The sequence below is a fragment of the Pelagicoccus sp. SDUM812002 genome, assembly GCF_031127835.1.
Taxonomy (GTDB): Bacteria; Verrucomicrobiota; Verrucomicrobiia; order Opitutales; family Opitutaceae; genus Pelagicoccus.
The window spans coordinates 115,343-173,013 of sequence record NZ_JARXHX010000003.1; the positions used below are offsets into that span (position 1 = coordinate 115,343).

Here is a 57,671-nt window from a genome sequence, read left to right on the forward strand (position 1 = left end):
ACTTTCGCTAATCGAGGAAAAGGGCTATAAGTTCCGCACCTTCCCAGTGGTAGACGAAACCAAACGACTCGCCGGCCTCCTGAGCAGTCGAGTGGTGAAAGAGCGCTACAGCGGACTCGCGGTGAAAGACGCAATGGACTCGATCGAGCAAGTTCATACGATGAACCAAAAGGACGTGCTCCACGACCCTATCACCGTCGCGGACGCTTTCTTCAGCAAGCACATCGGTATCAATAAACTGCTCGTGGTCGACGATGATCGCTTCCTCAAAGGCATCGTTTCCCTTTCCGATATTGAGCGCATAAATGCCGAGTCGCAGTCTGTCCTCAAACCCGCTCGCGACTCAGACTTCCGCCTCGTGGTCGGCGCCGCCATTTCGGCAATTCGTAAACCGGACGGCACTTTGGATCACGATGCCATCGCCAAACACGTCGGAAATCTCGTAACCGAAAAGGTCGACGCAGTTGCCGTTTCAACTGCTCACGGCCATTCCGCCGGTGTCGGCGAAACCGTAAAGTTCGTCCGCTCGCAGTTCCCCGATCTCACCATAATCGCTGGAAACGTGACCTCTGCCAGCGGCGTCGAGTATCTCGCCGACTGCGGAGCGAACGCCATCAAGATCGGCCAGGGGCCCGGTTCGATTTGCACGACTCGAATCGTGGCGGGAGTCGGCATACCTCAGCTCACAGCACTTTACGTGGCCTCCCAAGGAGCCAAGAAAAAGGGTGTTCGTATCATCGCGGACGGCGGTATCACCAAATCGGGCGACATGGTGAAGGCTCTCACTCTTTCCGATGCAGTCATTCTCGGCGGCATGCTGGCAGGTTGCCGCGAAGCTCCCGGGGAGCTCATCGAAATCAATGGTAAGCTCTACAAGAGCTACCGCGGCATGGGCAGTCTTAGCGCCATGGAAAAAGGGTCTGCCTCCCGCTACGGACAAGACAAGAAGGACACCACTCGGAAACTGACGGCCGAAGGCATCGAAGGCATGAAAGAAGTCCAAGGTACCGTTGCCGAAACGCTAGCTCCCATGGCAGGCGGAATTCAAGCCGGTATGGGCTACCTCGGAGCCGCGACTGTACCCGAGCTCAAGAGAAAGGCCCGCTTCGTTCGCATCTCCGGAGCGGGCATGGTCGAATCCGCGCCGCACGACGTGATCGAGGTTTCCAAGCGCGGCTAAGCCGCGCTCCAATCTTACCAAACAAAAAACGACGACCCAACGGTCGTCGTTCTTTGAAACTCGTTTATTCGCTGGGCTAGAGCCGCTCGCGGTATTTGGCGGAAGCCGCGTCCGCCTTTGGAATCTTTGATCGAAACACTTCGTTCCAAACCGAATACATAACCCAAATTCCGAAAAGGCAAGGAGCGAGAGAGATCATACCACGGGTGAAATCTGTGGTTCGAATGAGGTCCAGCACCGTAGGGATCGACAAGAAAAGAGCAAATCGCCTGCAACTTCTCGCCTTGCGGGCCAGGCGTTCAGGTGAACCTTGAACGTCGACCAGCCTTAAATCCGGCTTCATTTGACGTGCTACATGCTTGAAGTAACGGCCGTAAAAAAGTGCGTAGAAAATCCAGACTGAACCCCAGATCCAGCTAGATTCGGTTATGCCGTTCGTCTCGTTCATAGTTGATAAGTAGTTTGATTTGCTGAGCGCCGCGACTTTGTCGCACGCCTTAGGAATAGATCGGCTAAGTAACTAAGAACCTAAGAGCTCAGCTTTGTTCCCCTAGCTGTCGAATCCTGCTTTCCTCAGGCTAACGAGGGCTTTTTTGCTGGATTGCTTTCGCCCCGCTCTCCAATTTGCCCGCCATGCAATCCACGCAGGACGAAGTTCTAGAAATATTCAAACGCACCAAAGCGCTACTCGAGGGACATTTCATCCTTCGCTCCGGTCTTCGTAGCGAGTTCTTCTTTCAGTGCGCTCAAGTCTGCCAGCACATTGGCGAAGTCAGCCGACTCATCGAGCTCCTCAAGCCCAAGCTCGATACTGTTTCCTTCGATACCGTACTGGCTCCCGCCATGGGAGGCCTCGTGGTCGGACAAGAGGTCGCCCGCCAATTCGACAAGCGATACATATTCGTGGAAAAGGTGGACGACAAACTCGAACTGCGCCGAGGCTTCAAGATAGCAAAAGGCGAGCGTATCCTCATCGTCGAAGACGTCGTTACTCGTGGCGGACGCGTCAACGAAGCAGTAGAAATCGTCAAGAAAAACGGCGGAGTAGTGGCAGGTATCGGTGTTCTGGTCGACCGCAGCCAAGGAAAAGTTAGCTTCGAAGCCCCACTGCACTCCCTTCTGGAAATGGGGTTCCCAACTTACGACCCCGAAAACCTCCCCGATCATTTGAAGAACATCCCCGCAATCAAGCCGGGAAGCTAGAAGACTCGCGTCTACAATTTTCAAATACAAAGGCCCGGCTACAAAAGTCGGGCCTTCAGTTAAATTGGCTTCCTAGGGGAAACGGATGATCACCCCACCGCCCCTGTTGATCGGCGGTGGTGGAGGTCTCGGATACCGGTCCGTCTCGTTGCGATCGATGTTGTCTAGGTTTTCCCGGTTCATACCGATGAACGCCCCTCCATGCTCGTAGGTAAGGTCATGCATCAGCTTCGCAAATTTGACTCCGGAATTTTGCAGGATCATCGCTCCATTGTGTATCACATTTGGAAAACCGATGGCATTAATACGGGCGATCCGGTTGCCGTCCTTGTCTTTGTTCAACTTGCGAATTTCCTGCAGCACAGGCTCTGGCTTACCTGTAAATTCGTCACCAAAGACATAAACGCCAAAATGGAATTCCTCCACGTTTGGATCATAGAGGGTACGGATCGCGCGACGGATGCCGGGTACCGGATTACTCTCACTCTCGTAAGGGTAAAGGAGCACCTGACGGACCATTGCCTCGCGCATCTCTGGCGAATCCTGAAGCCACTTTCCGCCCATACGGGAGCCCATGATAAAGTGCCCGCTCGCATCCAAAAGTTGGATACCCTTTACTTCAGGGTAAGACATCACCACCTCTTCGAACTTCCTGACGACGTGAGGGTTGATGCGGTTAGTGCTGCTCTCACGCATACTTCCCGAAGTATCGATGACAAACGCTATATAATTGCTCTCGACTGGCACACCTATCGGTACTGGCTTGATAATCTTCTGCTCGACTTCCGGCTCCGTTTGAAAGGCCGCCAGCTCCTCCTTGATCGACTCTAAGTCAGTTATGAAAAGCTCCTTCGCCTTTTCCTTGTCGCTTATCTGTTGCTTCAGCTTGGCGATGAGCGCCTCGAGCGAGTTGCGTTCCGCATCTTTCTTTTTGCGCTTGGTTTTCTCCAAGTCCAGATGCACATCCAACTCGTCCTTGCGAATCTGGTAATCCGCCAGCATGAGCTGCTTTTGCATGACTGTGTTCTCCAGCACTTTTTGAAGCTTCACGATCTCAGTGGCTTGGACTCCCATCGATACAATGAAGAGCAAGATAATCGCTCCGAAACCGCAGCAAATACAGTCCAGAAACGACAGGCTGAACACCTCTGTCTTTCTCGAACGCCGACTCATAGGTCAGGCCACCCCTCCGACGGGCTAATCATTGATCCGCCGCTTGCGTTTGCTAAACGCCAGAAGTGCACTGCCGAACCTGGGTCAGGCATTAATGGATACATGATTGTGTTTACCGGCAGGTCGATGTCCAAGGCGTTCTGGGCCATGCGTAACATCGCGACGCGATCGTCGTACATAACTTGGTTACTACCGCCGTATGAATCTGCCAGCGTTGGCAATCCGTCACAAATCAAAACCAAGCGGTCCGGCTCTATAGGAAGCTCATTCACGATAGCAAAGGCCTTCTCGAGATTCGCGCCCCCTTCCGGCGTGATATCGTCTATCGCATTCAATACTTCAACTGTCAGGTCGTTGTCCATGGGATCGAACCAATCGCGTCCGAATCCAACTTCGAGCGGCACCAGCTCTTTGTTGAAGAAAATGATCTTGTAATTGCCGCCCTCTTTCATGTTGGCGATCAACCAGCGCAATGCTAGCTTAACGCGTTTCCACTTTGGCGCGTTCCGACGTTCCTTTTCGCTCTTCTCCGCGTACTCGGTCGCCTCGACGATCGTATCAGCAGTCATACCAGCCGAGGCCTCGACCAAGAATAGAACCTGTTTACCCATGATGTCGAAGCCCGTCAAATACTGGCGCTTGTCGGGATTGGGAATCGGAATCGGAGCTTTCTCCTCCTGTTTCGGCATATTCTCCTTGTCGTCGATGAGCTTACCGAGCTCCTCCTCAATTGCCGCTAATTGAGCCAACAGCAATTTGAGCATATCGTCTAGCTCAGTGTGCCGTTTCTTTGTTTCGTCCAGTCGCGCTCCACTGTCCTCAGCACGCTCGGTTTCGTAGGCAAGAGTCAGTTTTCTGTCCTCGATCTCCTTGTCGTTCTTGGCGATCTCGTCTTCCATCTCGCCGATGATCTCCATAATCGCCGACTGCAGGTCATCCATCTCCTCCGCCTTCCGACTCGCAGTCAAAACGAACAGCAAGAGCACCGCCCCGAAACCACAGCAAACGCAGTCTAGGAATGACAGGCTAAAAACTTCTGTTTCTTTTCTTTTGCGACTCATAATTCAGCTACCTTGAGTATCCTTCTACTGAATACAGTGAATCAGCAACAGCTGTTTACGCCGGCCAGGCAAAGCGACCTCGAACGAATCTCCAGCGCGTAAGCTGCTAGCGGATACGGACTCGATGATTGTGCTTTTCGACTCCGCCAATATCCAACGATCGTCTTCAAACTTCAGCCTACAAAGCTCCGCCGGAGAGGGCGTCAGGTCTCGTTCAACAACAAGGTGAAAATCCTCGGACTCTCCGAATCCTATAATAAAATCTCCCGTGCCTAGCTCATACGCTAAACCGTCGCACACGATGTGGGTGGGATTCAGGGATTTTCCCTGCTTCACCAGTCGGATGGCTCCTACAGGTACTCGAGGATGCGGAAGCTCGCCTTCCCCTTCTTGCGGTACATCGAGATTTATGCCGGTTTCTACACGCACATCCTCGATGCTATCGGGCACATCCCAGGTTTTGCCTAGGTTCGCCGCGCCGAAAGCAGCGCTCTCTGCGGGTAGCTGTTTAACCACTCCCACACCTTGAGCGATGATAGATTCCTTGAGACCTTGGATAGCAGCAGCTCGTTCCGAAAGGATGACCTGAACCGGACGATCGCCATCGCCGTAATCGTTAACTGCTCGTAGCAAGATCTGCGTGAGCACCTTGACGTAAGGTGCGAGGTCAAGCGCTGCCAGATCACGCGTTACTGTCATTTGACGGGATTTTTCGCGGGTCGAGACCTCCAAGCTGGCTTCGCCAGTCTTACCCAGATGAAACAGCATTTCCCTTGTTTGCGCGTGGAAAGCTTGCTCGATCTTACGGTCCTCGGTAATGTCGAAGGAGGTCTGCTTCAAAAACCTGCTCGCCAAAGCGTTCGCGAACCGCTCCTGCATCGAATGGAAACCATTTTGCGGCTGGCGCGAAAAATAAACCCGCTCCAATCCAAACCGTTTGTTGAACACCGTAATATGTGTCGCGTGGAGCAGCAGGTCCAAATGGAACATTCGCTCGCCTTCTGCGACCCCCCAAAGCCCTTCGCTATACAAGGAAGCCGCCGCCATATCCACGACGCCTACCACGGGAACCTTCAGGTCGTTTAAGATTCCGAGAAGAATTCCGATGCGCTGCTCAGATATTTCGTTTTGCTCGAGATAGTGTCCCGGAACAGCCACTACCACGCGTTCCACGTTCTCTACCTCGCGGCGAAGCCGTCCGACTAGTTCGGTGAAAAACTTGTAGGCGATCTGCGAATACGCGATGCGAGATTGCCTTCCCTCAAAATTTGTCGATTGCAGCGACAGTTCATCGATGAAGGAGGAATTCACACGGCGCGGGAAAACTTGCCCTAGCTCTTGGGCTTCACTTCCGAAGACCAAGGTGTCCGTGTTCGAGCCTGAGAAGGCATAAGCCGGTAAACGCTCCGATTCGCTGTCGAGCTGAAGAGTGCGGGTCGAGCCATCGTCGTTGATCACGACGCCGTGCACCCCGACATCGCTCAGCTCAATTCCTAGGGTAGCCATACTTGGTCAATTCTTTCTTGGGTTACTGCGTTGCGTTTAGCGAAAGCTGATTTGCGTCTCTTCGTGCTCAGGCGTTTTCATCAGCGCCACCACTCGTTTCGTCGCAAATTCCTTAAGGTCGATAAGAAGCTTCTCTTGCTTAGACTGGAGAAGGTGTAGGAAAAACATCAGAGCGATACTGAGCAGAAGTGCGATCAGGGTAGAATTGAAAGCAAGGCCGAGGGCAGCAGTCACGCCGGAAATATCCCCACGGATCGCTTCGTCTGCGAGAGCCAATGCCTCGCCAATACCGCGTACCGTCCCAATGAATCCTACCGACGGGATTGCCCAAGCCAAGTAGCGCAGCATCCCTAGATCCGAGTCGAGTTCGTCGTAGGCCATCTCAGAGCGCTCATGGACAGCGAGCGACGCGTCTTGAATGGAACGGGTCGAGTCGAAACGATGCAATGCGGCCAAGATAATTTCCGGCAATATCTTGTCGCGCAGCTTCGGATTGCGCCTCACATCCTCCTTGAGCTCCTTATAGTGAGCGAGCGAGTCCTCCGGGATGATGCGCTCCCCTTTGGAAATACCGAGAAAAGGGTGACTGACAACTGAACGCTCCCGAGAAACTCCGTACGCCTTGTAGACCAAAATGATCATAGCCCAAGTCATCAGCATCAAGCAGACCATTTGCTCCTTATCCTTCAGGATTACTACGATGGAACGGTTCGCAACCTTCGGCTTATCCGGGTTTTGGTTCGCTTCCACCAAGCTGGCGATTTGAATATCTTCTGCTACCGGCCACACGTAGTAGCGGTAAGTGGAAAAAACGACTAGGACCGAAAAAACGAGGCCCAGAGCCAAAACGATAAACTCACGGGACAGAAAGCTGTTCCTCTTCATATGTTTACTAGGTGCTCTTGCTGTGGTTAGGGTAGGAATGAACTAGGTTGGCTTAACTCGGAACGAAATCCAGCCTCGCATACGATCCTTTATACGAGTCATGAATCAACATAGTTTCATTGAAATTCTCAGCCGATGCGGCTAACTAATGTACTGTTGAACAATCCATACCCCGAAAAAAAAAATTAGCGAATCCAATCAATAGATCTCAATCGTAGTTAATTGTAATATGAACCGGAAGCACGCCCTAATCTCCACCCCTCTCGCTCTGCTAGCCTCAGCCGCCCTCATTTTCCAAACGGGTTGCGCCGGGCCAGCTGCATCTAAAACAGTCAAAGGCGCAACCGTGGGCGGCGGAATTGGAGCCGTCGGAGGCCTTATCGCCGGCGAGGATGCAGGCGGAATCGCCGCAGCCGGTGCTGCTGGCGCGGTCGTAGGTACCGTAATTGGCGCAGTGGCCCAAAATCGCGAAAACAAGCGTCAGGACACACTCGCCCAGCAACGCGCCTACAACCAAGCCATCGCCATGCAGAAGCGGGCTCAGGAGAAAGAGAAATCGCAACTTCAAGAAGAGCTGGAGATAGCTGAAGGCTTTCGTATCACCGAAGAGGAGCTCGATGAAATGACCAGCCGAGCCGAGGCAGCTGAGGAACGCCTTGCCATTCAACAAAAGAAACGCGACGCCGCCATAGAACGCAAACGCGAGTTGGACGAGCTTGAAGCACGCGAACGCGAAGCGCTCGCGGAAGCGGCGCGCTTGGAGAAGGAGCTAGCTGAGCTAGAGGGTGGAACGACCACCGCATACAAAAAGACCACTGAAGAGCCGGCTCCTCCACAGTTGTAGGACAAAGTCTTCGAACAATCTCAAACAACTAAGCCATGACAAAACTACTACGCAACGCCGCGGTCGGATTGCTGATGGCCCTACTTTTGCAGGCCTGCAATACGACCTACGAAATGCAGGTCGATGCCATCAAGAACCCCCGCCCAACCGATCCCGACGCGGATTCCTACGTCCTGATACCGCGTGATCCTGCACAGGACACTACGGATCTACGCTACCAAGAAACCGTCAAGTGGATCAAGACCGCCCTTTCCGCCAAGGGCATGTATGAGGCCCTCGATCCTCTCGACGCGGATATGGTCATCGAGGTCGATTATGGAATGGAACCTCCAAGGCAAGAAATTCGCGTAGTCGAAGTTCCGGAATATCGGACGATACGCGGCCCAGGGCACTACGCGCTACAGACCGTTTACGACCCTGTCACTAAAAAGACTCGGACCATCCGCGTCTACGTACCGGGGCGGACTTCAACAGAGCTGATTGGCTATTCACAACAAACCCAGACTATCATCATCAATGAGAAATACATGGTGTTAACGGCTAAAGAGAACAAGCTCGCCGAGTCTGGAGACACCACATCTGAAGAGCTTTGGAGCGTAACCGTTCGCAATGAGGACGACAGCACCGACCTCCGCGAATACTTGCCGATTATGGCGTCGGCCGCAACTGACTACATAGGCGAAGACACAGTAAACTCGACCACCGTCCGCCTCAAAAGCGACGACGAAGTCGTGGCATTCGTCAAGCAAGGTCTCGCGAAGGAATCCCTCTGATGTGACCTACAGCTAACTTTATCACCATTCTTTTAGAAACCGGTTCGTGTCCAGCGAGCCGGTTTTCTTTTGCCAAGGCAAAGATGGCTCGCCACTGCCTCATCAAACTCGACCAGCCAAAAAACGGTCCATGTTTCGGATCGTACATGTTAGTTGGCTCAGAAGTGATCCCGTTGAGCTCAATCACCTTTATGCCTTCACCTCGCTTGAGTGCATCTTCGCTCGGCACCCTGAGATCGTAGCGCCCGAAATGGAAGCCCTCCACCCCGCGAGAAAAGCGATCCACTTCGGCGCTGAGCTCGGGTGTAATCAAGTCTGCTCCGTCGAGGAAAAGAGCGCCGCGACAGTGAGTGCCGATGGAAGCTAGCATGAAATTCTCGCCATCGGCGGGCACCGTATCCAACTGTGACTCAAATTCCTCGAGGAAGAACCGAGCCATGCAGACAGCCCTTTTGTCACGCAAGATCAGGGTCTCAAGGCTACTGACTCCGTCCCCAACTACCCAAGTCGTTCGCTTATCGGTAATCGAAGTTACCTGGCCCTGGTCCCGACCCGCGAAACGCTGATAGAAGACTCCGTATTCCGTCCCGCCTACATACTCTTGCGCGATTGTGTCCTCTTCTTGCGCCTCGAAAAAAGCGATTGCGTCCGCTTCCGAGTAAGCGATCTCAACCCCCTGCCCTCGCTGCCCTACATCTGGCTTTAGCACGATAGGATACTCGATACCGAGTCGATCCATAAACTGCTTTAGCCGCCTAAGTTTAATCGCAAGGGGCTCTTCTAGCCGTATCGCCTCGAAACGGGCGATCGGCACACCCGATTTTTCAAGATGGCTCAGTATTTGGATTTTGGATTCATATACGAGCCCACTCGCAGGCATACAAGGATTGACGGAAAAAGGTAGCGACAGCGAGCGGTAGCGAAGCGACAACCAGACGATCTGAAAGCCGACCGGAGCATAAACGGCCCACACCGGCCAGAATTCCCAGCCAATCAAGCGTCTCCAAGAGCTATACAAAAGCCGTCTCCCCTTCCATGTGGCGAATTTAGAGAGGAAACGAACACCGACCGCAAAGCACACTATCAACGCGACGATACCCAGCCACCCTCCAGCTCCCATTGATTCGAATAACTCCAAGAAGACCTCTCCCAGGAAGTAAGAGGCCAGCACAAGAATAGGAGTCCACAGAGCGGCAGCGAGCAATAAAGCCAAAGTAAACCGCATCCAACTTACCTTTACTACCCCCGCCGCAAAATAGGTCGGCACTCTGCTTCCGGGGAAAAACCGCGTCAGCACGATGAGCGCAACTCCTCGCTTCTCGAACCAGTCCGAGCTTCGATTAAGAGACTTTGCCGATACAAGATGCCTCAGAACTGGCAACTCCAGAGCCGTGGCTCCAAACGCCCGTCCAATGAAATAGATCCCGAGGTCTCCAAAGAAGATACCGAGCAAGCAACCAATTATAGCCGGCATTAAATCAATACCTCCACCAGCCGCCAAAAGGCCACCTCCGATACAGGCGAAATCCTCGCTAGCAAAGGTCGAAACGGCTAACAGAAATCCGCCCCATACGGCACCGAGTTGCACGCCAGAAAAGTCCTCAAAACGCGCAGTTACTCCATCCGTCAGGCTTCCGTTCTCGGTTTGATGCGTATTGTCTCGGGTCTGTTCTAAGAGGGCCGATGGATCCTCATAGGATCCTATTGTCGCATCGGGTCGGATCGATTGGTAGGCTTCCAACGCACCCGACTGCTCAAAATGTCCACCCTCAGGGTGAAGGATCATCAATGGACCACTCGCGCGGTAGAAAAGCTCTGAAGCATTCGATTGGTCCGCATCAAAAGTTCGGCGCGCCGTTTGAAAATTATACGGCAGCAAATCGCTGTATCCAAAATGTGGTACGGCGGTTTCCAGAATCCAAAACCATGCGAGTTGAAAGGACTTCAGAGCTTTGTTTAAGCGGGTGTCTCCTAACAATTCAAAACGCGATGACACTGAGGGACTTACCAGGACCAGAGATGACGAGCGTGTTTCCAGCTCATCTGCTAGTTCCAGAGCATCAATCGATCCATATCCTATTCCCACTAAATGCACATCTATCGACCCGCTTCGATCAATTGCGGTCGCCAACTCTCTCACCGATACAGCCCCCGACTCTGCTTGCCAAACCGCAGTGTTTTCGCGAGCAGCAAGACCTCGCATTAACGATCCGAGTTCAGGATTCAAGCCTCCTACTCTGCCAAAGAGAACGTAGAGAGACCTTCCGTCCGTCTCCGAGCCGCTAAAGAAAGGTTGGGTATCGGGTGTTTCATGATATCCCATCCAAAAATGGGAAATGAAGAGAGCCACTCCGTAAGCAGCAAATAACTTGAACTTCAATCCCATCGTTCTCTATCGAAAGCTTCCACTCCTTCATTTCGCGGAAGGCTAACGGTCACTTTACCTCGGAGACTACGATCTTCCCCTTTCACCGCCTGATAATGGTAACTCACATGCTCGTCGTCTACTGTGATGTGAGATACGCTACGCGTTCTTGAATCGCGTCTCAGCATCATGGGATTGAAGGCCGCGTCTGAATGTGGGGTGCCAATATGAAGCCGCTTCATGTCCTCCGGGCCCAAAGCGCTTTTTCCACCAAGCAAGTCCTTGTATCTCAATTCTCGATACTTCTGGATTTCATCCGTTCGATACGAAGAGGTGGTTACGAAACCACTCTCGGGTGGCGACGCGCGAAATGCCTTTCCGCTCCATGAGTAAAAGTCGATGCCTTCCGCGTCTGCTATCGCGACCAAGAAAGGCCTATAGCAGCCAAAGCTCTCCTCTTCTAACTTTGCCCTCGCCTTCGAGCGTGATGAGCAGGAGGCCAAGGTGATTGGTAGATTCCCACGACTTCTCGGATTTATGGGTACCTCCGCAAGCTGGGCTTCCGACCCATAGTTGTTGAGCAAGAAAACGCAGAGCCCGTACTCGTTGATAGCCAACCAAGTGCCACCTCCATCCGGGTCGATGGCTGCGATTAGCCTTGTTCCATCCAAGTCCATCACAACCGGGGGAACCGCTTCGCTACGCGACTTGCGCTCATCGCGATTAAAATAAAGCGATAGGTTTCCTCCACCCACGCTCCACGTCGCCGTGCACATCAGCGCTGGATCGAATTCAGAAACTTTAGCGTAGACGGAGCCACGCCAAAACCTTCCTCCGGGTAAATACCTTGCATGCGACTCGCGATAGCAACCAAGGCAAAGTGGTGCACCGTATGGCTCACCAGAAACTGCAACTCGCGACCGAAACTGGAGACGGAGTGCAAGTCGTCACCTTTCGTCGAAGCACAAACCTTAACTTGTACCGACCTCCCTACGTCGACTTCCGCCGCTTCCATTCTCCGTGAAAGCTCGGAGAGAGACTCCAGGGCGACCGATAGCATCTTCTCTTCCGATGTGTCGCGTTCGCGATTATCGTAATCGATCAGACCAACGGCGATCCCTTCCAAAAAAGAACGGTAGTGATCAAGCACATGGCGGAAATGAGCCCCGATCCCCGACCCATAGCTCGCCGGATCGGTGGCGTTGAAGGTTCGTTCGTCGTGGCGAGAAAGCAGCTGGATTCCTTGGTGCAGCAGTTCGCAGTTGGCACGGAGCAGGTTCATTAGGAAGGGATTTGTAAGAGTCGTTCTAGTGCGCGCTTATTCCGAGTAAACCCAGTTTTTAGAAAATTTACACACCCAAAATCTACACCTCGGCGAACAGGGCGGTCCCTCATCTCCTAAAAAGTCGATGCCGTTCGTCCCCTGCTCGGCACTTCGAGCTAGCCGGGTGAGCAGACGCGATACGATTAACTGCAAAGCTGTCGTCTCCGAACAGCTTAAAAGGCTTTGACCTATGGGCAGTTAGAGATTTGCTCATTCAAAGTGCATTCCGCGAAGGCGAGGCACCACCAAAACAAAGGCGAGCTCCCAATAATCCACCTGCTTCCTATAACGTGCACGGAATAATGCGACCCGAGTCCCACCCCGATCTACCCCGCACTCAGAGAGTCGAACTAATCGCTTTTCCTGATGCAGAAGGTGACAGGCTTAGACGCGAAATAGCAGTTGCGCACGGTTGCGACTGCCTACGGTTCAGGGAAATGAACTTGGCTCCCGATATTCTTTTGGGTGACTCTCTCGTGCGCTGCACATGGCTGCCGAGTGACCTCCCTGCTTCAGGCACCGAGTTCGAGGGATCGCACATCGCCTTCGGAGTTGACCTCAGCGGACCTCGCCAAGCTGAGATTGTCAGTGCTGGCTACACGGCATCCATCGACTTGCGTCTCACAAGTATCGAAGATGCCGCGAAGATCGTAGTCGCCTACTCTCAGCACTCACTGAGTCGAGCTCTCGACGATCGGACTTTCAGACGTGCTCGAACCTTTGCCACGCCACCTACCTTGCTAACGGTCGAAGATAGCGACTCCGGCACCGAGTTTCTCGCCTCCACTGTCGAAATGCTTGAAATCGGGGTCTACGTGATCGATCTCCGAAACAATTCTCGGGTTACCGTTTGGAATCACGAGATGGAACGCCTATTCATGCGAAGTAAGAACGAGGTCATCGGCGAACAAATCGATGAGCTTTTTGACGACTCTCTCGTGCGCGAGGTTTTCAGCGACATGCCAAACACATTCAGTCGCAATCGCGCCATCTTTCCCAGCAAAGGCTCCTCTCGAAGCAACTTTATCGCCGACATATCCAAAACCCAACTACTCGACGAAGACGGACAACCCGCGGCAGTGGTCGGCATTATCCAGGATGTCACAAACAGGATTCATTCAGAAAACAGGCTCATTGCCGCCTTCAACGAACTCGAAACCTCCAAGGAGCAACTCGAGCAGAGTAATCTCGAGATACGAAAAGGGATCGAAAAAGCCAATAAACTCGCTGTCGTCGCGCAATCCTCCAACAAGGCGAAATCCTACTTTCTATCGAACATATCGCATGAGCTCCGCACCCCGCTGAACTCCATAGTCAGCCTTACCCATGCCCTGATCGAAGGAACTTTCGGCGACCTAAACTCCAAGCAGCATGAGCATCTCGAAATCGTCGCGGATTCCAGCAAGCACCTGCAGTCGCTCATCAACGACATTTTGGACCTTTCAAAAATTGAGCTCGGCAAACTAAACCTCAAATTCGCCGAAACCAGCATCGAGGAAGTCGCTCGATCATCCATTCGAATGATCGAGCAGGAGGCCTCCCTCAAGAACGTGGAGTGCATCCTTGAGATAAATACCGAAAACCAAAACCTAGAGGTCGATGCGAAACGGCTACGCCAGATACTGCTAAATTTGCTCGTGAACGCGGTCAAATTCACCAAGCCCAGTTCCAACGTAATCATGCGTATCCAAGAAGATCGCGATCTGCAGGCTATCGAATTTCACATCATCGACAATGGCATCGGTATCAAGAAAGACGACTTTGCCAAAATATTCTCCCCATTTACCCAACTCGACGATTCCCTATCCCGCCAATACGAAGGGACTGGACTGGGGCTCGCCATAGCATCCAAGTTCGTAGAGCTTCACGGAGGATGTCTTAAGGTGCAGTCCAAGCCTAATTTAGGTTCTACCTTCACCGCCACCCTGCCGCTTAAGCAACCAAAAGAAACCGGCGACCGCAGCCTTCGACAGACGCTATCCGAGATCGCGACCGAACTAAAACCGAAATCCGACCTTCTGCTCATCGTTGACGAATACGAGCTCTCGGCACTGCGGATTGAACAGCAGGTCAGGCAATTGACTGCTCTCTCGCCCGTAGTTACCTTACCGAACGAAATCTCCGCATACCACGACCAAATCGCGCCTCATGCCATACTGGTCGATCTCAATATTATATCCTCCCACGGGAGCGATTGGATTGCCAACGCCCAAAAACTACCAGCTTGGCAAAAAACAAAATGGATAGCCATCGGATCGCTCGACTTGCCTGACAATCGGAAAGCAGCTAGTAAGCGCGGATTCGACACCTTCGTCTGTAAGCCCATTGCTAACAGCCTTCTATCCCAGCTTCTCAAGTAACCTCAACTTAAGCGATGCCTCAAAGCCCCATTTCCACGCTTCTCGTAGTCGATGACAATCTTGGAGCTAGGCGCTCCATAGAAGCCCTGCTAACTCAAGAAAACTATCGATTTCTCCTCGCGGACAGCGGTGCAGCTGCCCTCAAGTTCTTAGAGGAACTAACACCAGACGTTATCCTGCTCGACGTCATGATGCCCGGCATGAACGGCTTCGAAGTCTGCCAAAAAATCCGGTCAATCCCTCGCGTATCCGAGGTTCCCATCATCATGATAACCGCTTTGGACGACGAGGAGTCAATGATCCAAGGGATAGACGCAGGCGCGGATGACTTCCTTTCCAAACCGATCAGCAAGATAGAACTCCGCTCCCGCATTAGCAGTATCCTACGACTCAATCGTTTCAGGAAGCTCTGCGACGAGCGACAGAAATTCGAGCTCGTCGTCGCGCAATCACATCGAGGTTACGTCGTCATCGATGAGAATAGACGTATCATTTCTTCAAATACAGCTGCAAAGAATATGCTGCAGTTGATTCACGTCCCAGAAGGTACTCTTCCTCATTTTTTCGATACAGCGCGAAAAAACTTCACCATCCAACCCCACCACATCGAGCAAGAACTCGACGAAGGTCGGAATCCCACCACCATAGAACCGTTCATTCTAGTGCGGTCCGCCCAAATCGATCAAGCAGCCCGCTGGTTGCGGGTAACGTTCCAAGACCTAGGAGACAGCCATCGCAACCAGCTCTTCCTCAGACTCGAGGACATATCCGATCGAATTCTATCATTCCAAGAGAAGCACACCTTCTCCCGCATGATAACCCACAAATTACTCACTCCGCTAAATGCGATAAAAGCGGCCCACCAGCTACTCGACACAGCAGAGACGAACCCTGATAGACTGGCTCAAATCCATACCATCCAGAAGAAGGGAATAGACCGACTCGAGTACGACATCCACTCCATACTCAGTTTCCTCGAAGCAGAGCGGACTCCCAATAACAAACTAAGCGTAAGCGACGCAGTCATCCACGTCCAAAGTCTCGCAGAAACATCTCCCTTTGGATTCACGGTCGAATGCGAAGACGAATTCGCCTCCAACGACTCCATCCAAATTTCTGGCCATGGATTTGACGCCTGCCTCCGAGAAATAGTAGAAAACGCCATCAAGTTCCACCGCGGGGAAGATGTATCCATAAACTGCTACTTTCGAAAATCGAATACTCCGGATGAGGTCCTCATCATTTTCCACAACAATTCTTATCCACTCAGCAACGACGAAATCGAAAATGCATGGAAGCCATATTGGCAGGCCGACCGTTATGTCACAGGCGAGATCTCTGGCATGGGTCTAGGCCTCTCGCTCATAGCAGCAAATGTTTGGACAGCAGGAGGCACCTGCAAAATCGAGAACTGCCCCAAAGGTCTAGGTGTTGCGCTTACCCTTTCCTTTCCCGTCCACGACCTACATCCGTCACCCTCAATGGAAGAGTCTTAATAGTGAGTCCAAACGCGTAACGATTACCCCAGAGCATGACGATACACCCCTTACTTACGCTCTTTCTACTGGTCACCTCGCTGACCCAAGCTGAGCCCGATCAAACAGCAATCGACCGAAAAGCGCTCGTCCATCGCCACAATCCAGGTCTCCAGACGGTCAACCCTTTATCTCCTTTCTCAGTGGGAAACGGAGCATTCGCATTCACTGCGGACATCACAGGGCTACAGAGCTTTCCCGAGCATTACGCTGAACACGGCATACCGCTCTCCGTTCAATCAGAGTGGGGCTGGCACAGTCTGCCCAATCCCAACGACTATCAAATTGAAGACACCTACAAAGACGTGGTCACTCAAGACCGCCTGGTGCCCTACCCAATTGATCAGTCCAGTCCCGCCGGACAATTCGGACGCTCAAATCCTCACCGACTCGGACTCGCCAATATCGGTTTCAAATTCTACCACGCTGACGGATCGACCGTAAACATTGATCGCATCCAATATGTCAATCAGACTCTGGATCTCTATACCGGACGCCTCACCAGCAGTTTCTCCATCGACGAAGTATCTGTCAAAGTCACGACAATCTGCCATCCAGGGAGTGATGCCATCAGCGTTTTAACAGAATCCCCACTTGTATCTAACGGGCAACTACACATACAGATCAACTTTCCTTACGGCAACCCCGGCTGGGGACTTCAGCCCGAAGACTGGGACAGCCCGAACAGCCACGTTTCCCAGCTCGAGGACCGTACTCCGGGCGAGGCGAGAATAAGCCGACAGCTCGATCAAGACTCCTATCGAGTTCATCTCCGCTTCGACAAATCCGCTGACATCGAGGAGGCCGGAAAACATCATTTCCTCATCTCACCAAAAATAGGTTCCAGCCAAACCTTCGAGTTCACCGCACGATTCCTTCCGGGCGCAGACGACGACAACCTCCCTACTCCCAACCTGCCAGACGGCTTGACCCATTCCGAAGCTCATTGGAAGGAATTTTGGCAAAGCGGCGGAGTTATCGATCTATCGGCGAGCTCCGATCCACGAGCAAAAGAATTAGAGCGACGAATCGTGCTCTCCCAATACCTGACTGCAATCCAATGTGGCGGACGTCTCCCGCCCCAAGAAACTGGTCTCACCGCCAACAGTTGGTACGGAAAGCCCCACCTCGAAATGCATTGGTGGCACGGCATTCACTTCGCCCTCTGGAACCGGTTGCCCTACCTCGAGAATACCCTTCCCTGGTATCAAGAGGTTCTCCCCAAAGCCAAGGAAATTGCCCAAACACAAGGATATCCCGGCGCCCGTTGGCCAAAGAATGTCGACGCCGCAGGAAACCAAGTGGCCTCCACGATCTCTCCTCTGCTGATTTGGCAGCAACCTCACCCCATCTACTACGCTGAGCTCTGTTACCGTGCCCACCCAACTCTCGAGACGCTCCGCCGCTACGACGAGATCGTCCAACAAACCGCCACATTCATGGCCGCTTTTCCTCACCAAAATCCTGATACCGGCAATTTCGACCTCGGTCCACCCCTCATCCCCGCCCAAGAGAGCTACGACTATCGAACCACCAGCAATCCGCCGTTCGAGCTCGCGTATTGGAGATGGGGTCTTGAAACCGGCCAAAAATGGCGAGAACGACAAGGGCTCTCGCGCCATCCCAATTGGGACGATGTCCTCACGAAGCTCGCCCCGTATCCAATCTACGACGACCTCTACGCCACCGCCCAAGGCATGTGGAATCCCAAAGACCACCCCTCCGTCCTCGCGATCAAAGGCATGCTCCCTGGAAGTGAGGTCGACGACGAACGTCTCCGACGCACCCTGCGCCACGTCCTTAACACTTACGACTGGCAACATACCTGGGGCTGGGACTATCCCATGATGGCCATGACCGCGGCCCGACTCGGCGAACCTGAACTCGCCATCCAGGCCCTCATGCTCGACGTTCAAAAGAACACCTACCTCCCCAACGGCCACAACTACCAAAATGAGCGCCTCCGTCTTTACCTCCCCGGAAACGGAGGCTTGCTCGCAGCAGTCGCCATGATGGCCGCTGGTTGGGATGGAGCTTCAGACACTCAAGCCCCCGGGTTCCCTCAAGACGGCACTTGGCAGGTCAAATGGGAAGACCTGTCCCCCATGCCCTAGCCGAAGCCTTGGACAAACCGGTCTTTTGATGCTCGTTCTAATCGTGCACCGAATCGCAACCAACACCCAAGTAAAACTGCCTCTATAACCTTGGTTATAGGTCTATAAATTTACCAGCAAACTGTAGTTAAAGACGCCTTTATCTAATTTACTTTCATCGGTCCTGAAGCTCCTCTCGAAGGCATCATGATGAAATTTCTGACCATTGCGACCCTATCCCTATCCGTAACCACTAACTACGCACTTGGAGCAGAGGAAGAGCCACCTGTTGCCTTTGACTGGTTCTCCTACGAGGGCAAGGACCCCGTCTTCGAAACGCCACCCCCGGAAGGACAATTCCAGAACCCCATCCTCGCAGGCTTCTACCCCGACCCTACCTCCGTTCGCGTCGGCGACGACTTCTACGCAGTGAGCTCCAGCTTCACGTTCTTTCCCGGACTGCCGATTTTTCACAGCACGGACCTAGTTAATTGGAACCAGATCGGGCACATCCTAGATCGTCCGAGCCAGCTCACCGGCACCGAAGGTCTCGCCGCATCCCGCGCTATCTTCGCTCCAACCCTGCGCTACCACGACGGCGTTTTTTACCTCATATGCACCTCTGTCGATCGAATCGGGAACTTCTACGTGACCGCTACCGATCCTGCCGGACCTTGGTCTGATCCTATTTTGCTGCCTTGGATTGACGGCATAGATCCGTCCCTCTTCTTCGACGACGACGGACGCGTATGGGTCACCCACAACGGACCGCCCCCAAACCGCGAATCACTCTACGAAGGCCACCGCGCTGTCTGGCTTTGGGAGATGGACATGGAAACCAACGAACCGATCGGCGAAGGAAAGATCATCATCAACGGCGGGGTAGATCTCTCGGCCCAGCCGGTCTGGATCGAAGCCCCGCACATCTTCAAGCGCGGCGATTGGTACTACCTAACCTGTGCCGAAGGCGGTACGAGCATACAGCACTCACAGGTTATTTTCCGCACCAAGAGCCTCGACGAGGAGTGGGTGCCTTGGGACAACAACCCGATCCTCACTCAACGCGACCTCCCAGCGGATCGCGAAAACCCTATCATCGCCGCGGGACACGCGGATTTCCTCGAGCTACCTAACGACGAATGGTGGGCCACATTCCTCGCTATCCGCCCTTACGAAGGCGGCTTTTACAACACCGGTCGCGAGATCTACATGCTACCCATCGAATGGACCGAAGACGGTTGGCCCATGATCCTCGAGCAGGGCGAAGAAATCCCTTGGCAGCTGGACAAGCCTAATCTGCCTCCATCAAAAGGGCCCAACACCCCCACTACCGGAAACTTCACCTGGCGAGACGACTTCGATTCTCCAGAACTTGGATACGAATGGATGTATCTGCGCACACCAACCGAGAGGTGGCTGGAGATAGAAGACGGAAAGCTCGAAATCACTCCAAAGTCGGTGGAACTCTACGAACTTAAAAATCCATCTTGGATCTCGCGTCGCCAGCAGCACTCCACCTTCGACGCAGCTACTCAGTTCGAGGCTCCTCAGGATGGTGCATCCGCCGGCGTCGCCGCATTTATCCGCGAAGACCACTACTTCTACTGCGGCATCCGCTCGACCGAAGACGGCTACGAAGCCTTTCTCGAAAAAGCGGAAAATGGCGAACCGCAGACCGTCGCCTCCCACAAGCTCAGCGGCCTCAAGGCCGGCCAAAGCGTCACTCTCAGTATCAAAGGACGCGAAGCCGACATATCCTTCTACATCAAGATGCCCGATGGCAAGAACATCACCGTAGCTGAAGATGAGGATGCCACCATCCTGACCACATCGCGGGCCTGGGGCTTCATTGGTGCCATGATGGGACCTTACGCTCGACTCGAAAAGTGACTCGAAGCAGCCATGAACATTCGGAGGCTCGTTTTGATCTCCTTGTTCATTGGCTGCCTTCCAGCTTTTCCGGCTACTGGCCGTTTAATTTTCATCAAACCGCCAGTATTCAATTCTTTGTGACGGCATCGTCATTCCCGATTTTAGTTCAACGCGTACCTTCGTGAATTTTAAGCCTTACGCTTTAGCCGCCTAACCGTTTTTTGTACGATTTCCGTCCGTCCCGAACAGGGCTACCTTTCAACCGCAACGAGTGCCATCTGCGGTCCCGGCTAGCAAGCGACACTACAACCCCACCCCCCATGCGTATACTGTTAAGCTCGATGCTTCTCGCATTTCCCCTTTCCCTTCTCGCGAAGGACGCAGTGGAAGTTTCTGTAAAAGCTGACCAACCCCTCGGCGAACTAAGGCCTATTTGGAACTACTTCGGCGCCGACGAAGCAGGAACGGCCCTGACCGACGAAGGCCAGCATCTGATCAAGGAGCTAAACAAGCTCAGTGACGAGCACCCCATACGCATTCGCTTCCATCACCTTCTCACCAGCGGAGATGGCACCTTAGCCCTGAAGTGGTCGAGCACCAACGTCTACACCGAGGACGAAGACGGGAACCCGATCTACGACTGGACCCGACTCGACGCCATCATGGATACACTCACGCAACCGGGAATCCAACCATTCGTGCAAGCGAGCTTTATGCCACAGGCCCTTTCCTCGCAACCGGAACCCTACACGCCTACACTCACACAACGCGGCCTCCCCAAGGACATGGTTTCGGGTGGAGCATTCTACCCGCCCAAAGACTACCAAAAATGGCAGGAGCTCATCCGAGCTTGGGCACAACACTCCGCCGATAGATACGGACTCGAAAACGCGTCTTCCTGGCTCTGGGAGCTTTGGAACGAACCGGAGTCACCTTACTTCAAAGGAACAACCGCAGAGTTCTGCAAAATGTATGACCATTTTGCATACGCTGTAAAATCAGTCCTGCCCAACGCTGCCGTGGGAGGTCCCCATGTCACGGATCCGGGTTGGAAGAACGGTGACGTATTTTTGAAGGCTTTTCTCGAACATTGCCGCTCCGGTGAGAACGACGCTACCGGCGAAATAGGAGCTCCGCTCGACTTCATTGCCTACCACGCCAAAGGCACGACTCGGATAGACGAGGAAGGGCACGTCGAAATGCACCTGCGAAACCAGCTCCGCACCATCGATACCTACAGCGGCATCATCGCATCCTTTCCCGAATACGCAGACTTGCCAGTCTACCTGGGCGAGTCCGACCCGGAAGGCTGCGCAGGGTGTCCCGCGACTCTTGATCCCGAGCGCGACTACCGCCGTACCTCTCAGTTCGCCTCCTATACCGCCGCTTCCTTCCTCAGAAAGCAAGCGCTTGCGGCCCGTCACGGGGGCAACCTGCAGGGAGCCGTATCCTGGGCCTACACCTTTCACGACCAACCATGGTTCAACGGACTGAGAGCCCTCACGACAAACAAGGTCTCCCTGCCCGTATTCAACGCCTTCAAGCTATTCGCTCGACTCGGCCCCACCCAACTCCAAGCTACTTCCGATGGTATGCTGGAAACGGATACAATCATTTCCGATAGCGTCCGATCGGATCCAGACATCGGTGTCGTCGCCACCCGTTCCGCAGACGGCGCAGTGCAAATCTTACTCTGGAACTACCACGATGTTGCGAACGACTTTTCGAGCGAAACCGACATAGCGCTTTCCGTTTCTCACCTCGTGGATTCGAGCGAAACCGTCACTGCCACAATCACCCGAATCGACGAGCACCACGGAAATGCCTACACGCTATGGCGTGCGCTGGGCGAGCCGCAGGATCCCAGCGAAGAAGAGATTGGGGCAATGCATGAGGCATCAGAACTGGTCAGGGAGCCATTCACACTCGAGCGCACAGATGAAGGCGATTTGCATGCAGAAGTCACTCTTCCGCGTCAGTCAGTCGTTCTCTTAGAAATTAACAGAAACTGAGATCGCGAACACCCGACCACTTTCAGATATCATTCAGGATCCTTGATTAATCCACGAGGACCTATTTTTAAAACAACGTTAGATGCCTAAGACCAAACAACTTCACAGGCGAATTCTCGCCAAAACCTTCCAAAAGCACTTGCCGACCTGTCTCGCCATCGCAGCCACGCTCGCGTCTGCAGTCAGCCTTGAAGCTAAAGACGAGCGGCCTGATGCAGCCCGCTTTGCCAAGACAAGCCTTGCCGCCGGAGATTTCTATGAGCCAACGGAGATGGCGATTCTTCCCAATCTCGACATACTCATAACCCAACGTCGCGGCGAGATCCTGCACTATGACCAAAGCGATGACGAAGTCTACCGAGTAGGTTTTCTCGATGTCTACCACTCTTCAGACGCTCCAGGAGTAAACGCGGAAGAGGGTCTGCTGGGTATCGCGGCCGATCCAGATTTCGAGAAAAACAACTTCATCTACGTCTTCTACAGCCCGATCGACAAGGTCGTAAATCGCCTATCTCGTTTCGTATTCAAGGACAGGATACTCAATATGGAATCCGAGAAGGTGATCCTGGAATTCGATTCCCAGCGCGACATTTGCTGCCATACGGGAGGTTCGCTCGCCTTCGGCCCCGATCGGCTTCTGTATCTATCGACCGGTGACAACTCCACACCTTTCAACGAGCGGGATGCGGAACACGTCACCAAGGGCTTCAGCCCCCTCAACGACCTACCGGACAAGCGCCAATATGACGCCCGACGCAGCGCCGGTAACACCAACGACCTTCGTGGCAAGATCATACGTATCCGCGTCCTGGAAGATGGGACCTACGAGATCCCTGAAGGCAACCTCTTCCCGGACACCCCTAACGCCCGTCCCGAGATCTACACCATGGGACACCGTAACCCCTACCGCATCTCCGTCGATCCAAAGACAGGAACGGTTTACTGGGGCGATGTCGGTCCGGACGCAACCCAAGACGACCCGCTACGTGGGCCAAGAGGCTACGACGAAATGAATCGCGCAACGGAAGCAGGAAACTACGGCTGGCCCCTCTTCGTGGGTGACAATTTTGCGTATCGCGATTTCGACTACGGTACCGGCGAAAGCGGCGAAACCTTCGACGCAGCCAACCCGATCAACGACTCGGCGCACAATACCGGACTGCGCCGGCTCCCGCCAGCCAAGGCTCCGTTCATCTGGTACCCCTACGCGGAATCGACTGAATTTCCGATGGTCGGCTCCGGCGGACGAAATGCCATGGCCGGACCTGTCTACTACAAAGAATTCTACCCAGAGGACACGCGCTTGCCGGACTACTACGACGGAAAAGTCATCATGAGCGATTGGATTCGCAACTGGTTCATCGCCGTAGAATTTAACGACGACGGATCGATAGCATCCGCCGAACCTTTCCTCGAAAACCTAGACTTTTCGGGAGCCATCGACACTGAGCTCGGTCCCGACGGACGTCTCTACGTCCTCGAATACGGCTCTGGTTGGTTCCAGCGAAATCCAGATTCAGGGCTCTCGCGAATCGACTTCATCTCAGGAAATTTGCCTCCTAAAATCGAATCCGTGGAACTCGAAAAGACCTCCGGGAAAGTGCCTTTCACCATCAAGGCTAAGGCGGATGGAACCGACTACGAAGGCGAAGACCTACGCTATACCTGGCAGCTAGGAGACAAGACTTTCCCAATGACCGTAGCGAGCTTCTCCACCACCATCGACGAGCCTGGACGCTATGTGCTAAACGTCAGCGTGACCGACCCCGCTGGAGATAAAGGAACCACCCAACCCATTGAGATCTACGCCGGAAACGAACGACCAGAAGTCTCGATCACCGTGAAAGGCAACCAGTCCTTCTATTTCCTCGAACAGCCCGTTTCCTACAAGGTCTCGCTCGAGGACGATTCGCCTATCAAGCCGGAAAACGCCTACGTTTCCGCGGCCATGAATCGCAATGCGCCTGAACCCACCCTCGGTCACAAGCAGATGTCACGGGTCGAAGAAGGCGAAATCATCGTATCCGGTTCCGACTGTCGTGCCTGCCACAAGCCGGACGAACCCTCCATCGGCCCCTCGTACGCCCAGATCGCAGAGCGCTACGCCCACGACTCTCAAGCCATCGCCCACCTAACCAACAAGATCCTCAGAGGAGGAGGAGGCGTCTGGGGCGAGGTTCCCATGCCTGCCCACCCTGCCTTCAGCGAAAGCGATCTCGTCAAAGTCGTCGAATACGTTCGCTCCCATGCAACAGTCGAGAAGGAGCCCAGCCTACCGCTCCAAGGAACGATCGACCCGCAGGAGCTATCAACGAGCCGCTGGGACCGCATCCTCACCATCACCGCCAACTACACGGACTCCCCTGATTCCGAACTTGAGCCCTTGTCCCATTCCGCAAGCTTCTCGCTTCGTCCCAGCGCCCTTAACCGCTACGGACTCGACGATAGCGAAGGGTTCGAAAACGACGGGCCCGCTCTCGCGTACGCCGAAAGCAATGCGTACGTGAAACTGGAATCAATTCACCCGCGCGGCTTGAAGCACGTCGAAATCGTGCACGATCGCCCTGTTTCGTCAGCAGTCGAAGTCAGCGTCAGACTCGACTCCCCCGAAGGCGAGGAAATCGGCAAGGCCACCACCGACAGCGAGGCCACTCTCCTCGTCCCTCTCAAAGGGGCCAGAAAGGTTCGCGAGGCGCACGACCTCTATATCGTTTTCACCTTCGAAACCCAGCCAGAATCAGGGACGAAAATCCAAGCCGTCAATTTCCTATCGAAATAGAACCAACCTCGAAAACAACTCTCACCGGCTCCCCGTATTTCTTTAGTGAATACGGGGAGCCACCCCTTACGATTTAACCCACCATCCCCATACGCCCCATGAATCGACTCTTACCCGTACTCGGCCTCCTCGTCGCTATCAACTTCTCCAGCCTGCAGGCGCAAGACGATGACTTCTACATTTTCCTCTGCTTCGGCCAATCAAACATGGAAGGCTTTCCGGGGATTCCAGAATCGGAAAAAGGGCCGGTCAACCCTCGCTTCCAAGTTCTCGCCGCTGTGGACTTCCCCGAGATGGGACGCGAAAAAGGGCATTGGTACACCGCCACCCCGCCCCTCAGCCGGCCCCCAGCTGGCCTTAGCCCCGCTGACTACTTCGGCCGCGCGCTCGTCGCCGCCTTGCCAGAGGACAAAAAAGTGGGCGTCATCAACGTCGCCGTGGGCGGCACCAAGATCGAGCTCTTCGACGAGACCACACGCGAATCCTACCTCGCCGACGCTCCCGATTGGCTGCACAACATCTCAAGCGCCTACAACAAGGATCCCTACGCCCGCCTCATCGAGATGGGCAAGCTTGCCCAAAAGGACGGCGTCATCAAAGGCATCCTCCTCCACCAAGGCGAGTCGAACACCGGCGACAAGGAATGGCCCGCCAAGGTCGAGGCCGTCTACCAGAACATCCTGCACGACCTCGACCTCGACGCGGTAGACGTCCCACTCCTCGCCGGCGAAGTCGTCGCCGCGGACCAAAACGGAAAGTGCGCCAGCATGAACGAAATCATCCGCACCCTCCCAGAAACCATCCCCACCGCCCACGTGGTCTCTTCCGAAGGCTGCCCCGACGGACCCGACGACCTCCACTTCTCTCCGGAAGGATACAAAATGCTCGGTACCCGTTACGCGGATACAATGCTCCCCCTTCTAAAAGACTAACCCCATCTCGACCCAACCATGAAAACCTACCCCATACTCGCCACCCTCGCACTCTTCGCAACGACGCTCGCCCAGGCTCAGCAGGCCAACGTCAACCTCGACTGGAACCCGCAGAAAAACACCGAGAACCTCACCCCCTTCAGCGCTCCGCTCAACTCGCCCGAAGTCCACGACGATCGCACCGTCACCTTCCGCGTCAAAGCCCCCGATGCCGAGAAAGTCGAACTCAACGGAGCAATCCTCGCCGCATTCGGACGCAGCTGGGGCGATACCATGCCCTTCGAAAAAGGCGACGACGGCATCTGGGAACTAATCATCGGCCCCGTCCGCCCCGACATCTACGCCTACCTTGTACAGGTCGACGGCGTCCAAGTCCCCGACCCGTCTAACACCATCGCATCCTTCACTGGCATGCCGCCCTACAGCCAGCTCGTAGTACACGGCGACGAACCGGCATACTACGACGCCAAAAACGTCCCCCACGGCACGATCGCCCGCCACATCTACCACTCCGACGTTACCGACGGCGAACGCGATCTCTACGTGTATACGCCTCCTGGATACGATTCCTCCAAGAAATACCCCGTCCTCTACCTCATGGGCGGCAGCGGCGAACTCCCCCACAACTGGATCTACGACGGCCGGGCAAACTTCATCTTGGATAACCTCTACGCCGAAGGAAAAGCCAAGCCCATGATCATGGTGATTCCCAATAACCAAGTCATTCACCGCAATCATCCAGAGCACCGCCAGCTGAGCTTCGGCATCCTGGAGCGCGAGCTCCGCCAACACGTCGTCCCCCTCGTCGACAGCAACTACTCCACTATCCAATCCCCCAGCGGCCGCGCCCTCTCCGGCCTCTCCATGGGCGGACGCCACACCATGATCGTCGGCCTCAACTCCCTCGATCTCTTCGGCTCCTTCGGAATTCTCAGCGCGGGTGCAACCGACGCCGAGGAAGTCCTTGCCGATTTCCTCAACGACCCAAAAGCCAATCAGAAAGTGGACTACCTCTTCATTGGCCAAGGAAAGCAGGAAGCAGAAGGCCGCTGGAACGACCGCGTTCAAGCGCTCGTCGACACCCTCAAAGCCCACGACATCGAATACGAGTATTCTGTCGCTGGATACACCGCCCACGACTGGGCCACCTGGCGCGCCCTTCTGCACGAGGACTTTCTCCCCAACCTCTGGCGCGACCAGTAAAGTCCCCCCGTCTCACGCTCCAGCCCGACGTCTCGACGCAAAATAAAGCCCACCCAGGACGACCACAAAAACCACCAAGAACACGGGCACGACCTCCAGCGAAAAACGATTCGCCAGAACCCCCACCAAACTCGGCAAACAAGCGGCCCCTAGCCCAGCGGCCGCTATCTGCATGCCCATGGTATTGCTGAGATGCTTCGTCCCCACCCGACGATGTGTACCAGACACCATGCCGGGAAAGATCGGGGCAAAAGCGAAACCAATTAATCCAACCGCAACCAACCCCAGCCAGCCCACCGGATTCCAGGCGAAGAGCAAACTGCCAGTCAAAGCGAGACCTAGGCTGCCCAAAACCAAACGATGGTTTCCGAGAAGACCGGCAAACACCCCGGCCACCATTCGCCCCACCGTAAACATTCCCCAGTAAACCCCGACCCAAAGACCCGCGCTCGCGCCGGCGACTCCCCGTGACTCCGTCAACAGCGAATACGCCCAATGCCCCAGCGTCATTTCTAAGCCGGTATAAGTGAAAAATAGCCCCATGCTAATCCAAACCGACAAGTCCCCCAACGACTCCCAAAAGCTCGCTTCACGCACCTGGTAAGACTCAGCAGGGCTGACCGCCTCCTCTGCCCCAGCATCCTCCAAAGCGCTCTGCTCTGTCGCCTCGGCCACCGTCCCACTTTCCCACCGATTTGCTGTCAGCAAAAAGCAAACGCCGAGCGTCACCTGCGCCCCGCCCACTACCCAGTAGCCCGCCCGCCACGTCTCAGCAAGATTCAGCCCCGCTGTCATGATCAAGGGACCCAGCGTTATCCCCACCCCGAAACTGGCGTGCAGCCACTGCATCAGCCGTTCGCTATGGTGTTTCGCGACGTAAGTGTTGAGGCCCGCGTCAATCGCTCCCGCCCCCAGCCCGACCACAATCCCAATCGCGACAACCAGCCACCAAGACGGAGCCACCGTGAAACCGAGCAGCGCCGCCCCCGTTGCCGCGCAGCTAAAAGCGAGCAAGCGGCCAATCCCCAGCCTACGGCTAAGGATACCGCTAAAAAAGCTGCTTAGCATATAGCCGATCATGTTGGAAATCAGCAACGGTCCCAGAGCATCGAGTGGTCTCCCAAACTCATAGCGCATCGACGGCCAAGCCACCCCCAACAACCCATCCGGCAAACCGAGCGAAATGAAGGCGACAAAAGAAAGAGCGATCAGCAAAAGGCGGCGTCGGTCAGTCATACGGTCCTCAACAAAAGAAAGTGAAACCGAAACGTCGACATCCTCCCGCCACTAAAGCGAGTTCGAACTGCGCTAAAAGTACGAGAGTCAAACGGAAGCGTGGACAAAGCGTGTTTGCGCCTCGATAGACACAGCCATCCCTGATCGTCAGCATCGAGCTCGCCCGCGTTTAGCAAAAAGTCGAAAATACGCTAAGCTCCCAACAACCCCAAACGACCTAACCAACATATTTAATCTAACGCTAAATCATCCAAGATTGATCCCACGACCCTTTGCCTCCATATCTCCATTCTACCCTAAAAAAACACACCAGCTATGCCCCTCTCCCCCCGAACCTCTCCAAAGCACAAAACGAGCAAATTCCTCGCCACCGCCGCTGCCTTCGCACTCGCGAACGCGCTCGCCGCAGAGCCCGTCACCTTCGAAATTCACCTCGACGGCGAGCTCACGGAAATCAGTCCGCTCATCTACGGTCTCAACGACTGGAATCGCGACGAGAGCACCGAAGTCCTCAACTACACCCTCGAACGCATGGGCGGCAACCGCATGACGGGTTACAACTGGGAAAACAACTACTCCAACGCCGGCAACGACTACATCCACCACAACGACGGAGGGCTTGCCTCCCAAGCAGAACCCGAGGATCGCCTCAAGCCCGGCCAAGCCGTTCGCCTCAGCGTCGACCACGCCCAAGCTGGCGGCCGCCCCAGCCTCGTCACCCTCCAGCTCGCAGGCTACGTCGCCGCCGATAGCAACGGCACCGTGAGCGAAAACGAGGCCGCACCAAGCGAGCGCTGGAAAGAAGTCGCCATTCGAAAAGACGGTGACCTCTCGGTCACCCCCGACACCAGCGACGCCTTCGTCTACCTCGACGAGCAAGTCAACTTCCTCCTACAAACCTACGGCCCCTCCGCCGAGGGCGGCGTCTTCGCCTACAGCCTAGACAACGAGCCGGCCGTCTGGCCCTTCACTCACGAACGCATCCACCCGGAACGCCCGACCGTATCCGAAATTGTATCCAAAGGAGCAGACACCGCAGAGATGGTCAAAGAGCTCGACCCGAATGCCCTCATATTCGGCCCCGCACTCTACGGCTGGGGCGCCTACGTCGATTTCTCCGCCCCGGACTGGTCGTCCTACTCCAGTGAATACGATTGGTTTCTCAGCGCCTACCTCGGCGAGATGAAAAAACGCTCCGACGCAGCAGGCCATCGCCTGCTCGATGTCTTGGATATTCACTACTATCCCGAAGTCTCAGTAGTCACCGGAAAAGACAGCCAGAACAACGACGTCTACACCCGCATCACCGACAGCTCCAACGACAGCGAAGCCCTCACTCAAGCCCGCCTCCAAGCCCCTCGTTCCCTTTGGGATTCTAGCTATGTCGAAGAAAGCTGGGTCACTCAACACAGCACCGGCGGCCAGCCCATCGAACTCTTCCAACGCATCCACCCTTCCATCGAAACCCACAACCCTGGCACTAAGCTCGCCATCACCGAATACAACTTTGGCGGAGCTGAAAACTTCAGTGGTGGTCTCGTCCAAGCCGATGTATTGGGAATCTACGGACGCTACGGACTTTACGCAGCCTGCTTTTGGGGCGACGTCGACGGCTTCGTCGTACCAGGCTTCAACATCTATCGCGACTACGACGGACAAGGCTCAACCTTCGGCGACATCAGCATTCCCACCTCAACCACAGATGCCGCCTCCTATTCCTGCTACGCCTCCATCGATAGCCAAACCAGCGACCTACACGTCATCGCCATCAACAAGACCGACATCGCCCAAGACGTCATACTAGACTTCAAAGACGATTCCCTTCGTTTCGAGCGCATGCAGGCATTCGGTTTCAGCGAGGCAACCGGTCCAAATATTCAAAACATGGGCAGCTGGGAGGCTAATTTCAGCAGCGAGATAGAAATCACCCTGCCCGCCCATTCCAGCATACACTTTATTATCGAAGGCCCCGATAGAGAATACGATAAGCTTACCATTCAAGGATCCGACCCAGAGGGAGTCATCACTACCCAATTCCGCCCCAGCGTCGGCACCCCCTACTTACTCCAATACAGCGAAGACCCAAACACATGGAGCGACCCCGGAGATACAATTCCTGGCGATGGACAAGCCCGCGACATAAAACTCGCACCGACGGGGACTACGGACTTTTGGAAAATCGAGGGAAAACGAGTACAATAGCCCTAGCCCTTTATTTTCTATAACTCCGGATATAGAACTTCCATACCCTTACCCGTATATAAATTATTACCGCTTTTTTAGACCCTCAAAGATAGAAAGGAAATATACTATATAAAGTACTTTTGGTACAATCGCAACTTGTACCTAAGGCCAATACTTTTCATCTTTTTCGAATCCCCAAGACACGCCCCAGTTATTCCCAAGAATGAACAAGCAAAAAAAACCTGTCCGAACGCTTTTACGTTTCACGCCACTCATTCTTGCGACGTTGCACCACCGCCGCCGCTGCAACCGGACTCCTGCTCTAACCACCCCACAATAGACAATTGCTCAACGAGTCCACTGGGATACGCGCATCATCATATGCTGCCTTTGCCCGAAGCTCACTCTAAATATGAAGATACGCAATTTCGTTACAGCGGCAGTTCTCGCAGCGTCAATTGCGGGCATTGCGGTGCTCACAGTCAAAGAACCTCTCCGAAATCGGTCAAAGTCCCTAGCAACTGAAGCATCACACGACCGCTCATCGCATCACGCAACCTCTACTAGATTCGACAAAGAGTCACCCAACCCTTCCCTACCTCCAAGCGAACAGCTTCAATACAAAAACCCCAAGGACTGGAGCAAAGCCACAGTCTTAAGCGAACGCATCGAAACAACCGAGGGATCGGGCGCCACCCAAAAACGACGCCATCGTATCGTATCCACACCCGACTTCACGTATCCAATACGTATCACAGAATCTCTACGCCTAAACGAAGACGGCGAAGAGACCGTCGAGCGAATCATTTCTGCATACGTGGCAAACCAAATAGTCCTCAGCTCTGAATCCGAACTCGAACTTCGAGAAGCCGAGCAAATCGCTGAAGCGCTGGGATGGACAGTGCGAAGCCACTACCCGAACTCGTCCTTAGCAGTCATCGAGACCACAAAAATCGAACTCGATACCGTCGAGACCGCTCTCGCGGTTCTAGCCAACGCCAACTCGGTCGTAACCGCCGAGCAAAACGAGATCCTTTACGCCCTAACCGCGCCGAACGACCCCAGGTATCAACTCGGACACCAATCGTCGCTCGAACCTCCAGAAGACTTCGGCATCAACGCTCTCGCAGGTTGGGGCGTGCGAACAAACTCAGACTCCGTCATCGTCGCCATTGTCGATTCTGGTATTCGTCTCGACCATCAGGACCTGGCGGCGAATCTGTGGACGAACGAATATGAGATTCCAGGGAACGGTATCGACGACAACCAAAACGGCTATGTTGACGATGTCCACGGAATCAACGCCATCGCACGCGATGGGGATCCGTCCGACGACAATGGCCATGGCACCCATATAGCAGGTATCATTGGGGCGGGCGGCAACAACGGAATAGGGATCAGCGGCGTCGCATGGCATAGCAACTTGATGGCCATAAAAGCCCTGAACGACGCCGGTCGCGGTGTCGCCTCAGATGTCATCGTCGGCATCGACTACGCTGGCCAAAACGGGGCGAAGGTCGTGAATGCGAGTTGGGGAACCGACGTCTACTCGATTAGTCTGCAATATGCCATCGAACGCCTGAACGAGAAAGGAGCGGTCCTCGTAGCAGCTGCTGGAAACGATTCACTCGACATCGACATACCGAAAGACCGAATCTTCCCAGCCGCTTACTCCAACTCCAATATCCTATCAGTCGCCAACTCTACTTTAGACGGCAGTCAAACTGGCACTACCAACTGGGGGAAACGCAACGTCGATATTGCAGCGCCAGGAGAGGACATCCTATCAACTTGGCACACCTCTACCGATGCCTACACGACCCAATCCGGAACGTCTATGTCGGCTGCATTCGCCACAGGAATTCTCGCCCTCACAGCCGCAGAGTACCCTGATTCAAGCGCCACTGAGCTCATCGATCGTATTTGCCTAACCACTACCCGTTCCCGAAACCTTTCACGCGTCACAAAATTTGGCGGCATCCCTAATCTCTATACATGCCTAACAGCTCAAGAACTTCCTCATGTCCCCATACTCTGGAGCGGCAGTGAAACGGACCCCATCCGCTTCACGGGGGAAGATGCGAGCTTCAGCGTGGAAGCTGAGAGCGATACCGAAATTTCCTACAAATGGTACCTCGATGACGAAATCATTCCCGACGAAACCGACCCCAGTATCCAAATACTAGAGATTGCGCCCTCCGATGAAGGCGAGTATGTTCTAGTCGCTACCAATGACGAAGGACAGGCTGAACTAAGCTTCTTCCTAGACGTACTTGAGCCAAACCCCGCATTTCAAACAGCCTTGGATGCCAATTCGAGTATAACCATATACTCACCCAACAACACCCCTTGGCGCATCGCCTCAGACAAAACGAGCGAAGGAGACCAGATTTTAGAGTTTCCGTCCGACTCGCCTCGAGGCGAATCGAACCTCTACGCACGCGTGCACGGTCCAGCAACACTTCGTTTCAGATGGTTTGTCGACGACCAGCTAAACTCTGGCTTCTCCTTTCGCTTTGGAACCGAATCAGTCTCGAAAACGCCACAGCAGCGGGTTTGGCACTACTCCGAAATCGATCTACCTGAAGATATCGAGCATACACTCGCATGGTGGATGTTCATCTACTCCAAATCTTCCTTTCTGCGGCCGGTTCTCGCCAAAATAGATTCAATCAAAAGTTATCCTCTAAACCAAGCAGCTCCGCTAATCATTGAGCATCCCAGGGATTACGAAGGAACAGTGGACAACAGGGTCGCGCTTTCTCTTTCGGCCATTGGCGACGACCTATCTTACCAATGGTACCAAAACGACTCGCCGCTTTCTGGCGCGAATGAGCCAAGCTTAAACCTCGGCTACCTAGAAGAAACCAAATCCGGCACCTACTACGCTATCGTAACCAGCCCCTACGGCTCAGAGCAAAGCCAGAACGCTACCGTTACTTTCATAGACCAGGCAGACTTTCCTTCATTTATCGAGGACACAGCGACTTTTGAATACATCGTAGGAGACACAGCCGTCCTATCCCTTCCATTCCAAGGCACCGAACCCTTAACCTTCCAATGGTACCGCTACGACACACCGATCCCTGGCGCTACCCAATCTACCCTTCGCTTCGATCCTGTGGGTTTCGTTCACGGCGGCACATACAAATTGCGGATTTCAAATCCGCTAAGCCCCCAAGGACTCCTTAGCCGCGATGTTTACTTGCGGCTCATTCAACAAGGCATTCCACCACGCTTCTCCGAATCTCCTGAAATCACCCGCGACACAAAATTAGCATTCGGAGAATCAACCTACATCGAACCTTATGCACCCGAGAATGGGCACTTCGAGTATCAATGGTTCAAAGACGGGATTCCTATCGACGGAGCCAACGATCTAAAACTCTTCTTCGAGTCCGTAAGCTTCGAAGACCAAGCCGTCTATTACCTGGAGGCGAAAAACGAATTCGGCACCGCCCAAAGCTCTCGCTACGCAACGCATATAACCGGACAATACGCAGAGGCGCTCGACTTCGACGACATCCTATTCGAAAGCAGCTCCGCTTTCCTTTCACCTACGAGCGATTTAGCATACGACGGAGTAGATTCAGTCACCCTCTCAGCAGAGGGTGATCCCGAACATGGGGCCCAATCTACATTGTACGCTAACATCGAAGGTCCCGTAAATCTGTCGTTTTACTGGAGGCAATCCGCAGGTTCGCAAGCCGCCCTGAGCCTTTCGATCGACGGGCAAAACGTCATCTATGCCCCTCCCAATGGAGAATGGGAGCGATCCGTCGTTCATATTCCAGAAGGCGAACACGATCTACGCTGGACTCATTCTTATACAAAAAAAGAGGAAGGAGCTTGGCTCGATCAATTCTCCTACACCCTGACGCCCGCTTTTACTCGTGTATCCGATCCGCAAGTACTCGCCACCGTATCGACGACTCGCCTCTTCGCCGAAGCGGCGGGAGAAGAACTGAACTATCACTGGTATCGCAACGGACTCTTAATCCCTTCCGAAAACGATTCAGACCTAATTCTCGACACCTCTAGCATCCAGAATTCGGACCGGTTTCAAGTTGTCGTCTCTTCACCCCATGGCGAGCTCAGATCGCACGACATCCAGGTGGTAACCATCGAAAGTATTTTCCAAGACATACCTCCACAGTTCTCATTGGGCGAACAAGAACCGTGGACGGCAAACGTTGATTCGGAGTATCCCAACATTAAGATCGAACTCCCCCCAGGGCAAAGCGCATCCATCAACTACGCCCCTACCGAAGCCGCTAATTTGGCCTTCGACGGATACTTTTCCTCGGGTACTGACCTGCATGCCTATCTCGACGGAGAGGAAACGACCATACACACTTATTCGTCACCTCAAGCTCCCTTCTCCCGTCGAATAGAAATACCTCCTAGCGGCGGATTGCTTGAAATCAAAATAGAAAACACGAGCGACCAACTTGCAAATATCTCGATCTCCTTTCTCAAAGTAACGAACCAGCCCCTTATAACTCGTCAAACAAATATCCTCGATACTGCGAACAATGGTTACGAACAGGTCGAGGTCGCCATTGTATCCACTTTCGAAAACACTATTGCATGGTACAAAGGCACGGAGCTGGTTTTAACGGAAATCCTAAGCGACTACTATATCGCTCGGCCAGATCTCGAAGCATACGTCAGCGACCAGGAAATCTCGGCCGCTTTCCACTGCGTGATAACCGACCAAAATGGACTCTCAACCCAATCTGAAGACATCCTCGTAATAAGGAACATCACAGCCCAGATCGCACTAGACTCCCCCGAAACCTACCTCACAGTCGAGGGCGCAAAGATCGCCTTCGACTCCGAGTACAAAGCATCGGGTAATCATTCCATACGTCTCGATATTCCGTCCGATTCTAAACTCGCGACAATACGAATCGATGCCTTCATCGACGAGGGACATCTTCCGTTCACCGCAAAACTCAGGTCGAGCGACCCCCGCTTACAAATGTACCTATCCGATCCACTCGGTTCTCGAAGACAGGTCTCCCTCGATGCGACATGGGAAGAAGTCCTTCTCATGACCGGCGAGCATTGGTGGGACTACATCATCGAAATCGAAAACCCCTCGGAAATAGAAGGAAGCATCTGGATCGATCAGGTCGAAGCCTATGAAGGGTTCGTCGTCCTGAAACAGCCAAAACCATTTGCCACCTTTCTTGGCGGGTCGGCTGATTTCAGTATCGTAACATCAAATACGAAAAATGCCAATTACCAATGGTACCGAGACGGTATCGAACTTCCAAACGCTACCGCATCCACGTTTTCCATCGAAAAAACTTCCCTCAAGGACCTCGGCAACTATTCCGTCAAGGTCACCCAAGGCAATCAGACCTTCTACAGCGATGAAGTGTCTCTCTCCTTTGCTCCGCCCATTGCCGATGCCATCGAGCAACCCGGCCTAAAAATATCCACCTGGGGCGACGCATTCTGGTTTATCGATCGAGAAAACTCCGTCGACGGATCATGGTCGATCCGCTCAGGCGAGTTGCAAACAGGGCAAACCAGCGGCATTCGCTTTCACTTCGACGAACCCGGTTTCGCCCACTACTTCTCAAAGCAAAAGTATATCCCCAAACACGAGTCCATTTCCGAAGATGCTTGGTCACACGTCGAATTCACCTTTCTAGAAAGCGACAGCACAGCCACGATAGAAGTTTCCCTTCCCAACTATCCAAACCTATACACTCAAGCTCCACAAACGATTTGGGTGGATCGACTCAGCATCCAATCCGTTCCAATCCGCAATTACAGGGACTGGGTCGCGTCCCAAGACCTTCCTACCCTCTCTAGGGAAGCGAGCTTCCCAATTGGTGACGAAAATGCGGATACTGACGGCGATGGTATCATCAACCTCTTCGAATTCGCCCTCAACCTCGACCCCTACACCGCCGACCAAGCCCCAAAGATTTCAACTGAATGGGAGAACGGTAAACCCGTCGGCGAGCTCCACTACCAAGCGCTTAATCTAGCAGGATACAAGATCTCCCTCGAATTCAGTACCGACCTCGTCAACTGGTGGATCGCCCAACCAGAAACAGAAACCAGCATACCATCCATCGATGAACCCTACCGCAACGTAACCAGCCGCTTCGATCTAATATCTGAGGATGGTCAACCCTTGTACTGGCGATGGAGAATCGCACGCTCGGAAACCCCATCCATTAACCTCAGTTCACTCCGGATATCAACTGAGTAACCCTCCGCAGTTTAAGACAGGAAAAATTGCCTCAATTTGTCAGTGCACTTCGAATCTCTCTACTCTAAGCCTATCCGCAAGAAGCCTATGTATCAGAGTTCTCACCCTTAAAACGCAAAAACTATAACCGAAGCGATAGAGGGATTACACAATCAATCAAAACTTCGGTGAAAGCATAAATATGCGCTCTATTGAGAGGACCCCCCTGACGCTCGCTACTCAGTACGATCTATCCCAAAACGTTTCAGTTCTCCCCAAAAACCCTTCCCCCTGTTCCCCAAAAAATGAACAAGCCAAAAAATCCCCTCCCCGAACGCTTCTATGTTTCACGACGCTCCTTTCTAAGACGCTGCGTCACCGCCGCTGCCGCAACAGGCCTTCCGCTATGGTTCGTCCAACGCGAGCTCGGAGCTGCCGACCTTAAAGGCAACAAGTCGCCCAACGATCGCCCTGGCGTCGCCCTCATCGGATGCGGAGGTATGGGCGGAGCGGATACGGAAGCAGCCGCCTATTGGGGAGATATCCTAGCCGTTTGCGACGTGGACCAAAATCATGCCGCAGCCGCAGCCAAACGTTTCACCGAAAAAGGACGCGTCCCCGACGTCTATAAGGACTTTCGACGCCTGCTCGAACGCAAGGACATACACTGTATCGTAAACGCCACGCCCGACCACTGGCACACCCTCGTCAACTACGGCGCCGTCAGAGCCGGTAAAGACGTCTACGGCGAAAAGCCTCTCACCCTCACCATCGACGAAGGTCGCCACCTCATCAAAGCAGTCAGAGAAAACAAAGCCGTCCTGCAAACCGGCACCCAGCAACGCAGCGACGCCCGATTCCGCCTCGCCTGCGAACTCGTGCGCAACAAACGAATCGGCACCCTCAAGGAGGCCAACGTCTGGCTCCCTGCCGGACTCGTCGAAGGCCCATTCAGCGCCGCTCCCGTTCCCGCGGAACTCGACTGGGACTTTTGGCAAGGCCAAGCCCCCGCCACCGACTACGTTCCCCAACGCTGCCACGCGACCTTCCGTTTTTGGTACGAATACTCAGGCGGTACCATGACCGATTGGGGCGCCCACCACAACGACATCGCCTATTGGGCAATCGGACAAGTCTCCCCCAGCCACGTTGCCTCCGAGCGCCTCAGCACCCCCATTCCAGGCGGCTACAACGCCTACGGCGACTACGTCGTCAACTACACCTACGCAAACGGCATCGCCCTCAACATACGCACCACTCGCGACGATAGCATCTATGGCGAACACCTCAACCCAGACGGCCAACCAAACGGTATCCAATTCGTGGGCGCCGACGGAACCATCTGGGTCAACCGCGACCGTATCGAAGCCAGCGACCCGGAAATCCTCAAGGCTGAGCTGCCCGAAGACGCCGTCCGACTCTATAAGAGCAAGCACCACATGGGTAACTTCTTCGACTGTGTGAACAGCCGCGAACTCCCAATTTGCGATGTGGAGACCGGCCACCGCTCCGCCAACATGTGCCACCTAGGCGCCATCTCTCTGCGCACCGGCAAGTCGCTCACCTGGGACGCCCAATCGGAACGCTTCACCGGGGCCAACGCTGCCGAAGCCAACACCTACCTATCCCGCGAAATGCGCGCTCCCTACGACCTAAGTTTCGTCGGGTAAACACGATACCCAAGAAAGCCGCGACCCCCATTCCCATGCTAAGATCTCTCAACCGCAGCATCCAATCGATCTGCTTCATCCCTCTCCTTGCGTTCGCAATGCCTATCGCCGCACAGACCACCGACCGTTCCGAAACCCGAATACGCGATCCCTTCGTCCTACCGGACCCGTCCTCGAAAACCTACTACATCTACGGGACCACAACTTCCGGCATCTTCGACGGCGACATCGAGCGCAAGGCCGTCATGGTTTTCCAGAGTAAGGATCTCAAGAATTGGGAAGACCCCGTTCCCGTCTGGGAAATCCCCGAAGACCACTGGGGCCGCGAAACCGTATGGGCCCCGGAAGTCCATAAATACAAAGGGCGCTACTACCTTTTCGCCACCGTCACCTCGAAAGAAACACTGCCAACCCCGCCAGGTCGCCCGCAAAACGTCCGCCGCGGCACCGAAATCCTCGTCGCGGATTCACCACTCGGCCCCTTCGAGCCTTTTGAAAACGGGCCCCAAACACCTCACGATTGGATGGCACTCGACGGGAGCTTGTGGGTCGAAGACGACGTCCCCTACATGGTCTTCTGCCATGAGTGGGCCCAAATCACCGACGGCAGCTTCGACATCGTCCAACTCAGCGAAGACCTATCGCGCCCTATCGGCAATCCCCAGCTTCTCTTCCACGCCTCCGCGGCCCCTTGGGTCCGCTGCCGCGGCGATATTGGCGAACTGTATCAAGGAAATCGATACCACGCCTACGTCAGCGACGGCAACTGGCTGCACTACACCAAAGACGGCACTCTGCTGATGCTCTGGTCCAGCTACGGGCCAGCCAAGTACGCTGTCGGCATCGCGCGTTCGCAAAGCGGCAGCGTATTCGGGCCTTGGGAACAGCTGCCCGACCCACTCTGGTCCGACGACGGCGGCCACCCCATGCTTTTCAACACCTTCGACGACCGGCTCGTTATGGTCATCCACCAGCCGAACCGAAAAGTCGAACGCGCCCGCTTCTTCGAAATCAAAGACCTCGGCCATACACTGCAACTCGGAAACGAGATCGCCATCGATCCGCGGTAGATACCTTCGAAACCTTCCCGTCTCTTTACACTCTCTGAATAATCGAATCCTAACATTATGAATAAAAACACCTCAAAAAATCGCTCATCCCTAGCCGCGGCATTCAGCCTCGCTTTCGTTTCCGCTCTCACCGTTTCCGCCATCGCCCAAGACGGCACCATTTACCCGCTGGACGCTCCGGAGGAGCCAAACGCCATCCTGCTCAATACCGGAGGTGTGGAAGACCAACCCGCGGAGGAGAGCTGGTTTCGGCAATGGGGCGAACCCATGGCCCGCAACGTCACCACCGCCACCCTCACCCCCTTCCTGCCAGATCCAGACAAGGCAAATGGAGCTGCCGTCATCGTAACGCCAGGCGGCGGATTCCGTTGGCTCTCCATGAACAACGAGGGATGGAAAGTCGCCCAGGCACTCGCCGACGAAGGTGTAGCCGCCTTCGTACTCAAATACCGACTACGGCCAACCCCACCTACACTCGAAGGCCTGAAGGAATCGATGAACCGCACCTTCGCCTCCGTAACCCCATCTGACGATGAAGAAGAAGCCGCACCGCCCCCACGTCCGCAGTGGGACCTCTCCAACCAGCTAGAAGACGCCGAGGCCGCCTACGCCATGATCCTCGACCGCGCTGACGAATGGGGCGTCGATACCGACCGCATCGGCATGATCGGTTTCTCCGCTGGAGCCGGGCTCACCATGCACAGCACCCTCCATTCCGAGACCATGGACCTAGCGTTCATCGGTCCCATCTACGGCGGCATGGGCCGTGTCGAAGTACCCGAGGACGCGCCTCCCATGTTCAACGCCATCGCCACCAACGATTTCCTCTTCAATGGCGACATCGGCGTAGTTCAATCCTGGCACGAGGCTGGCATCCCGGTGGAATTCCACCTGTATCAAAATGGTGGACACGGCTTCGGCCTGGGCTATCCTGGCAACACCGCCAACGGCTGGTTCCCCGTCTTCATGCACTGGCTCGAGGTTAATAAGTTCCTCGAAGCCGAAGCAGCCAAATAAAGCACCCTCGCCGCAAGCGGACGGGGTATTCAACAAGGAGGGACGGATGCTCCGTGCTGCGACTTAATCGCCCGTCGGAGGGGACAATCCACCACGAACCAAACGCCGCAAGCGGCGAGGTATTGGACCCGAACCGAATAAACGCTCCGGGCCCTCCGGAGCAAGTTTCCCCTAGCAAAAAGGCCACGTTTAACAAGTGCGACCTTGTTTTGGGGGAAATCTTTGGCACTCTCCTAGAATATGTCTCGAGAGTGCGAAGCGCTTGTTGTCGGTTCAGGACCAAACGGCCTCACGGCGGCGATCCGGCTCGCCCGCGCCGGCGTACGCACCCTCGTGGTCGAATTGGACCAGACGATTGGAGGTGGCGCCCGTACCTCGGAGTTGACCCTGCCAGGCTTTCGACACGACGTCTGCTCTGCGGTGCATCCGACCGCCTACCTAAGTCCCGCATTCCGCGAAATCGGTCTGGAAGATTTCGGACTCGAATGGATCTTCCCTGCGGTTTCGGCAGCCCATCCCTTGGACGGCGAATCACCAGTACTCCTGTATCCATCAGCTCGGGACACAGCTAAGCATCTCGGAAAAGACGACCGCAACTACCTGCGCTTGGTGCAACCCTTGATGCCCGAAGCTGAAAAGCTCATCGGCCAATTACTAGACCCATTCGCGCTCAAGAAAGACCTCTTTAACCAAGCCCGCTTTGGAGCACGAGGACTGCCTCCGGCAAAGTGGGTGGCAAAGGCTCTCTTCAAGGACGCGAGGGCTCGCGCCCTGTGGGCAGGCTGCGCCGCGCACTCCATCCTGCCCTTCGACTTCTGGGGTACCTCGGCGGTAGCGCTCGTCTTTTTGCTGGCCGGGCACCTCGCTCCCTGGCCAGTGGCGCTCGGAGGCAGCAGCTCCATCGCCGCGGCGCTCGAGAGGGCCTTTCGGGAGGCGGGTGGCGAGATCAGGCTCGGACAAAAGATCGAACGATTCGATCAGCTACCCAAGGCATCCCGATACCTCTTCGACCTCGATCCGAAGCAATTGGCATCGATCTGCGGTAACCGGTTGGGAAACCGCTACAGAAAGGCGTTGAGCCGCTACCAGTACGGGCCGGGCGTATGCAAGCTGGACTTTGCGCTCTCGCAAGCTATTCCTTGGCGCGACCGAGATTGCCTCTTGGCTTCAACGGTACACGTCGGGGGCGACTACGAAGAAGTCGCAGCGAGCGAGAGGGCAGCTTGGGATGGCGTTTACTGCGACAAGCCGTTCGTGATGGTTTGCCAGCAAAGCCAGTTCGACCCCAGCCGCGCCCCTAGCGGCCACCATACCGGATACGCGTATTGCCACGTGCCAGCAGGCTCGGCCCGCTCGATGGCGCCGGAGATGACGAGGCAAATCGAGCGCTTCGCTCCCGGATTCTCCGACTGCGTCTTGGCAACGAATGAGACCACCGCATCCGGCTTCGAAGCCTACAACCCGGCTTATGTGGGCGGCGCGATTAGCGGCGGAGCCGCCAAGCTGACACAGCTCTTCACGCGGCCGGTCGCTAAGCTGGACCCCTACCGGACCTCAAATCCGAATCTGTTTCTATGCTCCCAATCGACTCCTCCGGGCGGCGGGGTACACGGGATGTGCGGCTGGAGCGCCGCGAGGTCGGTGTTGAGGTCGCTCAAACGGCAGGGCTAAGCTCCTCTTTTGCAGGCGAGGCGCCCCGCCGTTCGCCTTTGACGAAGCCGAAAACAGAAAATCCGATGAGACAGAGCCAGATCACGAGGGAAACGTACATCGCGAACATATTGGCATCTTCGTTGACGGCGATAGAGCCGGACTCCAAAGCCCTGATGTAAAGAAAGCGAACCATGAGTTGGTAGAGCGTAAGCGCTACGGCCGCCATCATCGCCACTTTGAGAAAGGCAGGTGGAAGTGGCAGACCATTTCGCAAGGAACCCGCTATGGGTGCGATAAGAAAGGCCCCGTAGACGACGGCATGGGGCGTGAAGAGGATGTTCAGCAACAGCAAGTTGCCGAGATGGAAGCAGCAGGCCGCAATCAGCCAGCCATGCCAGAAACGACGCCCTGCCACGAGGAACAACAGTCCGCTCAATTCAAAAAGGACCGCAGAGTAGTCGAAGAGCTCGTAGACTAGCGGCGGCAAGATTTCTACAATCGGAGCGAGGAAGTGTTGGCGTTCTAAAGTATAATAGCCTCCGTTAAACCAAGCCAAAAAGCCGCTGGTGCTTGGGTCGAAATCTATCCATACATACGCCTTCTCGAATCCGGCGGTGAACATCGCAAAAGCGACGACGATCGCAAGAATCCCGAAGCTACCGTTGTGGCGGGCGTCGCTAAGGGGTCGATCCGGCAAAAGAGCGTACCGGCAGCCCCAGTTGGAGAACGACAAGCAGATGAGAGTCGTATGGATAAGAACCCCACCGTGGTCGATCTTCCCGAAGCTGTAGCTAAAGTTTGAAGCCGAGATGTATAGCAAAGCGATCGTCAGGCCCGCAACCCGTGCCTTCACTCCTGCTGCAACACAGAAGCAAGCAAGGGGAAGCAGCATATCGACGCCATAGAAGAACCAGTTGGGAGGAAACGAGCCGTAGGCGTTTGCGAAGCTTAGGAATGGGGGATCGAACCAAGCTGCGGGCGCCGCGCTGATCCATGAGAAAGCCTTCAGGTTGAAAAGAAAGTAGGCGCCAAGAAGGATCCGGAAAATGGCGGCTTCGCATTGACCCACGTATGCGGCTTCTGCGATTCGCAGCCAAACTCGATGGATCACAACGTCAAATGAGATCGATTGTAACTTCATCGGTGATCTCCACCTGAGAGACTTCTCTCGTAGCTTTGTCGATTAGGAATTTTGTTCGTCGAATGGTCAGGGTGTCCGTTGAACAGTCCTGCTGCTGAAGCCGCTCGCGAAGCAGGGAGCGGACTTGTCGCTCATCTTCTTCACTCACTAGTTTCCTGGGCAGTGAGAGCTTCTCTGGACGAAAGGGCTTTGGGATGTACTTAAACCTGAGCGAATGGCTGGGCGGTGCAGCAAGCGCAAATTGGCTTTCTAACAATTTCGGGAGGTAGTTTATCGGCAATGGGGCAATGAGCTTTCGGGCATCCAGCGCAACCTCTGCGGAATCGCTTACGTTTCGCCCGATGAGTTCAGTTTTAGTGGCAGTGATGGCAGTCGAGTCCGAGTTCGCCAGTACAGCGCCCGACGGCAAGACGACACTGGGGTAAACCTCAAGTTGATGCGATACGGTACGAAGCACAAACGGTGACAACAGAATTGCGGATATAAGAAATAGTGCCTTTACGCTCGCGGATCCCATCATCATGTACTGCTGCATTTGCCTAGATGCAGGCTCATTCGAATTCAAGGTAATTTTGGTCAGAGCGTCAAAAAGGAGACCGAACAACAACGTGTCCTTAGGTGAGCCAGGCGAGCCGCAGTGACTCGGTCCTCAAACGCAGTCCGCCCGGCGGTCCGTTCCTGCCCTCGAACACTTAGGACACCGACGCGAAATGATGCCAGGCTCCAAATGATCCAAAATCCAACTACGGTCAATTTGCTCGCAAACGTGAAGTCTGGCCAGCAAGCCCTAATCTCGCCTCTTCGCTCAGAGCGAGCCTTTGCCCCGCCCAGACGGGCGTATCGGGGCCACGATTCGTAGAAGCCGCCATCGCCGCAGCGTCCGCTGACTGACGAGAGCATCCGGCAGTCTAAACTGAACCGCGAAGGACATCTACAAAACCCTGCGCCAATCGATTTCGCGCTGCGGGTTTTGCCCCCTAAGATTTTGGGAGGTGGCGGTGTTTGCGGTAGGCCAGAGGAGTCGTCTCAAAGATGGAACGGAAGTGGCGAATGAAGCTGCTGTGGTCGTAGAAGCCGGACTCCACTGCGATCTCGGTGATGGGCGCGTCACTATTAAGCAGGCGGTCGCTTGCAATGAGGACCCGCAAGCGAACGATATACTGTCTGGGAGTGGTGCGAAAGGTTTCCTGAAACCGTCGTTCAAGCTGTCGCTGCGAGAGCCCAATCCTCTTGGCGAGCTCGGGAATCGAGATCGGCTCCGAATAGTGGCTGCGGATGTACTCGACGAGAGTGAAGATAACGTCGTTCGAATGGTCGAGGATCCTCTCGTAGCTTTGCACGATGCCGCAGATGCCGACAGTTTTCCCCTCTATGTCCTTCATGGGAAACTTCTGGGTAATGAACCACTCGGGGAGCCGCTCCCGCGATGGGAATAGCTCCACTAGGTTTAGCAAAGGCTTTCCGCTTCGCAGGATCTCGAGGTCGTCGGCGAGAAACTTTCTAGCCATGTATGCCGGGAAAATATCCATGTCGCTCTGTCCACGAAGGTCCTCGGCAACGGAGAGACCGCAGCGCTGGGCGAATTCGCGGTTGCCCATCAATATACGGGATTCGCGGTCTTTGACGAAGTACATGATGCCCGGCAGATGCTCGAAAAGTTGATTGAGCGATACGGATGGATCGATTTCGGAAAACCAAGATTTCACTTCAAGCATGGCGGAAAAATACAATTTTTACACCAGTCGATACAAGCTGAATTCTGCTGGGTGCGCTAGACTCTTGCTGTTGGTCGAACCCTACGATCGACGTAGCCCCTTAACCCTGTTATCCCTTTCATGAAATTTGGCGCGAGCACTTGGCTTTGGACCTCTCCCTTCGATGGCAGCGATGTTTCGCTTCTTCATAAAATTGCGGAGCAAGGATTTGACTGCGTAGAGATTCCGGTGGAAGACCCGGACGCGATGGATGCCCAAAGCATCGCGACAGCCCTGAAAGTAACCGGCTTGGAAGCGATCGTTTGCGCGGCCGTCGTGGGCGATCGAGACCTATCCAGCGCGGAACCGCGCAAGGTGCAGGCTGCTGAGGCTTACCTAGAGGCTTGTATCAAACTTGCGGTGACATGGGGAAGCTCCCTTGTGGTCGGCCCCCTCTACGCTCCTGTCGCTAAACAGCGCCTGCCAACGGAAGCCGAGAGGCAAGAGGAATGGTCGCGTTCCGCTACAGGCTTGCGGCGCATGGCAAGCGTTGCACAAGGCTCAGGAGTACGTCTCGGCATCGAGCCCCTCAACCGATTCGAGTCGGATATGGTAAACACGGCAGCAGACGCTCTACGCATGCTGGACGAGATCGATCACCCGGCCATCGGCCTCTCGCTAGATAGCTTTCACATGAACATCGAGGAAGTCGATTTTTGCAAAGCGATCGAGCGGGCGGGCAAACGTTTGCTGCACTTGCAGGTTTCGGACAGCCATCGAGGAGTTCCCGGAGAAGGCAACAGCGATTGGACAGGCTTGCGGGAGGGGCTGCGTCGCATCGGTTACGAGGCCGCGGTGTCGATAGAGAGCTTTTCGCCGGATTCCTCCAGCTTGGCCGAAGCAGTCTGTATCTGGAAACGCTTTGCAGCGAGTCAGGACGAATTTGCGAGAAAAGGCCTGCAGTTTTTAAAAGAATGGTCCGCCTAACGGTATCGGACATACTCGGTTAACCCCAAAAAGTGAATACGATGAAAGTTGCAATCATAGGGCTCGGATTCGGAGCCGAATTTATTCCCATCTACATGGCCCACCCGCGGGCTGAAATGTATGCGATCTGCCAACGCAACGAGGTAAATCTCAACGCGACCGGCGACCAGTTTGGGATTGAGAAGCGCTACACCTCGTTCGAGGATGTGCTGGCCGATCCAGAGGTCGATGCAGTGCATATCAATACGCCGATCCCCGACCACGGCCCGCAGTCGATCAAGGCCCTGGAAGCTGGTAAGCACGTAGCCTGCACGGTGCCGATGGCAACGACCGTCGAGGACTGCAAACGTATCGTGGAGCTCACCAAAGAAACCGGCCTCATCTACATGATGATGGAGACAGTCGTCTACAGTCGCGAATATCTCTTCGTGAAGGAGATGTATGACAAAGGCGAACTCGGGCGTATCCAGTTTCTACAGGCAAGCCACCAGCAAGACATGGCTGGGTGGCCGGGGTATTGGGACGGGCTCCCACCCATGCACTACGCGACACATTGCGTCGGTCCGGTACTCGGCTTGGAACGCAAGTTAGCGGAGACGGTTTCATGCGTCGGATCCGGTAAGATCGACGCAGCCCAGGCGAACGTCTACGGATCGCCGTTCGCGATCGAGTCTTGCCATATCCAGATGAAGGACAGCGACGTGGCCGCTAGAATCTACCGCTCTCTTTTCGAGACGGCACGCCAGTATCGAGAAAGCTTTGACGTGTACGGCTCCAAGAAGTCTTACGAGTGGCCTCTGATCGAGGGAGAAGAACCCGTGCTGCATACGCTCGGCAAGCCAGAACCGGAAATACCGGAGCGTGTTACGGTGCCGGACTACGCTCATCTGCTGCCGGAACAGATTCAGCACTTCACAGGTCGCGGTGTCTATGATGCCGACGAGCACCAGCACCTCTCGTTCACTCAAGGTGCTGGACACGGCGGTTCGCATCCACATCTGGTAGATAACTTTATCGGCGCAGTACTCGACAAGTCGAATCCGTATCCAAACGCGGTTGAGTCCGCTAACATCAGCTGCGTGGGGATTCTAGCTCACCAGTCGGCCATGAATGGCGGCGCCCAAATAAAGATGCCCGACTTCGCGCTTTCTCTGGATTAAAAATTGCCTGCATTCCCATTCAATGGGGCACATGCGCCCTAACCTTTTCAAAAAAGATCCAAATTTGCAGATGAAACTTACCCCTACCTACCAAGTGGCTTTGATTGCTGCAGTCGCTTCGTTCAATCCGATTAGCCCTTCCCTATGGGCCCAGGAGGACAACGATGAAGGCATTATCGACCTCCTATTCATAGGGCACGGCCAACGCGAAGGAAGTGGCTACCACCTCTCTCATGTTTTCGCTCCAGTCTTTAACCGTTCGCTCGGTAGCGAGAAGATTCGTATGCGCTATGTGGAGACGCTGGATGTGCTCAATGCAGAGGACTTGGCGGCGACCGACGCGTTGATGCTGTATGCAAATTACAATACGCTAAGCGAGTCGCAGGAAACGGCTCTGTTCGATTTCGTGGAGGAAGGCGGAGGATTTCTGCCAATCCACAGCGCCAGCGCTTGTTTCGGGCATTCCCAGGAATACGTGGATCTGGTCGGAGCACGATTTCGGAGCCATGGCTACGAGGAGTTTTCCACTACCATTCCAGAGGGTATGGAATCTCACCCCATCTTGCAGGGTTACGAAGGCTTCGTAACCGAGGACGAGACCTACGTGCATGCGGACCACAATGAGGACCAGCGCGAGGTGTTGATGCTGAGAGAAGACGAGCCGTGGACATGGACGCGTACTCATGGTGAGGGCCGCGTTTTTTACACGGCTTACGGCCACGACATGGCCACTTGGGGGCAGGAAGCGTTTCACGATCTGCTGATTCGAGGGATTCTCTGGAGCGTGGGCGATGAGAAACGCGAAGCGAATCGCAGCCTGGCGGCAAGTCTACCCGAGCTGCAATACGAGCAGGCCGACACGATACCCAACTACAGAAAACAGGTCCCTGCTCCTGATCTCGCCAATGCGTTTTCTCCGGAAGAATCCAAGAAACTGAGCATGGTAGCGGACGGCTTCGAGCTGCGTTTGTTCGTGGCGGAGCCGGACATCGTAAACCCGATCGCATTCGCTTGGGACGAGAGGGGTCGTCTGTTCGTCGCCGAATCCGTGGACTATCCGAACAACGTCGATCCCGACCAGCAGGGCAACGACCGGATTCTCATCTGCGAAGATACGGATGGCGACGAGCGAGCCGACACGTTCACGGTGTTCGCCGACGGGTTGAACATCCCCACAAGTTTGACACCTATGGACGGAGGATGGATCGTTTCCCAAGCTCCCCACTTTCTGTTCCTCAAGGATACGGACGGAGACGACAAAGCTGATGTAAAGTATCCAATAAGCGACTACTGGGGAATCCGCGACACCCATGCGGGCCCTTCAAACCTGCGCTACGGATTCGACAACAAAATTTGGGGAGCGGTGGGTTACTCCGAAGTCGAGAAGTCGACTCAAGGCGAATTCGGCCAAGGGGTTTTCCGCATGGATCCAGACAGCGGTCTAGTCGAGCCGATAGGTCTTTTCAGCAACAACACATGGGGCCTCGGTATCAGCGAGGATTTCGAGATCTTCGGCTCGACCGCTAACAATGCACCAGCATGGCATGTCCCCCTGTGGAGACCGTTCACGTACGAGAGAAATGCAGCCCTTCCCTCAGGCTTAGCAGCTAAGATCGACGACTTTACTCAGTTCTTTCCGAACACCCATAAGTTTCTGCAGGTGGACGCCCACGGGCGCTACACCGCTGGATCAGGCTTCAATCTCTACACCGCTCGTGAATTCCCGAAGCAGTACTGGAATGCGTCGGCTTTCATCGGCGGACCGACGGGACATTTGCTGGGACAGTTTTTCCTGAAGGAGAACGGTTCGAGCTATGTCGCCCAAAATCGCGGTTCCCTATTGGCTTCAGTGGACGAGTGGTTATCCCCAGTTTTTACTGACGTCGGCCCGGATGGGCAGCTCTGGGTTGCGGATTGGTACAATTTCATCATCCAACACAATCCCCGCCCCTCGACCCAATCAGCGGGCTTCGAGGCGGAAATGGGCGCCGGGAACGCTCACGAGAACCCACTGAGAGATCAGCACCATGGCCGGATCTATCGCATCGTGGCTAAGGACTCCGAGCCAATGGCGCCTCTCGACTTGTCCGGAGCTAACGCTTCGCTACTCGTCGAAACACTGGCCAACGACAACCTCTTTTGGCGAATGACCGCTCAGCGAAAGCTGGTTCGGGAAAAACGCCGGGAAGCGATTCCATCACTCCGCGAAATTGTTCTTGAGGACAGCACCGTAGATGCGATCGGCCTGAACACTCGAGTCATCCACGCGGTGTGGAGCTTGTCGGGACTGGGAGCATTCAATCTCGATTCATCGGAATCGGAAGCAGTGGTTCGGTCAGCTCTGGAGCACCCCTCCGCAGCCGTTCGCAAAAATGCGGTCATGGCTTTGACGGAGGTGGGCGGCAGCGAAGAGCTCAGCTTGGCCGCGAGCAAGATCGACGACACTGACCCGAAGACCCGCTTGAAAGCAGTCCTCGCGTTAGGACTCCTTCCTGCCTCGGAAGCGCGAGCCAGCGAGCTAATGAGCCTTCGCTCTCAGCTGACAACAGACCCATGGCTCGGCCGAGCGTTTGCTTATGCGACGCTTGAGAATGGCGACGCATACGTGAAGCTCTTGCTCGATGGAGGTTCGTCGGTCGATTTCGAGAGAGGCTTTGACAGTATCGAAGAAGTACCCGAGTACGTTGCCCTGAAGCTCTTCCTCGAGAGGCAAAGTGGCAATCTTCTTGAGGCACTGGGAGAATGGAACCAACTCCCACCGGAAACGATCGCAGTTGCCAGCATGGCGCTGCTAGACGTATGGAAGACGCAACTACACGAACCGAGCGTCAGCGAAATTGAGGCTTTGCAGGAAATGGCCCTTCGCGTAGATTCCGATACGCAAATGCAGCTGAAATTGCGTACGGCTGGCTTGGAACTGCAGTTCGCAAAAATCGACGAGAAGCAATACGAAGACTTCGTGAAAAAGCACACCTTTGAGCCCCAAATTTGGGGATGGGGAAGCGAATCGTCTGGCGAAGAGCTCTACATGCAACACTGCGTAGCTTGCCACGGTTCGGACGCGAATGGAGACATTGGGCTCGGAGCACCCTCACTTCGAGGAATGGAGAATTGGTATACCCAAACTCAACTGCAAAAGTTTCACGTAGGTGTGCGCGGAACTCATTTCAAAAACCCACGCGGCATCGCAATGAAAGGAGCACTCCAGTTCTTGAATACGCAAAGCCGCCCACCGATGTCGATGTCTCACTTAGCTCACTATCTCGAATCGCTCGAGCCGGCAGCTACAGAAGAGCCCACCCTTGAGGGCGACCCCGATAAGGGCCAAGCTCTCTACGCAACCTGTACGGCTTGTCACGGAGCTGATGCCCAAGGAAATGAGACTCTTGCTTCCCCGAAACTCACCGGCAAGCAAGACTGGTACTTGCAAAAGCAAATACGCGACTTTCGCGACGGCGTTCGAGGGTCCGATCCACGAGATGCAAAAGGAGCCGAGATGGCTGCGATGGCCAAGACGCTGGTGGACGACGAAGCGATCCGCGACGTCGTTGCCTATATCCGGTCTTTGAATACGAAATAAGACTTTCTGCCCAGGGGGTCTTGAAGGTCCCTTCTTTCCCACTGCTCCTTGTCCCCTAACCTATTGACCTTGATACCATGACTGACTCTCGAATTAATCCTAAACGTCTTTTGTATGCTGGCTTCACAGCTATCCTCGCCACAGGTATCGGTTTTGCGGTACGCGGCGGAATCTTAGACAACTGGGGAGCCGAATTCGGATTTTCCGCGACACAGCTCGGAGTGATCAGTGGAGCAGGCCTCACCGGATTCTGCTTCGGTATCTTCGTCGGAGGCCTAGTGGTTGATACGATCGGCTATGGGAAGCTGATCGTCGCCTCCTTTCTCCTGCATGTGCTTTCTGCGGTGGTCACCTTCACCGCGACTGCCGGCATGGACACGGCAATCGCTTATCAATGGCTGTTCTGGGGTACCTTTATCTTTGCCTTGGCGAACGGTTCTCTAGAAGCGGTAGCGAACCCTCTGGTAGCGACGCTGTTTCCAGAGAACCGTACCCACTACTTGAATATATTGCATGCTTCCTGGCCTTTAGGCTTGGTGCTCGGTGGAGCGCTCGGCTGGTTGCTCGACGATCGGATGAACGTCTCGTGGAAAGTGCAGTTGGCCATCTTCCTGATCCCTACCGTCGTGTATGGCATCATGTTCATGGGCCAACGCTTTCCGAAGTCGGAAGCGGCTGAAAAAGGCCTCAAGCTCGGTGACATGTTCAAGGATGTAGGCCTGCTGGGTGGATTGGTGATCGCCTTGATGTTATTCCTGTTTTTCCAAGCGACCTTTCCAGCGATCCCAACCTACGTGCTGGCGATCGCCGCCTTGGCACTGATATTCATAATTGGTAAGATAACGAGCTTTGCTCTCGGGTCTGTCATGCTATTCGTCTTGTTTGGAACGCACATTCTCGTGGGAGCAGTCGAGCTCGGCACGGATGGATGGATACAAAACATTACGGGTAGCATCTTGAGCTCTGAGGAAGGCAAATTCTTGTTTGTCATCACATCGCTAACCATGTTTGTCCTGCGTTTCTGCGCGGCATGGATCGAGGAGCACCTAAAGTTGTCGCCCATCGGATTGCTCCTACTGTGCGCGATATTGGCCTTCGTCGGCTTGAACCTTTCGAGCGGTATCGAATCCTTCAAAGGAGCTGTTTTCGCATTGTTGATATACGGTGTCGGCAAGACCTTCTTCTGGCCGACGATGCTAGCGGTGGTTGGCGACCGCTTCCCTCGCACGGGAGCGATCGCGATTAGCATCATGGGCGGCCTCGGCATGATGTCCGGCGGATTGATCGGCCTACCTGGCCTTGGTTACGCAAAGGACCGCTTTGCGAGCGAAGCCTTGCAAGAGGAAGCACCTGCCATTTACCAAGAGATGAAGGCTGTAGACTCCAATAGCTGGCTGATTTTCAAGCCGGTTGCGGCGATCGACGGTAAAAAGCTAGCGGCAGCCCGCTCCCAAGAAATCCCGAGCGAAGTGCAGCAAGCCTTGATCGACTCGAGCTTGAAGGGAGATCGCAAGACCCTCCGAGTGGACTCTTTGATTCCAGCCACAATGGCCATGATTTTTCTCGGTCTGCTAATCTACTTCCGACGCCAAGGTGGCTACAAACGGGTCTACCTCGAGAAATAGCTTAAGGCAAAAGTCGTTACTGGCTCTGCAACAGCCAAGGCTAGTAACCTTCCGAGCGCCGAAGCGTCTGTCCTCGAATCTCGGCAGTCTCCCCAATCAACTAGAGAAGAATAGTTAAACTCTTACTTTAGATATAGTTTCCTGCTAGACTCTAAAGATAGAGCGCACGTGCCGCTGTTAACGTGGGTCGCCGCAAAGTGGATTTACTCGCCTTTGATTTCGATTTCCATCGTAGTCCTTGTCCCCCTTAACACTCCTAGGTGATGCATTGCGCAACGGATGCCCAGCGTCTTCATTTGCGAACGTTGCCTCCGCGAGCCACATACGGGGCCGTTTAACTCTTCCCCCGAATACTCTACATGAAGCTAAAATCGATTCTGACGATACCCATCTTCTCTCTCGCGCTCACTTCGCTTAGTGCCCAAACTGAGCTGCCAAGCGGCAAACAACTCCTTCGCTCGCCGGGCCTCGACGCCTTCTCGCTCCAGCTTATGCCGTCCGCCTTCGACTCAGTCAGTATCGACACTGTCGATACTGAGAGTGATTTCGGGTTCGACTCCGCATGGCGTATCGAAACCAAGGGCGATACCGGGCCTTGGTACGCCGTTCAACTGCAGTCCAGTAGCTTCACCGAATTGAAAAAAGGCGACACCGGCATTGTACGCTTCTTCGCCCGCACCCTCGAATCAGCCGACGAAAGTGGCCTTGGGCAAATCGGCGTCGGCATTCGCCCTGCTATCGGCTGGGGACGTGGCATGGTCAGCGAGACTTTCAATGCCCCAGAAGAATGGGGAGAGTTTCTCGTCCCTTTCACGGCCGACGCTGACTACGAACGTTTCGAAGCCCAGGTCAGTTTCACCCTCGGCTACCGTGCTCAGACCATCGAGATTGGCGGCCTCGAGTGCCTCACTTTCGGCGATGCCGTGGCTTTTAGTGACCTTCCTCGCACCCGCTTCACTTATGAAGGACGCGAAACGAACTCTGCATGGCGAGAAGCGGCTCTCGAACGCATCGAGGAAATCCGCAAAGGCGACCTTTCGATCCGAGTCGTCGACGCCAAAGGCAAGCCAGTCCGCAATGCGAAGCTCACCCTCGCACAAACCGAAAGCGCTTTCGAATGGGGCACAGCCATTCCGTTCGAACGTCTTCTGGTAGATACTCCCGACAACTTAATCTTCCGCGAAAAGGTTCTCGAACTCTTCAATGCAGCTAGCCCGGAGAACGACCTCAAATGGGGAGCCTGGCTGGGCGAGTTCCAAGGAAACTTCAACCGCGAGCAAGCCCTCGATGGACTCAAGTGGCTTCAGGAACACGATATCCCGACTCGCGGACACGTTTTGGTCTGGCCAGGACGCGGAAACTTGCCGGACCAAGTCCGTGAGCTCCTCGGCACGCCCGAGCAGGACCAGATCCAAGGCATCGTGCTCGATCACATCCGCGAGATAAGTGCGGCTACCAAGGACTACCTCTACGAATGGGACGTCCTCAACGAGCCCTACACCAATCACGACCTAATGGATGCCCTCGGCAAGGAAATCATGGTCGAGTGGTTCGAGGTCGCTCGTGAGGAAATGCCGGACATGATGCTCTACCTGAACGATTTCAGTAACCATGATTTCACTACAGACGCCGAGCACGTGCAGCATTTCGAAGACACCGCTCGTTACCTCGTTGACAATGGCGCTCCACTCGACGCCCTCGGCCTGCAAGCCCACATCGGCGGCAAGCCCAACGCACCTGAGAATGTGCTGGCCACCCTCGATCGTTATTGGAACGCCTTCAACCTCCCAATTCGCATCACCGAATTCGATATCCGCACTACCGACGAAGAGCTTCAAGCGGACTATACCCGCGATTTCTTCACCCTCGCTTTCAGCCACCCATCGATAGTTGGAGTCCAATTGTGGGGCTTCTGGGAAAACGCTCACTGGATACCCACCGCTGCCATGTACCGCGAAGATTGGTCCGAAAAACCGAGCGTCGATGTTTACAAGTCCCTCCTCTTCGACCAGTGGCGTACCAATCTCGAATCCAAGACCGACAAAGAAGGAACCTTCGCCACCCGCGCCTTCTTCGGAGACTACACCGTAACCGTCCAAGCGGGAAACAAGGAAATTGAATATAGCTTCGCGCTCCCACGCGGCGAATCCAAGGAAGTCGAAATTCAACTACCGTAGCACACACACGCAATATCCCATATGAAAACGAATCTCTTCTACTCGCTCGCCCTCGTCGCGGCTACGTTCGCCTTCGCAAACCAGCCGGACCCGGTAAAAACGGAATACGGCCTCGTCCAAGGTGTGAACGAAAACGATCTCACTGTCTACCGCGGCGTCCCCTTCGCCGCCCCACCAGTGGGAGATTTGCGCTGGAAAGCGCCGCAACCAGCCGCCTCTTGGGAAGGCGTTCGACAGGCCACCGACTTCGCCCCCGATCCCATGCAAGGCGACGGTCAGGGAAATGTCAGCGAGGATTGCCTCTACCTCAACATCTGGTCGCCGGCCAAATCCTCTGACGAGCAACTTCCCGTTCTCGTCTGGATCTACGGGGGAGGTTTCGCCTTCGGTTCCACCTCGACACCGGTCCACAATGGCGAACATCTAGCCCGCAAAGGCGTCATCCTCGTGAGCGTCAACTACCGAGTTGGCAGCCTCGGCTTCTTGGCCCACCCCGAACTGAGTGCCGAGTCCGATAATGGCGTATCCGGAAACTACGGACTGCTTGACCAAATTGCAGGACTCGAGTGGATACAAAACAACATAACCGCTTTTGGGGGCGACCCTGACAAAGTCACAATCTTCGGCGAATCAGCAGGAGGCATCTCCGTAAGCATGCTCTGCGCGTCTCCTCAGGCCAAAGGACTCTTCCGGGCCGCCATATCCCAAAGCGGCGGTTCTTTCGGTCCTAGTCGTCCCACCACGTACCCGGGCGAAAATATGCGTACGCTCGCCATGGCGGAGCAATCAGGGATCACCTACGCGGAAAAGGCGGGAGTCTCGTCAATCGAGGCCCTTCGCGATGTACCTGCGAAAGAGCTCCCCGGAGGCTGGGGCAGCGGATCCTCATGGCCCATCGTCGACGGATTCGTTGTTCCTGACGATCAATACAAGCTGTATGAGAAAGGTGACTACAATCACGTCGACGTTCTGGTAGGCTACAATTCTGACGAAGGCCTCAGTTTCTCTCGCGAGGGCAGCGTCGATGAATGGACCGCCAATGTTGAAACCCGCTATGGTCCCTTCGCCGAAGAACTCATAACTGCGTATCCACCCGTTGGCGACCGAGTCAGCAAAACCGCTCGAGACCTCATGCGCGACGCAGCCTTCGGATGGCAGACTTGGGCATGGGCCAACCTCCAAGCCAAGACCAGCGATTCTAAAGTATTCTACTACTATTTCGACCAACATGCGGACCACCCCGCCGATTCCGATGCGGCCGACCATGGCATGCCCCATGGCGTCGATGTTCCCTACGTATTTCAAACCCTCGCTTCGGACGATGCCAATCTGTCAGAAGCCGACCACGAACTATCCGATATCGTTTCAACTTATTGGACAAACTTCGCCAAGCACGGAGACCCCAATGGTCCGGGCGTTCCTGAGTGGCCCGAATATACTTTGCAAAACCGCCAGCTTATGTACTTCGATGACGAAGCCTTTATCGGTCCAGTCCCCAGTGCCGCATCTCTCGAAGTCCTCGACGACTACTTCGAATGGCGTCGTACCTCGGAGGGTAAGGCTTGGGCGAAATAGGTGCCATTTTCATCAAAAATGCTATGACTAAACGTCCGGACGAAACGCATAACTCTTCGCGGCGAGACATGCTGAAGGCTCTGGGCCTCGGAGCAATCGCTCTCGGTGGGTCCTCGCTCTCGCAATCGACGCGACTCCATGCGCAAAGTGATCGTCCCGAACCAAATAACGTTCGCAATCCTTGGATTTACGCGTTCACCATCGGAGACTCCGAGGCATGGGTAATTAGCGACGGCCACTTTTCGTTCAACCAGGGGCTGGATATGATGTATCCAAAAAACGAGCGCGACGAAATGAAACGAACGCTCGAGGAAAACTACGAGCCAACCGATACCATCCCCATATACGTCAACATCTTGGTAATACGGAAAGATTCCGAAATCGTTGTTTTCGACGCAGGATTCGGCTCAGTCGATAACCCCGACATGGGTTGGTTCAGGGAGGGCTTGGCCACCATCGGGATTCATCCAAGCCAAGTGACCGCTGGATTTCTGAGCCACGCCCACGGAGACCATATCGACGGCTTCGTTAACGCCGATGGAAAGCCGTTGTTCCCCAACGCCGCAATTTATACCACACCGGAAGAATTCTCCTTTTGGCGGCAAAAGGATCCTGACTTCTCGAAGTCCCTGCGTCCACCGAGCTGGATTCCCGGCATGGTTCGAAATGCCCAGGAAAAGTTCGAAATCTTAGCTCCCCAGATTCAAACCGTAAGCGTGGGAACCCAAGCCCTTAGCGGCTTAGTCACGGTCGAGGACGGATTTGGCCACACCCCTGGGCATAGCATATTCCGTATCCAATCCGCAGGCGAGAGCCTGCTACATATCGTGGATCTGGTACATAACCACTTACTCATGTTTCGCGACCCCGCGTGGTCGATCGCGCTAGACCACAACCCAGAACTAGCAGTCAGCGCTAGAAGACGCGTATTCGCCCAGGCCACAGAAGAACGAGTCCGGTGCTTCGGCTTCCACGTTCCTTGGCCCGGGATTGGAGGCATTGCCGCACGAAACAAAGCCTACGCTTGGATCCCCGAAAGGCTGTGGTGGTAGATCTTTCACGGATACGAATCGCCTAAACTGGAAAACATTCTCGTCTAATCAGATAGTCCTCATTTCGAAAATTTAACTCTGTCATACCCCTCGCCTATGAAAAAACGTCACCTACTCCCCCTGTTCACGTTAGTCGCCAGTTGCCTGATAAACATGGCCTACGCCGACGAACTTCCCGGCACTCCCGCCAGTACCAATACCCCCGGCTCAGCCTACCCACGCATCCTCCCTGACAATAGAGTCGTGTTCCAAGTAAAGGCCCCCGAGGCCGATCGTGTCGCTTTTCAAACAGACAAGACTTACCCAGCGACCAAGGACGAAGAGGGAACCTGGACCGTCACCACCGACCCTCAGGCACCAGGTTTTCACTACTACTGGCTTGTCATCGATGGCGTTCAGGTAAACGACCCCTCCAGCGAAACCTTCTATGGCACTGGGAAGCAGACAAGCGGCATCGAAATACCCGAAGCCGGTGATACCGGAGCATACTACGATTTTCAGGATGTCCCTCACGGGGAGGTGCGAGAGCGCTGGTA

General features: G+C 54.7%; 38 protein-coding genes (2 of these 38 running past the window's edge). 26 read left to right on the top strand and 12 right to left on the bottom strand.

Annotated elements, in window-relative coordinates; translation table 11 throughout:
• Nucleotides 1-1,180: the 3' portion of an IMP dehydrogenase gene (locus QEH53_RS06080; protein ID WP_309022256.1), read on the top strand. Its footprint begins 389 nt before the window's first position; only the last 1,180 of its 1,569 coding nucleotides appear in the window; its start codon lies beyond the left edge, outside the window; it ends in the stop codon at nt 1,178-1,180.
• A gap of 76 nt (nt 1,181-1,256) precedes the next feature.
• Here the strand turns inward: QEH53_RS06080 and QEH53_RS06085 are convergent, their stop codons facing one another.
• Nucleotides 1,257-1,628 (bottom strand): hypothetical protein, encoded by a 372-nt coding sequence (locus QEH53_RS06085; protein WP_309022257.1) that lies wholly within the window; start codon nt 1,626-1,628, stop codon nt 1,257-1,259.
• A gap of 185 nt (nt 1,629-1,813) precedes the next feature.
• Here QEH53_RS06085 and pyrE point away from each other — a divergent pair, with 185 nt between their 5' ends.
• Entirely contained in the window at nt 1,814-2,383 is a 570-nt protein-coding gene (gene pyrE / locus QEH53_RS06090) for an orotate phosphoribosyltransferase (RefSeq protein ID WP_309022258.1), read from the top strand.
• Nucleotides 2,384-2,455: 72 nt separating this feature from the next.
• Here pyrE and QEH53_RS06095 read toward each other — a convergent pair whose 3' ends face one another.
• The 4 genes from QEH53_RS06095 to QEH53_RS06110 are packed head-to-tail and all read right to left on the bottom strand — an operon-like array spanning nt 2,456 to nt 7,008.
• Nucleotides 2,456-3,556 (bottom strand): hypothetical protein, encoded by a 1,101-nt coding sequence (locus tag QEH53_RS06095; RefSeq protein ID WP_309022259.1) that lies wholly within the window; start codon nt 3,554-3,556, stop codon nt 2,456-2,458.
• Nucleotides 3,553-4,617, bottom strand: a complete 1,065-nt coding sequence (locus QEH53_RS06100) for a hypothetical protein (RefSeq protein ID WP_309022260.1) — start codon at nt 4,615-4,617, stop codon at nt 3,553-3,555. Before QEH53_RS06100 ends, QEH53_RS06095 begins: the two co-directional genes overlap by 4 nt.
• Nucleotides 4,618-4,641: 24 nt before the next feature.
• A complete protein-coding gene (locus QEH53_RS06105; RefSeq protein ID WP_309022261.1) occupies nt 4,642-6,123 on the bottom strand; it encodes a hypothetical protein in 1,482 nt (493 codons plus the stop codon).
• 36 nt (nt 6,124-6,159) lie between these two features.
• Nucleotides 6,160-7,008, bottom strand: coding sequence for a MotA/TolQ/ExbB proton channel family protein (locus tag QEH53_RS06110; RefSeq protein ID WP_309022262.1), 849 nt, complete (start codon nt 7,006-7,008; stop codon nt 6,160-6,162).
• Between the two features lie 229 nt (nt 7,009-7,237).
• Here QEH53_RS06110 and QEH53_RS06115 point away from each other — a divergent pair, with 229 nt between their 5' ends.
• Together QEH53_RS06115 and QEH53_RS06120 are read left to right on the top strand one after the other, a co-directional pair.
• The gene (locus tag QEH53_RS06115) at nt 7,238-7,852 is read left to right on the top strand and encodes a hypothetical protein (RefSeq protein ID WP_309022263.1); all 615 of its coding nucleotides are present in this window, start codon (nt 7,238-7,240) and stop codon (nt 7,850-7,852) included.
• A gap of 35 nt (nt 7,853-7,887) precedes the next feature.
• The gene (locus QEH53_RS06120; RefSeq protein ID WP_309022264.1) at nt 7,888-8,625 is read left to right on the top strand and encodes a hypothetical protein; all 738 of its coding nucleotides are present in this window, start codon (nt 7,888-7,890) and stop codon (nt 8,623-8,625) included.
• Here QEH53_RS06120 and QEH53_RS06125 read toward each other — a convergent pair.
• From QEH53_RS06125 to QEH53_RS06135, 3 genes are read right to left on the bottom strand one after another with little or no spacing between them, the layout of a single operon-like run.
• Nucleotides 8,594-11,011, bottom strand: coding sequence for a VTT domain-containing protein (locus QEH53_RS06125; protein ID WP_309022265.1), 2,418 nt, complete (start codon nt 11,009-11,011; stop codon nt 8,594-8,596). The two genes, QEH53_RS06120 and QEH53_RS06125, sit on opposite strands and share 32 nt — an antisense overlap.
• On the bottom strand, nt 11,002-11,766 hold the full coding sequence (locus QEH53_RS06130) for an NRDE family protein (protein WP_309022266.1): 765 nt from the start codon (nt 11,764-11,766) through the stop codon (nt 11,002-11,004). Before QEH53_RS06130 ends, QEH53_RS06125 begins: the two co-directional genes overlap by 10 nt.
• Nucleotides 11,766-12,272, bottom strand: coding sequence for a hypothetical protein (locus QEH53_RS06135; protein WP_309022267.1), 507 nt, complete (start codon nt 12,270-12,272; stop codon nt 11,766-11,768). Before QEH53_RS06135 ends, QEH53_RS06130 begins: the two co-directional genes overlap by 1 nt.
• A gap of 479 nt (nt 12,273-12,751) precedes the next feature.
• Here QEH53_RS06135 and QEH53_RS06140 point away from each other — a divergent pair, with 479 nt between their 5' ends.
• The 8 genes from QEH53_RS06140 (at nt 12,752) to QEH53_RS06175 (ending at nt 27,100) form a co-directional block, all read left to right on the top strand.
• Nucleotides 12,752-14,674: a HAMP domain-containing sensor histidine kinase gene (locus QEH53_RS06140; protein ID WP_309022268.1), complete on the top strand. Its 1,923-nt coding sequence runs from the start codon at nt 12,752-12,754 to the stop codon at nt 14,672-14,674.
• Between the two features lie 14 nt (nt 14,675-14,688).
• The gene (locus QEH53_RS06145) at nt 14,689-16,170 is read left to right on the top strand and encodes a response regulator (protein WP_309022269.1); all 1,482 of its coding nucleotides are present in this window, start codon (nt 14,689-14,691) and stop codon (nt 16,168-16,170) included.
• Nucleotides 16,171-16,205: 35 nt separating this feature from the next.
• Entirely contained in the window at nt 16,206-18,323 is a 2,118-nt protein-coding gene (locus QEH53_RS06150; RefSeq protein ID WP_309022270.1) for a hypothetical protein, read from the top strand.
• Nucleotides 18,324-18,509: 186 nt separating this feature from the next.
• Nucleotides 18,510-20,192, top strand: coding sequence for a glycoside hydrolase family 43 protein (locus QEH53_RS06155; protein WP_309022271.1), 1,683 nt, complete (start codon nt 18,510-18,512; stop codon nt 20,190-20,192).
• A 302-nt stretch (nt 20,193-20,494) separates the two neighbouring features.
• Entirely contained in the window at nt 20,495-22,186 is a 1,692-nt protein-coding gene (locus QEH53_RS06160; RefSeq protein ID WP_309022272.1) for a hypothetical protein, read from the top strand.
• Nucleotides 22,187-22,268: 82 nt separating this feature from the next.
• A complete protein-coding gene (locus tag QEH53_RS06165) occupies nt 22,269-24,965 on the top strand; it encodes a PQQ-dependent sugar dehydrogenase (protein ID WP_309022273.1) in 2,697 nt (898 codons plus the stop codon).
• Between the two features lie 98 nt (nt 24,966-25,063).
• Complete coding sequence (locus QEH53_RS06170) at nt 25,064-25,897, top strand: sialate O-acetylesterase (protein WP_309022274.1); 834 nt, start codon at nt 25,064-25,066, stop codon at nt 25,895-25,897.
• Between the two features lie 18 nt (nt 25,898-25,915).
• On the top strand, nt 25,916-27,100 hold the full coding sequence (locus tag QEH53_RS06175; RefSeq protein WP_309022275.1) for an alpha/beta hydrolase-fold protein: 1,185 nt from the start codon (nt 25,916-25,918) through the stop codon (nt 27,098-27,100).
• 12 nt (nt 27,101-27,112) lie between these two features.
• On the opposite strand, the gene QEH53_RS06180 is transcribed toward QEH53_RS06175, so the two are convergent.
• Nucleotides 27,113-28,336 (bottom strand): MFS transporter, encoded by a 1,224-nt coding sequence (locus QEH53_RS06180; RefSeq protein ID WP_309022276.1) that lies wholly within the window; start codon nt 28,334-28,336, stop codon nt 27,113-27,115.
• Nucleotides 28,337-28,651: 315 nt separating this feature from the next.
• Here QEH53_RS06180 and QEH53_RS06185 point away from each other — a divergent pair, with 315 nt between their 5' ends.
• From QEH53_RS06185 to QEH53_RS06210, 6 genes are all read left to right on the top strand, one after another.
• Complete coding sequence (locus tag QEH53_RS06185; RefSeq protein ID WP_309022277.1) at nt 28,652-30,538, top strand: glycoside hydrolase family 44 protein; 1,887 nt, start codon at nt 28,652-28,654, stop codon at nt 30,536-30,538.
• A 394-nt stretch (nt 30,539-30,932) separates the two neighbouring features.
• Entirely contained in the window at nt 30,933-36,755 is a 5,823-nt protein-coding gene (locus tag QEH53_RS06190; protein WP_309022278.1) for a S8 family serine peptidase, read from the top strand.
• A 284-nt stretch (nt 36,756-37,039) separates the two neighbouring features.
• Entirely contained in the window at nt 37,040-38,404 is a 1,365-nt protein-coding gene (locus tag QEH53_RS06195) for a Gfo/Idh/MocA family oxidoreductase (protein ID WP_309022279.1), read from the top strand.
• Between the two features lie 35 nt (nt 38,405-38,439).
• The gene (locus QEH53_RS06200; protein WP_309022280.1) at nt 38,440-39,474 is read left to right on the top strand and encodes a glycoside hydrolase family 43 protein; all 1,035 of its coding nucleotides are present in this window, start codon (nt 38,440-38,442) and stop codon (nt 39,472-39,474) included.
• A 57-nt stretch (nt 39,475-39,531) separates the two neighbouring features.
• Entirely contained in the window at nt 39,532-40,491 is a 960-nt protein-coding gene (locus tag QEH53_RS06205) for an alpha/beta hydrolase (protein WP_309022281.1), read from the top strand.
• Nucleotides 40,492-40,731: 240 nt separating this feature from the next.
• Nucleotides 40,732-42,162: an NAD(P)/FAD-dependent oxidoreductase gene (locus tag QEH53_RS06210; RefSeq protein WP_309022282.1), complete on the top strand. Its 1,431-nt coding sequence runs from the start codon at nt 40,732-40,734 to the stop codon at nt 42,160-42,162.
• On the opposite strand, the gene QEH53_RS06215 is transcribed toward QEH53_RS06210, so the two are convergent.
• The 3 genes from QEH53_RS06215 to QEH53_RS06225 all read right to left on the bottom strand — a co-directional run bounded on the left by QEH53_RS06215 (nt 42,146) and on the right by QEH53_RS06225 (nt 45,000).
• The gene (locus tag QEH53_RS06215; protein ID WP_309022283.1) at nt 42,146-43,285 is read right to left on the bottom strand and encodes a hypothetical protein; all 1,140 of its coding nucleotides are present in this window, start codon (nt 43,283-43,285) and stop codon (nt 42,146-42,148) included. The two genes, QEH53_RS06210 and QEH53_RS06215, sit on opposite strands and share 17 nt — an antisense overlap.
• Entirely contained in the window at nt 43,260-43,820 is a 561-nt protein-coding gene (locus QEH53_RS06220; RefSeq protein WP_309022284.1) for a hypothetical protein, read from the bottom strand. Before QEH53_RS06220 ends, QEH53_RS06215 begins: the two co-directional genes overlap by 26 nt.
• A gap of 442 nt (nt 43,821-44,262) precedes the next feature.
• Nucleotides 44,263-45,000 carry a helix-turn-helix domain-containing protein gene (locus QEH53_RS06225; protein ID WP_309022285.1) on the bottom strand — a complete coding sequence of 246 codons (738 nt, stop codon included), beginning with the start codon at nt 44,998-45,000 and terminating at the stop codon, nt 44,263-44,265.
• A 120-nt stretch (nt 45,001-45,120) separates the two neighbouring features.
• On the opposite strand from QEH53_RS06225, the gene QEH53_RS06230 reads away from it, so the two are divergent.
• The 8 genes from QEH53_RS06230 to QEH53_RS06265 form a co-directional block, all read left to right on the top strand.
• Nucleotides 45,121-45,966: a sugar phosphate isomerase/epimerase family protein gene (locus QEH53_RS06230; RefSeq protein ID WP_309022286.1), complete on the top strand. Its 846-nt coding sequence runs from the start codon at nt 45,121-45,123 to the stop codon at nt 45,964-45,966.
• Between the two features lie 41 nt (nt 45,967-46,007).
• A complete protein-coding gene (locus tag QEH53_RS06235; RefSeq protein WP_309022287.1) occupies nt 46,008-47,126 on the top strand; it encodes a Gfo/Idh/MocA family oxidoreductase in 1,119 nt (372 codons plus the stop codon).
• Nucleotides 47,127-47,196: 70 nt separating this feature from the next.
• Nucleotides 47,197-50,706, top strand: a complete 3,510-nt coding sequence (locus QEH53_RS06240; protein WP_309022288.1) for a PVC-type heme-binding CxxCH protein — start codon at nt 47,197-47,199, stop codon at nt 50,704-50,706.
• A 77-nt stretch (nt 50,707-50,783) separates the two neighbouring features.
• Nucleotides 50,784-52,331 carry an MFS transporter gene (locus tag QEH53_RS06245; RefSeq protein WP_309022289.1) on the top strand — a complete coding sequence of 516 codons (1,548 nt, stop codon included), beginning with the start codon at nt 50,784-50,786 and terminating at the stop codon, nt 52,329-52,331.
• 359 nt (nt 52,332-52,690) lie between these two features.
• Nucleotides 52,691-54,508 (top strand): endo-1,4-beta-xylanase, encoded by a 1,818-nt coding sequence (locus QEH53_RS06250; protein ID WP_309022290.1) that lies wholly within the window; start codon nt 52,691-52,693, stop codon nt 54,506-54,508.
• Between the two features lie 21 nt (nt 54,509-54,529).
• The gene (locus tag QEH53_RS06255) at nt 54,530-56,083 is read left to right on the top strand and encodes a carboxylesterase family protein (RefSeq protein WP_309022291.1); all 1,554 of its coding nucleotides are present in this window, start codon (nt 54,530-54,532) and stop codon (nt 56,081-56,083) included.
• Between the two features lie 23 nt (nt 56,084-56,106).
• Nucleotides 56,107-57,135: an MBL fold metallo-hydrolase gene (locus tag QEH53_RS06260; RefSeq protein ID WP_309022292.1), complete on the top strand. Its 1,029-nt coding sequence runs from the start codon at nt 56,107-56,109 to the stop codon at nt 57,133-57,135.
• A gap of 96 nt (nt 57,136-57,231) precedes the next feature.
• Nucleotides 57,232-57,671: the 5' portion of an alpha/beta hydrolase-fold protein gene (locus tag QEH53_RS06265; RefSeq protein ID WP_309022293.1), read on the top strand. Its footprint extends 760 nt past the window's final position; 440 of the gene's 1,200 nt are visible here — the first part of the coding sequence; the start codon lies at nt 57,232-57,234; its stop codon lies beyond the right edge, outside the window.

Bases quoted from the DNA above. Each gene is read 5' to 3' on its own strand.
- QEH53_RS06260 (WP_309022292.1), top strand. From the start codon at position 56,107: ATGACTAAACGTCCGGACGAAACGCATAACTCTTCGCGGCGAGACATG.
- QEH53_RS06205 (WP_309022281.1), top strand. From the start codon at position 39,532: ATGAATAAAAACACCTCAAAAAATCGCTCATCCCTAGCCGCGGCATTC.
- QEH53_RS06155 (WP_309022271.1), top strand. From the start codon at position 18,510: ATGATGAAATTTCTGACCATTGCGACCCTATCCCTATCCGTAACCACT.
- QEH53_RS06125 (WP_309022265.1), bottom strand. From the start codon at position 11,011: ATGGGATTGAAGTTCAAGTTATTTGCTGCTTACGGAGTGGCTCTCTTC.
- QEH53_RS06215 (WP_309022283.1), bottom strand. From the start codon at position 43,285: ATGAAGTTACAATCGATCTCATTTGACGTTGTGATCCATCGAGTTTGG.
- QEH53_RS06190 (WP_309022278.1), top strand. From the start codon at position 30,933: ATGAAGATACGCAATTTCGTTACAGCGGCAGTTCTCGCAGCGTCAATT.
- QEH53_RS06180 (WP_309022276.1), bottom strand. From the start codon at position 28,336: ATGACTGACCGACGCCGCCTTTTGCTGATCGCTCTTTCTTTTGTCGCC.
- QEH53_RS06255 (WP_309022291.1), top strand. From the start codon at position 54,530: ATGAAAACGAATCTCTTCTACTCGCTCGCCCTCGTCGCGGCTACGTTC.
- QEH53_RS06220 (WP_309022284.1), bottom strand. From the start codon at position 43,820: ATGCAGCAGTACATGATGATGGGATCCGCGAGCGTAAAGGCACTATTT.
- QEH53_RS06120 (WP_309022264.1), top strand. From the start codon at position 7,888: ATGACAAAACTACTACGCAACGCCGCGGTCGGATTGCTGATGGCCCTA.
- QEH53_RS06140 (WP_309022268.1), top strand. From the start codon at position 12,752: ATGAACTTGGCTCCCGATATTCTTTTGGGTGACTCTCTCGTGCGCTGC.
- QEH53_RS06145 (WP_309022269.1), top strand. From the start codon at position 14,689: ATGCCTCAAAGCCCCATTTCCACGCTTCTCGTAGTCGATGACAATCTT.
- pyrE (WP_309022258.1), top strand. From the start codon at position 1,814: ATGCAATCCACGCAGGACGAAGTTCTAGAAATATTCAAACGCACCAAA.
- QEH53_RS06135 (WP_309022267.1), bottom strand. From the start codon at position 12,272: ATGAACCTGCTCCGTGCCAACTGCGAACTGCTGCACCAAGGAATCCAG.
- QEH53_RS06235 (WP_309022287.1), top strand. From the start codon at position 46,008: ATGAAAGTTGCAATCATAGGGCTCGGATTCGGAGCCGAATTTATTCCC.
- QEH53_RS06165 (WP_309022273.1), top strand. From the start codon at position 22,269: ATGCCTAAGACCAAACAACTTCACAGGCGAATTCTCGCCAAAACCTTC.
- QEH53_RS06240 (WP_309022288.1), top strand. From the start codon at position 47,197: ATGAAACTTACCCCTACCTACCAAGTGGCTTTGATTGCTGCAGTCGCT.
- QEH53_RS06250 (WP_309022290.1), top strand. From the start codon at position 52,691: ATGAAGCTAAAATCGATTCTGACGATACCCATCTTCTCTCTCGCGCTC.
- QEH53_RS06130 (WP_309022266.1), bottom strand. From the start codon at position 11,766: ATGTGCACGGCGACGTGGAGCGTGGGTGGAGGAAACCTATCGCTTTAT.
- QEH53_RS06230 (WP_309022286.1), top strand. From the start codon at position 45,121: ATGAAATTTGGCGCGAGCACTTGGCTTTGGACCTCTCCCTTCGATGGC.
- QEH53_RS06170 (WP_309022274.1), top strand. From the start codon at position 25,064: ATGAATCGACTCTTACCCGTACTCGGCCTCCTCGTCGCTATCAACTTC.
- QEH53_RS06095 (WP_309022259.1), bottom strand. From the start codon at position 3,556: ATGAGTCGGCGTTCGAGAAAGACAGAGGTGTTCAGCCTGTCGTTTCTG.
- QEH53_RS06100 (WP_309022260.1), bottom strand. From the start codon at position 4,617: ATGAGTCGCAAAAGAAAAGAAACAGAAGTTTTTAGCCTGTCATTCCTA.
- QEH53_RS06200 (WP_309022280.1), top strand. From the start codon at position 38,440: ATGCTAAGATCTCTCAACCGCAGCATCCAATCGATCTGCTTCATCCCT.
- QEH53_RS06175 (WP_309022275.1), top strand. From the start codon at position 25,916: ATGAAAACCTACCCCATACTCGCCACCCTCGCACTCTTCGCAACGACG.
- QEH53_RS06210 (WP_309022282.1), top strand. From the start codon at position 40,732: ATGTCTCGAGAGTGCGAAGCGCTTGTTGTCGGTTCAGGACCAAACGGC.
- QEH53_RS06225 (WP_309022285.1), bottom strand. From the start codon at position 45,000: ATGCTTGAAGTGAAATCTTGGTTTTCCGAAATCGATCCATCCGTATCG.
- QEH53_RS06160 (WP_309022272.1), top strand. From the start codon at position 20,495: ATGCGTATACTGTTAAGCTCGATGCTTCTCGCATTTCCCCTTTCCCTT.
- QEH53_RS06105 (WP_309022261.1), bottom strand. From the start codon at position 6,123: ATGGCTACCCTAGGAATTGAGCTGAGCGATGTCGGGGTGCACGGCGTC.
- QEH53_RS06195 (WP_309022279.1), top strand. From the start codon at position 37,040: ATGAACAAGCCAAAAAATCCCCTCCCCGAACGCTTCTATGTTTCACGA.
- QEH53_RS06150 (WP_309022270.1), top strand. From the start codon at position 16,206: ATGACGATACACCCCTTACTTACGCTCTTTCTACTGGTCACCTCGCTG.
- QEH53_RS06110 (WP_309022262.1), bottom strand. From the start codon at position 7,008: ATGAAGAGGAACAGCTTTCTGTCCCGTGAGTTTATCGTTTTGGCTCTG.
- QEH53_RS06185 (WP_309022277.1), top strand. From the start codon at position 28,652: ATGCCCCTCTCCCCCCGAACCTCTCCAAAGCACAAAACGAGCAAATTC.
- QEH53_RS06115 (WP_309022263.1), top strand. From the start codon at position 7,238: ATGAACCGGAAGCACGCCCTAATCTCCACCCCTCTCGCTCTGCTAGCC.
- QEH53_RS06085 (WP_309022257.1), bottom strand. From the start codon at position 1,628: ATGAACGAGACGAACGGCATAACCGAATCTAGCTGGATCTGGGGTTCA.
- QEH53_RS06245 (WP_309022289.1), top strand. From the start codon at position 50,784: ATGACTGACTCTCGAATTAATCCTAAACGTCTTTTGTATGCTGGCTTC.